Annotated in this window: 56 protein-coding genes, 4 tRNA genes, 1 pseudogene and 1 riboswitch (1 of these 62 running past the window's edge); of the genes and pseudogenes, 47 read left to right on the top strand and 14 right to left on the bottom strand. The window is 66.9% G+C overall.

Translation table 11 applies throughout. From position 1 onward, the window contains the following. The 5 genes from BM357_RS03895 to glnA all read left to right on the top strand — a co-directional run. A protein-coding gene (locus BM357_RS03895; protein ID WP_074949863.1) for an ECF transporter S component crosses the window boundary here: on the top strand, window positions 1-19 show its final stretch. It extends 557 nt beyond the left edge of the window; 19 of the gene's 576 nt are visible here — the last part of the coding sequence; the start codon falls outside the window, past its left edge; its stop codon occupies window positions 17-19. A gap of 1 nt (window position 20) precedes the next feature. Continuing rightward, on the top strand, window positions 21-1,151 hold the full coding sequence (locus BM357_RS18900; protein WP_083430154.1) for a P1 family peptidase: 1,131 nt from the start codon (window positions 21-23) through the stop codon (window positions 1,149-1,151). Window positions 1,152-1,488: 337 nt separating this feature from the next. Then, on the top strand, window positions 1,489-2,700 hold the full coding sequence (locus BM357_RS03880; protein WP_074949861.1) for a M20 family metallopeptidase: 1,212 nt from the start codon (window positions 1,489-1,491) through the stop codon (window positions 2,698-2,700). 30 nt (window positions 2,701-2,730) lie between these two features. Further along, the gene (gene galE / locus BM357_RS03875; protein WP_074949859.1) at window positions 2,731-3,735 is read left to right on the top strand and encodes a UDP-glucose 4-epimerase GalE; all 1,005 of its coding nucleotides are present in this window, start codon (window positions 2,731-2,733) and stop codon (window positions 3,733-3,735) included. 221 nt (window positions 3,736-3,956) lie between these two features. Next, window positions 3,957-5,423, top strand: a complete 1,467-nt coding sequence (glnA, locus tag BM357_RS03870) for a type I glutamate--ammonia ligase (RefSeq protein ID WP_074949857.1) — start codon at window positions 3,957-3,959, stop codon at window positions 5,421-5,423. 135 nt (window positions 5,424-5,558) lie between these two features. On the opposite strand, the gene BM357_RS03865 is transcribed toward glnA, so the two are convergent. From BM357_RS03865 to BM357_RS03855, 3 genes are all read right to left on the bottom strand, one after another. After that, window positions 5,559-6,704 carry a DUF1648 domain-containing protein gene (locus BM357_RS03865; protein ID WP_074949855.1) on the bottom strand — a complete coding sequence of 382 codons (1,146 nt, stop codon included), beginning with the start codon at window positions 6,702-6,704 and terminating at the stop codon, window positions 5,559-5,561. After that, window positions 6,701-7,111, bottom strand: a complete 411-nt coding sequence (locus BM357_RS03860; RefSeq protein WP_074949852.1) for a GntR family transcriptional regulator — start codon at window positions 7,109-7,111, stop codon at window positions 6,701-6,703. Before BM357_RS03860 ends, BM357_RS03865 begins: the two co-directional genes overlap by 4 nt. Before the next feature lie 156 nt (window positions 7,112-7,267). Next, a complete protein-coding gene (locus BM357_RS03855; protein ID WP_074949850.1) occupies window positions 7,268-7,954 on the bottom strand; it encodes a metal-dependent hydrolase in 687 nt (228 codons plus the stop codon). 129 nt (window positions 7,955-8,083) lie between these two features. On the opposite strand from BM357_RS03855, the gene BM357_RS03850 reads away from it, so the two are divergent. The 3 genes from BM357_RS03850 to BM357_RS03840 all read left to right on the top strand — a co-directional run bounded on the left by BM357_RS03850 (window position 8,084) and on the right by BM357_RS03840 (window position 12,272). Then, window positions 8,084-9,457 carry an aminotransferase gene (locus BM357_RS03850; RefSeq protein WP_074949849.1) on the top strand — a complete coding sequence of 458 codons (1,374 nt, stop codon included), beginning with the start codon at window positions 8,084-8,086 and terminating at the stop codon, window positions 9,455-9,457. Window positions 9,458-9,517: 60 nt separating this feature from the next. Beyond that, window positions 9,518-10,672, top strand: a complete 1,155-nt coding sequence (locus tag BM357_RS03845; RefSeq protein ID WP_074949847.1) for an iron-containing alcohol dehydrogenase — start codon at window positions 9,518-9,520, stop codon at window positions 10,670-10,672. Window positions 10,673-10,861: 189 nt separating this feature from the next. Beyond that, window positions 10,862-10,971: riboswitch (SAM riboswitch) on the top strand. A gap of 146 nt (window positions 10,972-11,117) precedes the next feature. Beyond that, a complete protein-coding gene (locus BM357_RS03840; protein ID WP_074949845.1) occupies window positions 11,118-12,272 on the top strand; it encodes a trans-sulfuration enzyme family protein in 1,155 nt (384 codons plus the stop codon). Window positions 12,273-12,381: 109 nt separating this feature from the next. On the opposite strand, the gene BM357_RS03835 is transcribed toward BM357_RS03840, so the two are convergent. Next, window positions 12,382-13,041, bottom strand: coding sequence for a hypothetical protein (locus BM357_RS03835; RefSeq protein WP_074949843.1), 660 nt, complete (start codon window positions 13,039-13,041; stop codon window positions 12,382-12,384). A gap of 216 nt (window positions 13,042-13,257) precedes the next feature. Between BM357_RS03835 and BM357_RS03830 the strand changes: the two genes are divergently transcribed. The 3 genes from BM357_RS03830 to BM357_RS03820 all read left to right on the top strand — a co-directional run bounded on the left by BM357_RS03830 (window position 13,258) and on the right by BM357_RS03820 (window position 15,536). Continuing rightward, complete coding sequence (locus BM357_RS03830) at window positions 13,258-14,331, top strand: peptidase MA family metallohydrolase (RefSeq protein ID WP_074949841.1); 1,074 nt, start codon at window positions 13,258-13,260, stop codon at window positions 14,329-14,331. Between the two features lie 115 nt (window positions 14,332-14,446). Further along, complete coding sequence (locus tag BM357_RS03825; protein WP_074949839.1) at window positions 14,447-15,082, top strand: YiiX/YebB-like N1pC/P60 family cysteine hydrolase; 636 nt, start codon at window positions 14,447-14,449, stop codon at window positions 15,080-15,082. 1 nt (window position 15,083) lies between these two features. Continuing rightward, the gene (locus BM357_RS03820) at window positions 15,084-15,536 is read left to right on the top strand and encodes a hypothetical protein (RefSeq protein WP_074949837.1); all 453 of its coding nucleotides are present in this window, start codon (window positions 15,084-15,086) and stop codon (window positions 15,534-15,536) included. Here the strand turns inward: BM357_RS03820 and BM357_RS03815 are convergent. Continuing rightward, window positions 15,526-16,470 (bottom strand): DUF421 domain-containing protein, encoded by a 945-nt coding sequence (locus tag BM357_RS03815; RefSeq protein ID WP_083430153.1) that lies wholly within the window; start codon window positions 16,468-16,470, stop codon window positions 15,526-15,528. The genes BM357_RS03820 and BM357_RS03815 overlap by 11 nt on opposite strands. Before the next feature lie 94 nt (window positions 16,471-16,564). On the opposite strand from BM357_RS03815, the gene BM357_RS03810 reads away from it, so the two are divergent. The 12 genes from BM357_RS03810 to BM357_RS03755 all read left to right on the top strand — a co-directional run bounded on the left by BM357_RS03810 (window position 16,565) and on the right by BM357_RS03755 (window position 30,494). Next, a complete protein-coding gene (locus tag BM357_RS03810; protein WP_074949835.1) occupies window positions 16,565-17,512 on the top strand; it encodes a sugar kinase in 948 nt (315 codons plus the stop codon). A 126-nt stretch (window positions 17,513-17,638) separates the two neighbouring features. Next, a complete protein-coding gene (locus BM357_RS03805; protein ID WP_074949833.1) occupies window positions 17,639-19,177 on the top strand; it encodes a gluconokinase in 1,539 nt (512 codons plus the stop codon). Between the two features lie 36 nt (window positions 19,178-19,213). Beyond that, window positions 19,214-20,026, top strand: coding sequence for an ATP-dependent sacrificial sulfur transferase LarE (gene larE / locus BM357_RS03800; RefSeq protein WP_074949831.1), 813 nt, complete (start codon window positions 19,214-19,216; stop codon window positions 20,024-20,026). Beyond that, window positions 20,023-20,775 (top strand): nickel pincer cofactor biosynthesis protein LarB, encoded by a 753-nt coding sequence (gene larB / locus BM357_RS03795; protein ID WP_074949829.1) that lies wholly within the window; start codon window positions 20,023-20,025, stop codon window positions 20,773-20,775. The genes larE and larB overlap by 4 nt, the downstream gene beginning before the upstream one ends. Before the next feature lie 2 nt (window positions 20,776-20,777). Beyond that, window positions 20,778-22,172: a nickel pincer cofactor biosynthesis protein LarC gene (gene larC / locus BM357_RS03790; RefSeq protein WP_074949827.1), complete on the top strand. Its 1,395-nt coding sequence runs from the start codon at window positions 20,778-20,780 to the stop codon at window positions 22,170-22,172. A 16-nt stretch (window positions 22,173-22,188) separates the two neighbouring features. Beyond that, entirely contained in the window at window positions 22,189-23,382 is a 1,194-nt protein-coding gene (locus BM357_RS03785) for a MalY/PatB family protein (RefSeq protein WP_074949825.1), read from the top strand. Window positions 23,383-23,485: 103 nt separating this feature from the next. Continuing rightward, on the top strand, window positions 23,486-24,796 hold the full coding sequence (locus BM357_RS03780) for an extracellular solute-binding protein (protein ID WP_074949823.1): 1,311 nt from the start codon (window positions 23,486-23,488) through the stop codon (window positions 24,794-24,796). A gap of 129 nt (window positions 24,797-24,925) precedes the next feature. Beyond that, a complete protein-coding gene (locus BM357_RS03775; protein ID WP_245783825.1) occupies window positions 24,926-25,861 on the top strand; it encodes a carbohydrate ABC transporter permease in 936 nt (311 codons plus the stop codon). 36 nt (window positions 25,862-25,897) lie between these two features. Further along, window positions 25,898-26,725, top strand: a complete 828-nt coding sequence (locus BM357_RS03770; RefSeq protein WP_245783824.1) for a carbohydrate ABC transporter permease — start codon at window positions 25,898-25,900, stop codon at window positions 26,723-26,725. 71 nt (window positions 26,726-26,796) lie between these two features. Next, window positions 26,797-28,302, top strand: coding sequence for an argininosuccinate lyase (argH, locus tag BM357_RS03765; RefSeq protein WP_074949820.1), 1,506 nt, complete (start codon window positions 26,797-26,799; stop codon window positions 28,300-28,302). A gap of 25 nt (window positions 28,303-28,327) precedes the next feature. Next, window positions 28,328-29,554 (top strand): aminotransferase-like domain-containing protein, encoded by a 1,227-nt coding sequence (locus BM357_RS03760; RefSeq protein ID WP_074949819.1) that lies wholly within the window; start codon window positions 28,328-28,330, stop codon window positions 29,552-29,554. A 118-nt stretch (window positions 29,555-29,672) separates the two neighbouring features. Next, the gene (locus BM357_RS03755) at window positions 29,673-30,494 is read left to right on the top strand and encodes a transporter substrate-binding domain-containing protein (protein WP_074949817.1); all 822 of its coding nucleotides are present in this window, start codon (window positions 29,673-29,675) and stop codon (window positions 30,492-30,494) included. Window positions 30,495-30,664: 170 nt separating this feature from the next. Here the strand turns inward: BM357_RS03755 and cuyA are convergent, their stop codons facing one another. Next, window positions 30,665-31,672 carry a D-cysteate sulfo-lyase gene (gene cuyA / locus BM357_RS03750; protein WP_074949815.1) on the bottom strand — a complete coding sequence of 336 codons (1,008 nt, stop codon included), beginning with the start codon at window positions 31,670-31,672 and terminating at the stop codon, window positions 30,665-30,667. Window positions 31,673-31,882: 210 nt separating this feature from the next. Here cuyA and BM357_RS03745 point away from each other — a divergent pair, with 210 nt between their 5' ends. From BM357_RS03745 to BM357_RS03735, 3 genes are all read left to right on the top strand, one after another. Beyond that, a complete protein-coding gene (locus BM357_RS03745) occupies window positions 31,883-33,604 on the top strand; it encodes an IlvD/Edd family dehydratase (protein ID WP_074949813.1) in 1,722 nt (573 codons plus the stop codon). A gap of 69 nt (window positions 33,605-33,673) precedes the next feature. Then, window positions 33,674-34,540, top strand: a complete 867-nt coding sequence (locus BM357_RS03740) for a fumarylacetoacetate hydrolase family protein (RefSeq protein ID WP_074949811.1) — start codon at window positions 33,674-33,676, stop codon at window positions 34,538-34,540. A 78-nt stretch (window positions 34,541-34,618) separates the two neighbouring features. Next, window positions 34,619-35,893, top strand: a complete 1,275-nt coding sequence (locus BM357_RS03735) for a nickel pincer cofactor-dependent isomerase, group 22 (protein WP_074949808.1) — start codon at window positions 34,619-34,621, stop codon at window positions 35,891-35,893. A 58-nt stretch (window positions 35,894-35,951) separates the two neighbouring features. Here the strand turns inward: BM357_RS03735 and BM357_RS03730 are convergent, their stop codons facing one another. Continuing rightward, window positions 35,952-37,439, bottom strand: a complete 1,488-nt coding sequence (locus BM357_RS03730; RefSeq protein WP_074949806.1) for a TolB family protein — start codon at window positions 37,437-37,439, stop codon at window positions 35,952-35,954. A 169-nt stretch (window positions 37,440-37,608) separates the two neighbouring features. Here BM357_RS03730 and BM357_RS03725 point away from each other — a divergent pair, with 169 nt between their 5' ends. The 6 genes from BM357_RS03725 to comA all read left to right on the top strand — a co-directional run bounded on the left by BM357_RS03725 (window position 37,609) and on the right by comA (window position 44,332). Further along, complete coding sequence (locus tag BM357_RS03725) at window positions 37,609-38,685, top strand: tartrate dehydrogenase (protein ID WP_074949804.1); 1,077 nt, start codon at window positions 37,609-37,611, stop codon at window positions 38,683-38,685. Further along, window positions 38,682-39,674, top strand: coding sequence for a 2-hydroxyacid dehydrogenase (locus BM357_RS03720; RefSeq protein WP_074949802.1), 993 nt, complete (start codon window positions 38,682-38,684; stop codon window positions 39,672-39,674). Before BM357_RS03725 ends, BM357_RS03720 begins: the two co-directional genes overlap by 4 nt. A gap of 45 nt (window positions 39,675-39,719) precedes the next feature. Then, window positions 39,720-41,180: an amidase gene (locus tag BM357_RS03715; RefSeq protein WP_074950078.1), complete on the top strand. Its 1,461-nt coding sequence runs from the start codon at window positions 39,720-39,722 to the stop codon at window positions 41,178-41,180. 119 nt (window positions 41,181-41,299) lie between these two features. Next, a complete protein-coding gene (locus BM357_RS03710) occupies window positions 41,300-42,718 on the top strand; it encodes a glutamate ligase domain-containing protein (RefSeq protein ID WP_175511435.1) in 1,419 nt (472 codons plus the stop codon). Window positions 42,719-42,734: 16 nt separating this feature from the next. After that, entirely contained in the window at window positions 42,735-43,268 is a 534-nt protein-coding gene (locus BM357_RS03705) for a manganese efflux pump MntP (RefSeq protein WP_074949798.1), read from the top strand. A 128-nt stretch (window positions 43,269-43,396) separates the two neighbouring features. Next, window positions 43,397-44,332: a phosphosulfolactate synthase gene (gene comA, locus BM357_RS03700; RefSeq protein WP_074949796.1), complete on the top strand. Its 936-nt coding sequence runs from the start codon at window positions 43,397-43,399 to the stop codon at window positions 44,330-44,332. Between the two features lie 79 nt (window positions 44,333-44,411). Here the strand turns inward: comA and tpx are convergent, their stop codons facing one another. After that, complete coding sequence (tpx, locus tag BM357_RS03695; RefSeq protein ID WP_074949794.1) at window positions 44,412-44,915, bottom strand: thiol peroxidase; 504 nt, start codon at window positions 44,913-44,915, stop codon at window positions 44,412-44,414. 198 nt (window positions 44,916-45,113) lie between these two features. On the opposite strand from tpx, the gene BM357_RS03690 reads away from it, so the two are divergent. The 3 genes from BM357_RS03690 (at window position 45,114) to BM357_RS03680 (ending at window position 46,879) form a co-directional block, all read left to right on the top strand. Next, on the top strand, window positions 45,114-46,253 hold the full coding sequence (locus BM357_RS03690; protein WP_074949792.1) for a citrate synthase: 1,140 nt from the start codon (window positions 45,114-45,116) through the stop codon (window positions 46,251-46,253). A gap of 99 nt (window positions 46,254-46,352) precedes the next feature. Continuing rightward, on the top strand, window positions 46,353-46,541 hold the full coding sequence (locus BM357_RS03685) for an alpha/beta-type small acid-soluble spore protein (protein WP_074949790.1): 189 nt from the start codon (window positions 46,353-46,355) through the stop codon (window positions 46,539-46,541). Window positions 46,542-46,687: 146 nt separating this feature from the next. After that, a complete protein-coding gene (locus BM357_RS03680; RefSeq protein WP_074949788.1) occupies window positions 46,688-46,879 on the top strand; it encodes an alpha/beta-type small acid-soluble spore protein in 192 nt (63 codons plus the stop codon). A 188-nt stretch (window positions 46,880-47,067) separates the two neighbouring features. Here the strand turns inward: BM357_RS03680 and BM357_RS03675 are convergent, their stop codons facing one another. Beyond that, on the bottom strand, window positions 47,068-47,505 hold the full coding sequence (locus BM357_RS03675; protein ID WP_074949786.1) for a CBS domain-containing protein: 438 nt from the start codon (window positions 47,503-47,505) through the stop codon (window positions 47,068-47,070). A gap of 94 nt (window positions 47,506-47,599) precedes the next feature. After that, complete coding sequence (locus BM357_RS03670; RefSeq protein ID WP_074949784.1) at window positions 47,600-47,953, bottom strand: hypothetical protein; 354 nt, start codon at window positions 47,951-47,953, stop codon at window positions 47,600-47,602. Window positions 47,954-48,085: 132 nt separating this feature from the next. Between BM357_RS03670 and BM357_RS03665 the strand changes: the two genes are divergently transcribed. The 5 genes from BM357_RS03665 to BM357_RS03645 all read left to right on the top strand — a co-directional run bounded on the left by BM357_RS03665 (window position 48,086) and on the right by BM357_RS03645 (window position 51,896). Next, window positions 48,086-48,361, top strand: a complete 276-nt coding sequence (locus BM357_RS03665) for a DUF3905 domain-containing protein (RefSeq protein ID WP_074949782.1) — start codon at window positions 48,086-48,088, stop codon at window positions 48,359-48,361. Between the two features lie 29 nt (window positions 48,362-48,390). After that, window positions 48,391-48,795, top strand: coding sequence for a hypothetical protein (locus tag BM357_RS03660; RefSeq protein WP_139234548.1), 405 nt, complete (start codon window positions 48,391-48,393; stop codon window positions 48,793-48,795). Between the two features lie 148 nt (window positions 48,796-48,943). Then, a complete protein-coding gene (locus BM357_RS03655) occupies window positions 48,944-49,996 on the top strand; it encodes an efflux RND transporter periplasmic adaptor subunit (RefSeq protein ID WP_175511434.1) in 1,053 nt (350 codons plus the stop codon). Between the two features lie 8 nt (window positions 49,997-50,004). After that, window positions 50,005-50,688: an ABC transporter ATP-binding protein gene (locus BM357_RS03650; RefSeq protein ID WP_175511439.1), complete on the top strand. Its 684-nt coding sequence runs from the start codon at window positions 50,005-50,007 to the stop codon at window positions 50,686-50,688. Further along, window positions 50,685-51,896 carry an ABC transporter permease gene (locus BM357_RS03645; protein WP_074949775.1) on the top strand — a complete coding sequence of 404 codons (1,212 nt, stop codon included), beginning with the start codon at window positions 50,685-50,687 and terminating at the stop codon, window positions 51,894-51,896. The genes BM357_RS03650 and BM357_RS03645 overlap by 4 nt, the downstream gene beginning before the upstream one ends. 78 nt (window positions 51,897-51,974) lie before the next feature. Here the strand turns inward: BM357_RS03645 and BM357_RS03640 are convergent, their stop codons facing one another. Beyond that, complete coding sequence (locus BM357_RS03640) at window positions 51,975-52,823, bottom strand: zinc metalloprotease HtpX (protein ID WP_074949773.1); 849 nt, start codon at window positions 52,821-52,823, stop codon at window positions 51,975-51,977. Between the two features lie 280 nt (window positions 52,824-53,103). Between BM357_RS03640 and BM357_RS03635 the strand changes: the two genes are divergently transcribed. The 3 genes from BM357_RS03635 (at window position 53,104) to speD (ending at window position 55,149) form a co-directional block, all read left to right on the top strand. Then, entirely contained in the window at window positions 53,104-53,409 is a 306-nt protein-coding gene (locus tag BM357_RS03635; RefSeq protein ID WP_074949771.1) for a hypothetical protein, read from the top strand. Between the two features lie 19 nt (window positions 53,410-53,428). Then, window positions 53,429-54,523 carry a glycosyltransferase family 4 protein gene (locus BM357_RS03630; protein WP_074949769.1) on the top strand — a complete coding sequence of 365 codons (1,095 nt, stop codon included), beginning with the start codon at window positions 53,429-53,431 and terminating at the stop codon, window positions 54,521-54,523. A 242-nt stretch (window positions 54,524-54,765) separates the two neighbouring features. Continuing rightward, entirely contained in the window at window positions 54,766-55,149 is a 384-nt protein-coding gene (gene speD / locus BM357_RS03625) for an adenosylmethionine decarboxylase (RefSeq protein WP_029421102.1), read from the top strand. 286 nt (window positions 55,150-55,435) lie between these two features. Here the strand turns inward: speD and BM357_RS03620 are convergent, their stop codons facing one another. Beyond that, complete coding sequence (locus BM357_RS03620) at window positions 55,436-55,939, bottom strand: PepSY domain-containing protein (protein WP_245783823.1); 504 nt, start codon at window positions 55,937-55,939, stop codon at window positions 55,436-55,438. Window positions 55,940-56,120: 181 nt separating this feature from the next. Here BM357_RS03620 and BM357_RS03615 point away from each other — a divergent pair. From BM357_RS03615 to BM357_RS03600, 4 genes are all read left to right on the top strand, one after another. Further along, window positions 56,121-56,195 (top strand) — tRNA-Ala (locus BM357_RS03615). A 78-nt stretch (window positions 56,196-56,273) separates the two neighbouring features. Beyond that, a tRNA-Phe gene (locus tag BM357_RS03610) sits at window positions 56,274-56,349 on the top strand. Between the two features lie 84 nt (window positions 56,350-56,433). Beyond that, a tRNA-Gly gene (locus BM357_RS03605) sits at window positions 56,434-56,508 on the top strand. Window positions 56,509-56,516: 8 nt separating this feature from the next. Further along, window positions 56,517-56,591: transfer RNA gene (locus tag BM357_RS03600), tRNA-Cys, on the top strand. 61 nt (window positions 56,592-56,652) lie between these two features. On the opposite strand, the pseudogene BM357_RS20875 reads toward BM357_RS03600, so the two are convergent. Further along, window positions 56,653-56,853, bottom strand: a pseudogene (locus BM357_RS20875) (hypothetical protein); the annotation flags it as partial. Further along, on the bottom strand, window positions 56,804-56,996 hold a 193-nt coding region (locus BM357_RS20075), incomplete at its 5' end, for a hypothetical protein (RefSeq protein WP_217647664.1). The pseudogene BM357_RS20875 and the gene BM357_RS20075, both read right to left, overlap by 50 nt.

Below are 56,996 nucleotides of genomic sequence, written 5' to 3'. Positions count from 1 at the left end.
CGCCGGGGAGGGCGTGTGAGATGGGGGCGGGCGGCACACCGCAAGGGGCGGCCCGCCCCTTTGGCATTGGGGCGGTGCCCGGGCTCGCCGTCGGCCACGCGCATCACCCGCAAGCGCTCACCGGCTGCACGGTCGTGCTCACCCCCCGCGGGGCCGTGTGCGGCGTCGACATCCGCGGGTCCGCCCCCGGCACCCGGGAGACGGATCTCCTCGCGCCGCACAACCTGGTCCAGGCGGTGCACGCGGTGGTGCTCTCCGGGGGCAGTGCGTTCGGTCTAGACGCGGCGAGCGGCGTCATGCGGTTTCTCGAGGAGCGGGGCGTGGGCCTCGACGTGGGGGTCGGCGTCGTGCCGATTGTCCCGGCCGCGGTCCTGTTCGATCTCGCCGTCGGCGACGGCCGCGTGCGCCCAGACGCGACCGCGGGCCGGTGGGCGGCGGAAACCGCGTGGCGGGCCTGGGCAGGCGAAGACGGACGGGACGGCGCACCGGAGCAGGCGGCTGAGGTTCCGCGGCCGGACGAGGGGGGCTGGCCGGAGGGGGCAGAGGACGCCGCGCCCGTGCCGGGGGCCCGGGCGGCCGGATGGGAGACGGCCGGGGCGGGCGCCGAGGGGAACGTCGGCGCCGGCTGCGGTGCGACCGTCGGCAAGTTGGCCGGCCCTGGCAGAGCCGTCAAGAGCGGGCTGGGGACGGCGGCGCGGACGCTGCCGGACGGGACGGTGGTCGGTGCGCTGGTGGCGGTCAACGCCGTCGGCGAGGTGCGCGACCCGGCGACCGGCGCGCTCATCGCCGGCCCGCGGGCGGACGGCGGCGGGTACTGGGACAGCGTGGATCTCCTGGTGCGCCAGGTGCACACGCCGCTCACGCCCGGGACGAACACCACCATCGCGGTGGTGGCCGCGAACGTCCGGCTGACCAAGGCGCAGGCCCAGAAGGTCGCGCAGATGGCGCACGACGGGCTGGCGCGCACCATCCGCCCGGTGCACACGATGTACGACGGGGACACCGTGTTCGCCTTGGCCACGGGTGGCGCGGAGGTGCCGGTCGACGTCGTCGGGGCGGTGGCCGCAGAGGTGTTGGCGGAGGCGGTCGTCCGCGCGGTGCGGGCGGCGCGGCCGGCGGGCGGGCTCCCGGCCTGCATAATAGTGCGATAGTCAGAGATCTCGGCTTACGGAGGGAGCAGCTCTGAGCGATAGTCAGGGATCTCGGTTTAGGGAGGGAACCTCCGCGTAGATAGTCAGAAAACTCGGCTTGCGGCAGAAGCCCCCAGTCGGATAGTCAGAAATCTCGGCTTGCGGGAGGTTGGGCAGGGAGCCCCCGAGCAAGATTGTCCGGAACCTCTGCTAAAACCCTTCGATTCATTAGGCCGATTGCACCAAATTGGGGTGATAAGTCGGAATTCCTGACAAACCGACTTATGTGACACACCGGTGCGCGTCCGTAAGTGTGGATTTCGGATTGTTCAACTGAAGAAGAGCAGGAGGTGCGACCGTGTCGGCGGACGACGTGGCCCGGTATGTGGACGAGGCGGAAGTGGTGTCGCTGACCCAGGCGCTGGTGCGGATCCCGAGCGTGTACGACCCGGCGCGCGAGGGGGCGAACGAGCAGCGGGTGGCGGCCTACGTGGCGGACGTCCTGCGCCAGATGGGGCTGTCGGTGCAGGTCGAGGACGTGGTGTCGGGCAGGCCCAACGTGATTGGGGTATACGACTCGGGGCGGCCCGGCAGGACCCTGTTGTTCGAGGGGCACACCGACGTGGTGACGGCGGGCGACGTGTCACGTTGGAGCTATGATCCATTCGGCGGCGCGCTGGTCGACGGCCGGATCTACGGCCGCGGGGCGTGCGACACGAAAGGCAACCTGGCGGCTGCCATCTGCGCGGTCCGGGCCATGCAGCGCAGCGGCCTTCCGTTCTCGGGCCGGGTGATCCTGTGCATTCCCTGCGACGAAGAGGGGCTGATGATTGGCATCAAGGACTTCATCCGGCGCGGCTGGGCCCGGGGCGTGGACGGCGCCATCATCTGCGAGCCGGAGGAGAATCAGATCTGCATCACCCAGAAGGGGGCGATGCGCGCCATCGTGCGGACGCACGGGCGAATGGCGCACGGGGCGATGCCGCTGACGGGGGTGAACCCGAACACGCGCATGGCCCGAATCCTCGTCGCCCTGGAAGAACTGGAGCACCTGGAAAAGGCCCGGGTCGGCGAACACCCGATGCTCGGCTGGCCGAGCATCACGCCCACCATCCTCCAGGCGCCGGTGTACGGGGAGGCCCAGATCAACGTGGTGCCCGACCAGTGTCTGGCGACCCTCGACATCCGCACGGTGCCGGGGCAGGATCACGCGGTGCTGCGCCGGCAGATGGAGGACATCCTGGCGTGCCTCGGCCGCAGCGATCCGGACTTTCGCGCGGAGCTCGAGGTGATTGAGGAGCGGCCCTGGACGGAGACGGATCGCCATCATCCGGTGGTGCAGGCGGTGGCCGAGTCGTACCGGGCGGTGACGGGGCGGGAGCCCGTGTACAACGGGGTCCCCGGCGCGACGGATGGCACTTTCCTGCATATGGCTGGTGTACCGATTGTCACCACAGGGGCCGGGAACCGGCACATCCCGCACCACGTGGACGAATACGTCGACGTCGGCGAGCTGGTGGAGACGACGCGCATCTACGCGCAGGCGGCGATGGTGTTTTTGAATGCATGATGCATCACAGCCATTTGGGGAGATGACTGCATGACGGTGTTGGTGACGGGCGGAGCCGGATACATCGGGATGCACACGGTAGCGGAACTGGTGGCCCACGGCGAGCCGGTGGTGGTGGTGGACGACCTGTCCACCGGGCACTGGCCGGCGGGCCTCTTCGACGTTCCGTTTTATTCGCTGGACATCCAAGACGGGGAGGCGGTCGGGACGGTGATGGCCCGGCACGGGGTGGACGCCGTCGTCCATTTCGCCGCCAAGTCCCTGGTGGGCGAGAGCGTCCGCGACCCGCTGCTGTACTACGAGCGCAACGTGGCGGCCACCGCCCAACTGCTTCGGGCCATGGTCCGGCAGGGAGTCAGGCGCATGGTCTTCTCCTCGACCGCGGCGGTCTACGGGCATCCCGGCCGGGTGCCCATCCAGGAGGACGACCCCAAGCAGCCCGTCAATCCATACGGCGAAACCAAGCTCGCGATTGAGCGGATGCTCCGCTGGGGCGGGGATGCGTACGGCATCTCCGCTATTTCGCTGCGCTACTTCAACGCGGCCGGTGCCCATCCCGAGCTGCCCATCGGCGAGGACCACCGGCCGGAGACGCATCTCATCCCCATCCTGATGCAGGTGGCGTTGGGACAGCGGGAGGCGGTGACCATTTTCGGCAGCGATTACGACACGCCGGACGGTACCTGTGTGCGGGATTACATCCATGTGATGGACCTGGCCAGCGCGCACCGGTTGGCCCTGGAACGGCTGCGCCGCGTCGACGCGGGCGTGGAAGTGTACAACCTCGGCACCGGGTCCGGGCACTCGGTGCTGGAGGTGGTTCGGGTGGCGCGGTCGGTGACGGGCCATCCCATCCCGGTGGCGTTCGGGCCGCGCCGGGCGGGCGATCCGGCGGTCCTGGTGGCCTCTCCGGCCCGGGCCCAGGCGGTTCTGGGCTGGCGGCCGCGGTACACCGGCATGGAGGACATGGTCAGCACCGCGTGGCGGTGGCACAAGAGCCATCCCGAGGGGTTCGGCACGGCCGGCGGACCGTGAGGGCTGGGAAGACGGGCGGAATGCGGGCTGAACATGGGCGGAACGGGGATTTGCGCGGACAGGCCATAAGAAAATTTTCATGTCATGTAAGGAATCCTGACAGAATCCGTTGACCGGCTGCCATCCACCTCCATATAGTCAAGATAGTAAGTCTATCCGAAGGCGCGCGGCCGACTCGCACCGCCGGCCCGGCCGACACCCTGCAAACGAGGTGGAGAGAAATGGCACCGAACTCCGCGTTGACCGCGGCCCATGAGGCGCTGGAAGCGGCACAGAAAATCCTCGAGCTGATTCAGGAAAAAGGCATTGAGATGGTGGACTTCCGCATCGTGGATGTGCCCGGGCGGCAGCACCACATCACCGTCCCCGCGTGCGAGGTCGACGTGGACCAGCTCGTTCGCGGCATCGCGTTTGACGGATCGAGCATCCAGGGATTCCGCGGCATCGAGGAGAGCGACATGGTCATGCGCCCGGTGCTCACCAGCGCGTATGTCGATCCGTTCATGGAGGCGCCGACGCTCGGCCTCAATTGTACCGTCTACGAGCCGAACGGCACCCGCTACGAGCGCGATCCCCGCTACATCGCGGAGAAGGCGGAGCAGTACCTGGCGGCGACGGGCATCGCCGACAAGGCTTTTTTCGGCCCTGAGCTGGAGTTTTTCCTCTTCGACGACGTCCGGTTTGACTCCAGCGCCAACGGGGCGTTCTACGCGGTGGACTCGGAGGAGGCCGTGTGGAACACGGGCAAGGGCGACGGACCGAACCTCGCGTACAAGGTGAAGAACAAGAGCGGCTACTTCCCCCTGCCTCCGACCGACACGCAGCAGGACATCCGCACGGCGATGGTCAAAGAGCTGATGGCGGCGGGCATCCGCGTGGAGCGGCACCACCACGAGGTCGCGACGGCCGGGCAGGCGGAGATCAATTTCCGCTTCGACACGCTGACCAAGACGGCGGACCACACGATGCTGTACAAGTACATCGTGCGGAACGTGGCGCGGCGGTACGGCAAAGTGGCGACGTTCATGCCGAAGCCCATCTTCGGGGACAACGGCTCCGGCATGCACGTGCACCAGAGCCTGTTCAAGGGCGACACCCCCATTTTCTACGAGGAGGGCGGCTACGGGAACCTGAGCGAGACCGCGCTGTACTACATCGGCGGCATCCTGAAGCACGCCCCGGCGGTGCTGGCGTTCTCCAACCCGAGCACCAATTCGTACAAACGGCTGGTGCCGGGCTACGAAGCCCCGGTGAACCTGGTGTTCTCCAAGGGCAACCGCAGCGCGGCCATCCGCGTGCCGGTGGCGGCGGTGACGCCGAAGAGCTGCCGCATAGAGTTTCGCACGCCGGACGGGACGTCCAACCCGTATCTCGCCTTCGCCGCCATGCTGATGGCGGGCATCGACGGCATCCGCAACCGGATTGACCCGCGCGAGCACGGCTTCGGCCCCGTCGACAAGAACATCTACGAGCTGGACGCCGCGGAGAAGGCGCTCATCCAGAGCGTGCCGGGCTCCTTCGAGGAGAGCCTGCAGGCGCTCGAGGCGGATCACGAGTTCCTGCTGGAGGGCGGGGTGTTCACGCCCGACTTCATCCGCGCGTGGATTGACCTGAAGCGCTCGTCTGAGATCGCGCCGGTGAACGTGCGCCCGCATCCGTACGAATTCCATCTGTACCTCGACCTGTGATCCCAGTGCGGTAGATACGACCAACTGACCAACGGGGCCTCTGCGGCCCCGTTTGTCGTCTCCCGGTCCCAGGTGCCGGCGCAAGGTGCCGGCGGGCGGCCGGCGGTAAGCGGCAGGCGGAGATGCAGCTCCCGGTCAGCGCGCGGACAGATACGCCCAGAGGGCGGGCAGGCTCGCGATGAGGAGGATGGCCAGCAACAGGAGCCAGGCCCCGGGGTGGGCGAAGTTCAGTGTCCAGCCGACGCCGAAGCGCTTGGGCACCATCCACGCTGGATCATCCCGGTTGAAGTACAGGGCGCCCCCTTTCCAGTAACGGTCGTCGTCCCGATGCACGACCCGCGGCGAACCGGGGGCACCGGCACCGGACGATGGAACGTTCGGGACCGCCGAAGCGGCATGCGAGCCGGTGGATCGGCGCGCTGTCGTCGCGAGGACGACCACCCACGGCGCGACGACGCCCGTCACGATGGTCAGCGGGATGACCCACATCGGCCATCCGGTCGCAGGTCCCAGCAGGCCCCACAGCAAGAGGGCGGCGAGACCGAGGCCCACCTGCACGAAGGCGCATGACCACCAGGTGGCGAGGACCCAGCGTCGCCGTTGGAGGGTCTGCAGGTGCAGGGACGAGCGGGGGGCCTCCGGATCGACATCCATACGGGTGGCTCGGCTGGCGACGTGGACGAGCAGGCACAGGGCGAGCACCAGGAGGCCCGGCATCAGGATCCCAAAGGCGGATGAGATGCTTTTGTCGGCCCACTGCGTCGGTGTCCCGTCGGCCGCGAAGTGGACGGGGAAGCGGTTCGGCAGGGCCGGATAGCGCCAGATGCCGGCCACCAGGACGGCCAGGAACACGATCCCGGAGGGGGCGCTCCACCACAGGGACGGCAGGCGCCTCGGCCGGGTGTCGGCGGCGACGACCTGAGTGGCGCCGGCGAACCAATCCTCCGCCTCCTTCACCTGCCGGATCTGGCGGTGCGCGGTGTAGTAGTTCAAATAACACGCGACGCCGGCGAGGAGCACCACCGCCTGTTCCGCGGCGAACGCCCATGTCCCGGGGAGGCGCCAGGTGGCGAGATCCATCGCCACCAAGATGACGGCCAATAGCGCGAGACGGCGGAAGTAGCGCCGCGCGGCCCGGGTCACGGCGGGATGCTTGGCGTGGGTGAGCGGAACCCGCACCCCGAAGGGCAGCGTCTCGGGCAGGACGGCGGGCAAGAGCGCCTCGACGGCCACGAACAGCACGATGACCAACAGCTCGACAAGATGGACGGACAAGATCACGTCGACGCACCTCCGGACAGGTCGGAATGGGCGTTTGCGGGCTGGAACGAATTTAGGAGCGCGGTGCACTCGGCCAGGATCTCCTCTGGCGGAATGCCCTTGACGAACGCTTCGGCCAGCAGGACGCGCGCCCGTTCCCGCCACTGGCCGCGGAACTCGGGCGGCGCCGGCTCGCACACCACGACCGCCCCGGTGCGGCGGTGGAGGCGGATCAACCCCTCCTGGCGCAACAGGTCGTACGCTTTGTTGACGGTGTGAAAGTGAACGCCGAAGTCGGCTGCGAGCTGGCGGATGGGGGGCAGCGGATCCCCGGGGGAGAGCTGTCCGGTCGCCAGACCCGCGACGATTTGATCCCGGATCTGCTGGTACAGGGGAACGTCGCTGTCCGGTTGGAGGTAGAGCAGCATGGCCCAGACCACCTCCTGTTTGTTATATTTGATATGTAACAATCATAACAGTGGAGGCGGGGCTGTCAAGGGGCATGCCGGGGAAAGGCGGCGGAAAGATGAAACGGCCCCGGCGCCGGGCGGCCGCCGGGGCACCTGCGCGATGGCGCGATGGAATCACAACTCGGTCGTCTCTCCGGGTTTGAGGACACGCCCCTCGATGCCCGCGGCCTGCAGGAGATCCGTGAACCGGGCCGGGTCCTGCTGGATGACCGGGAAGGTGTTGTAGTGGATGGGGATGACCACCTTCGCCTTCACCCACTGGGCGGCCAGGGCGGCGTCCTCGGGCCCCATGGTAAACGTGTCGCCGATGGGCAAAAACGCCACATCGATGGCGTGCCGCTCGCCGATGAGCTTCATGTCTCCGAACAGGCCCGTGTCGCCGGCGTGGTAGACGGTTTTTCCGGCGAACTCGACGATGAATCCGCCCGGCATCCCGGCGTAGATGATCTTCTGCTCGTCTTCGACAATGTACGACGAGGAGTGGAACGCCTGTGTCATCTTGACGCGGCCGAACGGGAACGCGTACGAGCCGCCGAGGTTCATGCCGAACGCTTTCGCGCCCTGCCAGCCCATGTAGGTGGCCAATTCGTGGGTGGCGATGATGGTGGCGTCGTTGTTTTTGGCGATGGCCACCGCGTCGGCGACGTGATCGAAATGGCCGTGGGTGAGCAGGATGTACTGGGCGCGGATATCGTCGACGCTCTGGCGGAAGCCGGCCGGCGTGAGGAACGGATCAAAGAGGATGGACGTGCTTCCGTCCTCCAACTGGACGCAGGAATGGCCGTGGTAGGTGATCTTCACCGTGCATCCCTCCGATGGCGCAAAGTTTGTTCAGAATCCATTATAGGCCATCGCCCGCGCGGCATAGTAGAATGGTTCTGAGAGCTTTGACCAGTCCCGTGAAAGCGGCGGCGCGAGGGGGAAGGCGGTATGGCGGAGGTTGGAGGGCGTCTCGCCAAGCAGGACATCTACGAGCGCGACAAGCGCCATGTGTGGCATGCGTTTGCGCCCCACAGCGAACAGAATCCTTGGGTGGTGGATGCGGCGGACGGGGTGTACGTGACGGATCTCGAGGGCAGGCGGTATCTGGACGCCATGTCCGGCCTGTGGTGCGTCAACGCCGGGTACGGTCACGAGCGGTTGGCCCGGGCGGCGTACGAGCAGATGCGCCGGATGCCCTACTACCCGCTGTCGGCTGCCCACACGCCAGCGGCCCTGTTGGCGGACCGGCTGTGCCAGTGGCTCGGCGGCGACTACCGCATCTTTTTCAACAACAGCGGTTCGGAAGCGAACGAGACCGCGTTCAAGCTGGCCCGCCAGTACCACGCCCAGACGGGGCAGCCGGGCCGCTACAAGGTCATCTCCCGTTACCGGGCGTACCACGGCAGCACGCTGGGCGCCCTTGCGGCCACGGGGCAGCAGCAGCGCAAGTACCTGTACGAACCCCTGGCGCCCGGGTTCCTGCACATCCCGGCGCCGGACCTGTACCGCCGTCCCGACGGGATGGATCCGCTCGCCTACGGCAGGTCCTGCGCCGAGCAGTTGGAGCAGGTGATAGTCTGGGAGGGGCCGGAGACGGTCGCCGCGTTCATCCTGGAGCCCATCATCACAGGCGGCGGGGTCATCGTGCCGCCACCGAACTACCTGGATGAAGTGGCCGCGGTGTGCCGGCGGTATGGCGTGCTGCTGATTGTCGACGAGGTCATCTGCGGATTCGGCCGCACGGGCAAGAATTTCGCGTTCCAGCACAACGCCGTCCAGCCGGACATCGTCACGATGGCCAAGGGCATCACCAGCGCCTACGTGCCGCTGTCCGCGACCGCCGTCCGCCAGGACCTGTACGACGCTTTCAAGGATCCGGCGGATCCGTACGGCTACTTCCGCCAGGTCAACACCTTCGGCGGCCACCCCGTGAGTTGCGCGGTCGCCCTCGAAAACCTGGCGTTGATGGAGGAGCTCGAGCTGGTCCCGCGCGCCGCCCGCATGGGCGACGTCCTCGCGGGGGAGCTGGATCGGCTGTACCGCCATCCGAACGTCGGCGACGTCCGCGTCCGGGGATTGCTGGCGGGCGTCGAGCTGGTGCAGGACCGGGACACCAAGGCGCCGTTGGCGGCGGATCCGGTGAAGCGGGTCATTGCCGCGTGCAAAGCGCGCGGATTGATTGTGGGACGCAACGGCGACACCGTGGCCGGGTTCAACAACGTGATCACGCTGGCGCCGCCGCTCATCGTACAGGAGCCGGAGCTGGCGTTCATCGCGCAGACGCTCGACGAGGCGTTGGAAGAGGTGCTCGGCGGCCGCTGAGGGGCCGGCCGGGCGGCGTTGCGTGTTTCGCATTCACGGGCAGAGAAAGGATGATGACGCGTGTCGACGGTCTACTTGCCGGTTCGCATCGAGTTTGCTCCAGGGCGCAGCGCCACGGTGGGAGAAGACCTGCGCGGGCTGGGCTGCAACCGGGTGCTCGTGGTCACCGACCCGGGCGTGCGGGCAGCGGGCCTCCTCGACGGGATCCTGGGTTCCCTGCGGGAAGCCGGGCTGTCGGCGGTGGTGTTCGGGGACGTCGTACCCGATCCGGACGAGGCGTGCGCCAGCCGGGCGGCCGGTGTGTATCGGAACGAGGGGTGTGACGGCATCCTCGCTGTCGGCGGGGGCAGCTCCATCGACACCGCGAAGGCCGCGGGGCTCCTGGCGACCAATCCCGGGCCGCTGCTCGCGTACGAGGGGGTGAACAAGGTCCCGAACCCTCTCCCTCCGCTCGCCGTCATTCCGACGACGTGCGGGACCGGGTCGGAGGTGACGAATGTCACGGTGATCACCGACGCCCACCACTACAAGACGCCCATCCTCTCGCCGTACCTCATCCCGAAATTGGCGGTGCTCGATCCGGACCTGCTGCGCACCCTGCCGCCGCACCTGGTGGCATCCACGGGTATGGACGCCCTGACGCACGCCATGGAGTCGTACACCAACCGCGTACAGCACTGGTACGCCGAGGCGTGCGCGCTGCAGGCGATGCGGATGATCGCGGATTCCATCCGTCCCGCGACGGTCAACCGCCATCCGGACGCCATCGCCAGGATGCTGTACGCGAGCACCCTGGCGGGAATCGCCTTCACGCTGTCCAGGCTCGGGCTCGTGCACGCCATGTCGCACCCGGTCAGCGGATTCGCCGGGGTGCCGCACGGCCTCGCCAATGCCGTCCTGCTGCCCTACGTCATGGCGTACAACATGGTCGGGAACCCGCAGGCGTACGCGGCGGTGGCTCAGGCGCTCGGCGTGCCGGATCAGGGCAGCGCCATCCGCACGGCCGAGGCGGGCGTGCGCGAGGTGATGCGGATGAACCGGGATCTCGGCATCCCGGACCGCTTCGATGGCCTCGGGGTGACGCGGGAAATGTTCCCGGACATGATCCGGGACACCTTCCGCAGCGGCAACATTCCCATCAATCCGCGCGAGGTGACGGAACAGGACGTGGCGCGCCTGTATGAGGCGGCGCTGACGGGCGCGGCCCCGGTGTGAGCGGCGGTCGCGCGTACGGCGCGTGTGAGCGGAGACGGCCCGCCGGATGACCTCACGAGCACCGGGCGGCGTCCGTCGCGGAACGCAGGACGGGAAATCCGTTGACGGGGGGCCCTCGAGCGTGTAGATTGGAACCATCCGAAGCCTGGGCGGACCGGGTGAACGGAATGACAACCGAAGATTTGGATTCTCTTATCGAGAGTGGCGGAGGGACTGGCCCGATGAAGCCCGGCAACCAGAGGCGCGGTGGCGCCTCCAGGTGCCAAATCCTGCAGGGGCATGCCCCTGAGAGATGAGAGAATGGACGCACATGGCGGCCCTTCTCTCGGAGAAGGGCCTTTTTGAGTGCGCGTGACGCAACAACGAAGGGAGTGGGGTGCGGCGCGAAGCGGCTTGCAAAGCAGAAGCGGAGCGGCGCGCCCCACTCCCAGAAGGGGGATCGGCGATGAGGCTGGAGACGAGGTTGGTACAGGCGGGCAACCGGCAGGACCCGAGGACCGGCGCGGTGGTGATGCCCATCCACCACGCGACGACGTTCGCCCACCCGGCGCTGGGGGAGAGCACCGGGTTTGATTACGCGCGGCTCGCGAATCCCACGCGGCAGGTGTTGGAGGAGACCATCGCCGTCCTCGAGGGCGGCAGGCGCGGCTTCGCGTTCGCGTCCGGGATGGCGGCCATCGCCTGCGTGGCCCAGTTGCTCGAGCCGGGGCAGCACGTGGTGATCTCCCACGACCTGTACGGAGGCACGTTCCGGCTGTTCCATCAGATCCTGCCTCGGCTGGGCGTGACGGCGACATTCGTCGACACCGGAGATCTGGACGCAGTCAAGGGCGCCCTCCGCCCCGAAACCAAGGCGCTGTTTGTGGAGACCCCGACCAATCCGACGATGCAGATCAGCGACATCGCGGCGTGCGCCGAGATCGCCCGGCGCCACGGCGCGTGGACCATCGTCGACAACACCTTCATGACGCCGTACGGCCAGCGCCCGCTGGAGCTCGGGGCGGACATTGTCGTGCACTCGGCGACGAAATATTTGGGAGGGCACAACGACGTCCTGGCGGGGCTGGTGGTGGTGAAGGACGACGAGCTGGCGGAGCGCATCCATTACTACCAGAACTCGCTCGGCGCCGTGCTCGGGCCGCAGGACAGTTGGTTGCTGGTGCGCGGCATGAAGACCCTGGCGGTGCGCATGGAGCGCCATGAGCACAACGCCCGCCGCGTGGCCGAGTGGCTGACCCGGCAGCCCATGGTCAGCCGCGTGTACTATCCGGGCCTCGAACACCACCCGCGGCGGGCGGTGCACGAGCGGCAGGCCTCGGGTTATGGCGGAATGGTCTCGTTCGAGCTGGCGCGGCCGGAGTGGGTGGGTCCGGTGCTGGGCGGGGTTCGCCTCATCACCTTCGCGGAGAGCCTCGGCGGGGTGGAGTCGCTCATCACCTATCCGGCGACGCAGACGCACCACGAGATCCCGCGGGAGATCCGCGACGCCGTCGGCGTCAACGACCGTCTGGTGCGGCTGTCCGTCGGCCTGGAGCACGTGGAGGATATCCTGACCGACCTCGAAGCCGCTTTCGCGGCGGCCCGGCGGGCGGAAGGGTAGACGCGGCCGGGAGACGGGGGCGAAGGGAGGACTGGGCCGGCCGTGCGCAGGAGGTTCAGGCTCCCTAACACACTGGTTCAGGCGCGGCGGCCCGGGTGTGCCGCCCGTGTCACCCCGGGACGTGCCAGCGCTTTGCCAGGCCGATGACCTGGGACCGGATGGCATCGGGATTGCCCGAGCCCGTCACGACGAGAGCGTAGGCCCATGTTGGCCGGTAGACCACGACCCACCACTCTTTCCTGGTGTTGGATGTCTTCTCCGCCGCGGGGGGTGTGCGGTCCACCTCCAGCAGCACCCCGGCGCCCGCGGCGGTGGTCACCTGGGAACGATGGCGGATCTCGGCGTGGTTGCCGACAATCTCCTGCTCGCCGGAAACCTCGGACGGCAGCCCCTCGACCTGCAGGGAGACCTGCAGCCCCTGCCACTGCACCGGATGATCGGGGGTCGCCACCTGGCCGTCGGGGAGGGGCAGGTAGGTGTCAAAGGCGGCAGGATTGGATGCGCCGCCGCTCGCGGCCGGCGCAAGGGCGGCATTTGCCACCGGCACGGCGGCGAATGCGTTGGCTTCGACCACCGCGGTCGCCGCACCGCCGCCGGATGAGGCCGCGGGTGCTGCGGACGCGTCGCCGGTTCCGCTTGTCCGGGGCTGCACGTCCGCGTCGCCGGGCGCACCGCAGGCCGCCAGGAACAGGGTCAGGGCTGGCGGCAGAAGGATGGCGCGCAGGCGGGATTGACGCAGGAAAAGCAGGAAAAAGCCAGGGTTGTGCATGGGCGTGCCTCCTCGTCCGCAGGGATCCCACAGAGAGGACGGCACAAGCCCGCCCCGTGTGACATGGCACGTCCTTCAAGCAAATTTCAAGCTGGATTCGTATACTAAAATTGAGAAGCAGCAGAGGGACGCGGACACAAGGAGGGTCAGCACCGTGCGGCACGCGGCGGAGGCCGATGGGCGTGTCCGCCGCCGGGCCGAAAGGAGAGGAAAGTCGTGAAGACGTGGATCCTGGCGGGAGCCTTGGCGTCGTCGTTGTTCTCCGGCGGTGCCGGACCGTCCATGGCCGGGGCGATTCAACAGTACGCGCAACAGGTGGCGGCTTGGGAGCAGCAAATCCTGCAGGGTCTGTCCTTCGGATGGGAGCAGCTCATGGCCATGCTCGGCATCGCCCCGCCGCAGGCACCGGGGGACGGGGGGACGGTTGCACTCCCGCCGCGGACGGGTGGCGCGGAGAGCGGACCGGGCACCACGCCGGGCGCCATACCGGTGGTGCCGCTGGATGCGGCGCAGCCGTGGCGTGCGCATATCCATCACCTTCCTCGTCTCGGCGGGCAGTACACCGTCCAGGCCGGTTCGGGAGTCACCGTCAGCAACGGGGATCGCGGCGTGTCCGCCCGTGCGGTCCGCGAGGCGGCGAACACCATTGAGCAGGTGTCCATCCCGCTGTTGACGAAGGACGTGGGCCAAGCGCCTTCCGGCGCGCAGGTGGTGCTGTTCTCCACCCGCGCCGCGTACGGCAAGGCGTTGCTGCAGGCCGGGCTGTCATCCGACGAAGCCGCCGCCGTGGTACAACAGACGGGGGGCATCACCATCGGCACGTCGGTGTGGATCCCGTTGTACAACCTGCAGGACAGCGCCGAACTCACCAACGTGCTGACGCATGAACTGACCCACGTCGTGTACAACGAGCGCGGGATCGGCGACCGGTTGCCGACGTGGCTGGATGAAGGCGCCGCGTGGCGCGAGGGATTGGCAGCGGAGGCGGCGGTCAACCCGCGGGAAGCGCAGGCGCTGGCTCAAGCCTATAACGCGCAGTTGCAGGACGCGGCGGCGCAGCAGATGCTCCTGCCGCTGTCGGCGAATGAACAGGACATCCTCGGTGCCGACTACAACGTCGAGTGGCAGGACTACCTGGCGGTGCAGCAGTTGGTGGACCAATACGGGGAAGCGAAGTTTCGCGCCTTCCTCGACGGTGTGCCGTCGAAGGGGGCCGACGCCAGTTTTCAGGCGGTTTATGGCATGTCTCTCTCCGCTTATGAGAAGGCGTTTGAGGAACGCCTCGGCTGACCAGGGGCCGGGCGCAGGGCCGGCAGGGGCCGCACGGCCTCCCGGCCCTTCGTGTTGTGCATGACCCCGGGCAGGGAGGTACATACTGGAGAGCGGCGCCGGGGTCTCCGGCGACTTGGCGCGGAAAGGGTGGGCAGCGTCGAAGTGGTGGGTGGATGCCGCCGGCCTCTTGGCCGGCGCGGTGTGCTTCACGGCGTTGGCCGTCTGCCCGGACGGGTGGACCGCCCACGCGCACACGCTTTCGCTGTTGCACCACATGTCCCGGGAGATGGCACACGGCCGGTTCACCGGCGTCCTCTCCGGCGGGGACAACGGCATCTCGGAGGCGGCGCTCGAGCCGGGCGACGTCCTGTTCTGCCACAACCCGGGCGGGGCGTACGGATATTGGACGCATGTCGTGATCTACGCGGGCGGCGGACAGTGCGTCGATGCGTTCGATTTCGTCCACGGGACGGTGCTGCGGCCGCTTGCGTCCTATCGGCCATACCACGCGGTGGCGGCGTTTCGCGCCCGTCAGAGCCCGGAGTGGCGCCGGCAATTGGCGCAGGCCGCGCTCGCCGAAGCGGGCCGTCCGTACGATCCGTTCGGCGCCCTGACCGACAGGCGCAGCGAGTATTGCAGCAAACTGGTGTGGCGCTTGTTTCACGACCGCGGCGTCCAGTTGTGTCCGGCATCCCCGTGGGTCCTCCCCGACGACCTGGTCGCGAGCCCGGCATGGACGAACGTGGGCACGTGGCGGGTGCCTTCGTGACATGAGGCGCCGGCTGTTGCACACCGACGGCTACGTGTGGGCCGTCGGCCTGTCCTTGCTCGGCGTCGCCTGGCCGGCGTGGGGATGGCCGGTGCTGACGGGATGGCTGGCGGTCGCCGTCGTCACCTGGGTCCGGGACGGCCGTTCGGATGCATCCGTCCCCGCCCTCGTGACGGTCTGTCTGCTGCGCCAGCTTCCGGGTATCGCCGCGGCGTTGGCGTGCTTCCTGCCCGACGCGCAGGGGTGGCAGGAATGGGCGGCCGGCGCGCTCTCCGTATGGGTGCACCCGCTGATGCCGGTGCTGGAGGCGTTGCCTGCCGGCACCTGGGAGGGGCTGTCCGGCACCTTCTGGGCGGCGGCCGCCGCACCGCTGGTGGTGGGGTGGGTGTCTGCGGCCGTAACGCTCGCGAGCCGGCGCTGGGAGCGCCGGGCGGCGCGATCCGTCAACGGGTGAGCTCCGGCTCCACCTGTTCAATCAGTTGTTGCAGTTGTCGAGCCGTGTCCTGGTACATCGCCTTCGCGCCCGGGTTGCGGGTCTCGATGGCGAAGCCCTCGAGATCGGCCTGGATCTTTTTGAGCGATGCCAGGAGCAGCGGCTTCGTCGGGTTTCGCACAGGCGGATTCAGATTTTCGTCCTCGTACAGGTCCACGTACACATTGCCATGCGAGTCCACCTGAGCGAGGAAGACGTCCTTCCAGTCCCTCGCCCCCTGGCGGCGGATCTCGTTCCACAGCCACGCTCGCTCATATCCTGCGTTGGCCAGGTTCTGCGGGATCAGGTTGCCGTCGGAGATGACCACGTAGGGCGCGCGTTCGTTCTCCACGGGCAGATGGGTGTCTTTCGGCGTCAGGGGCTGGACGTCGGACCGCTTCATCACGCTTATCTGTCCGTCCGGCTCCAGCACGCCGAACTCCACATCCGCCAACTTGAAGGCCTCGCGCTCGCGAAGCAGGGACATCATGTCGTTGACGGTCATCTTCGCCTTGCGGAGGTTTTTCTCCAGCACACGGCCGTGGCGGACCAGCACCGTCGGCGTGCCGTTGACGAAGTTGCGCAAGGTCTGCACGTACAGCGACGCCCACTGCAGGGCGAATATCAGCACTCCCCACGTGAGGAACACGACAAGCGCATGGGAAATGCGAAACGTCCGGTTGAGGCAGACCAGGGCGGCCAATGCCCCCACCGCGACGCCGGCCACGACCGTCCACTTCTGGCTCACCCATCGGGCCAACAGGATCATCGCGAGAAATCCGAAGATCGAGCGCAGCACGAGTTCCGTGTACACAGACAAGCACCGCTCACCCCTCTGCTCATCCGCCCGGTACGCCGGGCGTCCATCCACCAGAATGCCCCGGGCCGATTCCGTCATGCTGCCGGATTTGACCAAACCGGGGCAGCCCTTCCCCCCGGCGAGCGGTCTGGTATCATGAGAGGGGTTGCAGGAAATGTCCGCACTTTACAATCTGGGAGAGGGTTGCGACATGGACGTCATCACGTTCGGAGAGACGATGGTCAATTTCGCGCCAACAGCCGCCGGGCCCATCGAGATGGTTCCGGCGTTTGAAAAGCGGATCGCGGGATCCGAGACGAACGTCTCCATCGGATTGGCGCGGCTGGGACACCGGGTCGCCTGGGTGAGCCGCCTGGGGGACGATGGATTCGGTCGGTTCATATACAAGACCGTCCGCGGCGAGGGCGTCGATGTCAGCGCGGTGATTTTCGATCCCGAAGCTCCGACAGGCCTTTATTTTAAGGAATATCTCGGGGGCGGCCGCACCCAGGTGCACTACTACCGGCGCGGGTCGGCGGCGAGCCGGTTGCGCCCGGAAGATGTCGATCTCGCGCGGTTCCCGCAGGCCCGCTTTCTCTTCGCCAGCGGCATCACGCCGGCCCTATCGGCCAGTTGCCGCGAGACGGCGGAGCGGGCCGTCGAATCGGCCGCCGCGCGCGGCGTGACGGTGGTGTTCGATCCCAACATGCGCCGCAAGCTGTGGCGGGAAGAGGAGGCGCGGCCGGTGCTGAAGCGGTTGGCCGCGGCGTCCCACCTGGTGCTGCCGGGCATCGACGAGGGGCAGATCCTCACCGGATCCACCGATCCGGAACGGATCGCAGAGGGGCTTCTGCAGGGGCGGACGCAGGCGGTCGTGGTGAAGCTCGGGCCGGAGGGCGCCTATTACCGGACGGCCGACGGGGACAGCGGACACGTGCCGGGATTCAAGGTGGAACAGGTGGACGAGATTGGCGCCGGCGACGCGTTCGCGGCGGGCCTGATGTCGGGGTTGCTCGACGGACTGCCGCTTCCGGAGGCGGTTCGCCGGGCGTGCGCCATGGGGGCCCTTGCTGTGACGGGTGTCGGGGACTACGAATCGCTCCCGTACCGGCGGGACCTGGAAGCCTTCATGGCGGGCACGGCGCCGGCGGCGCGCTGACGGGATCGCAGGACATGCGCCGAGGCGCCCCGATGAGGTTCATCGAAAAAGCGGGTTGGCCGAGGACGGGACGGCCGCCGAGCGGTGCGGTACAATGACGGCAGTGACATCGAGAGGAGGCGGCGTATGGAAGACGGGGCGCTCGTGATGGGGGTCGACATCGGCACGACCAACACCAAGGCCATCGTCTATGATCCGGCGGGCCGGCCCCTGGCCAAGGCGTCCGCCGGCTACCCCTTGTACACGGAGGCGCCCGCGAGCGCGGAGCAGGACGCGGAGGAGATCCGGCGGGCGGTGGAACGGGCGGTCGCGGAGGCGGCCGCGGCGTCGGGCCGGGCGCGGGACATCCGCTGGCTGGCGCTCAGCGCCGCGATGCACAGCGTGCTGCCGGTGGACGGCAAGGGCCGGCCGCTGGCGCGGGCGCTGACCTGGGCGGACAGCCGGGGACAGCGCCAGGCGGAAGCCATCCGCCAGAATGGGGGGCACGGGTTGTACCGGCGCACAGGGACGCCGATTCACCCGATGTCGCCGTTGGTCAAACTGTGTTGGCTGCGGGAGGCGCGCCCGGAGGTGTTCGGGCGGGCCGCCCGCTTCATCTCTCTGAAGGAGTACGTGCTTCACCGGTGGTTTGGCGAGTACGTGGTGGATCACAGCATCGCCTCGGCGACCGGGCTGTTTGACCTGGAGCGGCGGACGTGGGACGCGGAGGCGCTGGCGGCGGCCGGGGTCCGGCCGGACCAACTGTCGGCGCTGGTGCCGACGACCTGCGTGCTGACCGGGATGCACCCGGATTGCGCCCGCGCCATGGGGCTTTCCCCCGACGTGGCGGTGGCGGTCGGGGCCAGCGACGGGGTGCTGGCCAATCTGGGGGTTGCCGCCATCCACCCCGGGGTGGCCGCTGCCACCCTGGGTACGAGCGGCGCGGCGCGGTTGGTGGTCGACCGGCCGCTCACCGACCCGGCGGGTCGCACGTTCTGTTACGCGCTGACCGAGAATCGGTGGGTGATCGGCGGATCGACCAACAGCGCCGGCATCGTGCTGCGTTGGGTCCGGGATCACATTGGGTTGCCGCCGGCCTCCTCGGAGGGGACCGCGGGCAGCGGCGACGCGGCGGGCTACGACGCGCTGGCCGAATGCGCGGCGTCAGTGCCGCCCGGGTGTGACGGACTGTTGTTCCTCCCGTTTCTCGCCGGAGAGCGGGCGCCCTATTGGAACGCCGAGGCGCGCGGGGTGTACTTCGGGCTGTCGCTGCAGCACACCCGAGCGCACCTGGTGCGGGCGGCGTTCGAGGGCGTCCTGATGCAGTTGAACAATGTGGTCGTCACGCTGGCGGAACTGGCGGGGCCGCTGCGCGAGGTCCGCGTCGGCGGCGGGGTGACGAAATCCGCGTGGTGGCGGCAGACGATGGCGGACGTGTTCGGGATCCCGGTGGCGGTCCCGGCCGACTATGAGAGCTCGTGTTGGGGAGCCGCTGCGCTCGGGCTGTTCGCCGCCGGGGTGTGGGACGCGCTGGAACGGGTGGACGACACCGCCGCGATACGGGAACGGATCCATCCCGATCCCGAACGGACCCGGGTGTACCAGGCGGAGATGACCCGCTTCGGCCGGTTGTACGAGACGTTAAAGGGAGAATTCACGGCCTTGGCCGGCCTGGAGGGCCGTTAGGCCCCAGGCGTTGCGCGGGCCTGGGAGGGAGTTTCGATGCAGCAAGCGTGGGACAAGTACGAGCGGCTGCTGGAAAATCTGCGCGGACTGGGCCGGGTGGTGGTGGCCTTCTCAGGTGGCGTCGACAGTTCGTTTCTGCTCAAGGCGGCGCTGGAGGCGTTGGGGCCGGAGAATGTGCTGGCGGTGACCGCGGACTCGGAGACGTACCCGGAGCGGGAACGGGAGGCCGCGATTGCCCTGGCCAAAGAGATCGGGAGCCCGCACCTGGTGATCCACACGAGCGACTTGGCCATCCCCGGCTATGCGGACAACCCGGTCAACCGGTGTTACTTTTGCAAAAACGAGTTGTTCTCGCACCTGATCCCGATTGCCCGGGAAAGGGGATACCATCACGTGGTGTTCGGCGCCATCGCGGATGATCTCGGCGAGTTCCGCCCCGGCCTGCAGGCGGCCAAGGAGCGCGGCGTGCTGGCCCCGTTGCAGGACGTGATGCTGTACAAGCGGGAGATCCGCTTTCTCTCGCAGAAGCTCGGCCTGCGCACGTGGGATAAGCCGTCGCTGGCGTGTCTGTCCTCGCGCATCCAGTACGGCGAGCGCATCACGCGCGAGAAGCTGTCGATGGTGGATCAGGCGGAACTGTTCCTGCTGCAGCTCGGCTTCCGCCAGGTGCGGGTGCGGCATCACGGGCAGATTGCGCGGATTGAGGTGCCGCCCCAGGAATTGGCGCAGGTGGTGGAAGTGGCCGACCTGGTGGTCGCGAAGCTGAAGGAGATCGGCTACCAGTACGTGACGTTGGACCTGCAGGGGTACCGCTCGGGCAGCATGAATGAAGCGGTGACGGCTGGATGAACGACCGGGGCTACCGCGCGTGGTTGGAGGCGGTGCGAGATGGCCGGGCCTCGGTGGACGAGGCCCTGGCCGCCCTCCGGCGCATGGACGCCGAAGACCTGGGCTTCGCCAGGATTGACCACCACCGCGCCCTTCGCAAGGGATTCCCCGAGGTGGTGTACTGCGAGGGCAAGACGGACGAGCAGGCGGCGGCCATCCTAGTCCGCCTGTGTGAGCGCGGGGACGGCCCGGTGCTCGGCACGCGGGCGTCCGCCGGGGTGTACGAACGGGTGCGGGCGACGGTGCCGGATGTGGAGTACCATCCGCTCGCCCGGGTGGTGCGCCTGATGCGCGGCGTGGACAGTCCGAAGGGACACGTGTTGGTGGTGTGCGCGGGGACATCCGATTTGCCGGTGGCGGAGGAGGCGGCGCTGACCGCCGAGGCGATGGGCGCCCGCGTCGAGCGGTTGGTGGACGTCGGCGTGGCCGGACTGCACCGGCTGCTGTCGCATCTGGACCGGCTGTACGAGGCCCGCGTGCTGGTGGTGGTGGCCGGGATGGAAGGCGCGTTGGTCAGCGTGATCGCCGGATTGGTGGACAAACCAGTGATTGCGGTGCCGACGTCGGTCGGCTACGGCACGCAGTTTCACGGCGTGACGCCGCTGTTGTCGATGCTCAACGCGTGCGCGAGCGGCGTGGGCGTCGTCAACATCGACAACGGGTTTGGCGCCGGCTATCTGGCGGCGCTCATCAATCGATTGGGGGACTGAGGGTGCGAATCGCGTACATCGAGTGCCCGGCCGGGGCGAGCGGGGACATGTTCCTCGGCGCCTGGCTGGACGCGGGCGTGGACGAGGCGGCATGGCGCGCGATGTTGGCGAAGCTCGCCGTGCCCGGATACGAGGTGCAGGTGCGCCCGGTGATGAAGCAGGGCATCCGGGCGTTGAAGGTGGACGTGGTGGTGGAAGGGGACGAGCCGGTGGCCGCAGGCGATCCCGGTGTCGGCTTTGAGGGGCACGACCCGGATCATCCCCACGAGCACGAGCATGGCCACGGCGACCATCATCACCATGGTGGCCACGACCATCATCACGATCATGGCGGGCATGCCCATGGCCATTATCACGGTCACGACCATCATCATGGCCACGGGGAGTTGCCTGCGCACGGGCACGGCCACGCGCATCCGCACCGGCATCTGCCGGACATCGAACACATCCTCGACCACAGCGATCTCCCTGAACCGGTGCGGGAGAAGAGCCGGTTGGCGTTCCGCCTGCTCGCGGTGGCGGAGGGACGCGTGCACGGCCTGCCGCCGGAGCGGGTCCATTTTCACGAGGTGGGGGCGGTGGATGCCATCGTCGACATCGTCGGCGCGATGGCCGGCTGGTATTTGGCCGGGATGCCCGCTTGCTACGTCTCGCCCATCGAGGTCGGCGGCGGAACGGTCCGCTGTGCCCATGGCCTGATGCCCGTCCCGGCGCCGGCGACGGCCCTTCTGCTCGAAGGGCTGCCCACCTACTCCTCGGGCCGGTGGGGCGAGACGGTGACCCCGACCGGGGCGGCCATCCTCCGGGCCCTGTGCGAGCGCGGCGAGGCCCCCGTGTTCGCCGCTGACACCATCGGGTACGGCGCGGGGACGAAGGAACTGCCCGTGGCCAACGTGCTGCGCATCCGGCTGGGCGAGAGCGCTGAGTTGGAGCGGGCGGGCGAGCTGTGGGTCCTCGAGGCCAACGTCGACGACATGCCCGGGGAGTGGGCGGCGCACGCGTTGCAGCGGATGCTGGACCTCGGCGCGCTCGACGCCTGGGTGACGCCGGTGGTGATGAAAAAGGGCCGGCCCGGGATGCAGATGCACGTGTTGTGCGACGCGGCCCGGCGCGACGGGCTGGTGGCGGCCCTGCACGAGGAGACCACGTCCCTCGGAGTGCGTTACTACCCGGTATCACGCTCTGCCTTGGCGCGGCGCTGGGTGACGGTGTCGACCCCCTACGGCGCGGTCAGGGTCAAGGTGGCGGAACGGGATGGCCGCGTGGTCAACGCGGCGCCGGAGTACGAGGACTGCCGGGTGGCGGCGGCTTCCTCCGGCGTGCCGCTCAAGGTGGTCTATCAGGCCGCGCTGGCGGAGGCGCAGGCGGAGTGGGCGGCGGGCTCGCCGGGACAGTGAGACGGGAGGCGGTTGCATGCGCTACAACTTCGATGAACCGATAGAGCGCCGGGGCACGGCGTCATCCAAGTGGGACGGGCTGAAAGACCGGTACGGCGTGGCCGACGCCATCCCCATGTGGGTGGCGGACATGGACTTCAAGTCGCCGCCGGAGGTCGTGGAGGCCCTGCGCCGGCGGGTGGAGCACGGGGTATTCGGGTACACCGTCCGGCCCGACTCGTACCTGGAGGCCATCGCTGGCTGGCAGAAGGCCCGCCACGGTTGGTCGGTCGATCCCGCGTGGATCTGCCACGCCCCGGGGGTGGTCCCGGCCATCGGCTTTCTCATCGACGCGCTGACGGAGCCGGGGGACCGGGTGATTGTGCAGCCGCCGGTCTACTACCCGTTTTACCGGCTGTTGCGGCAACGGGATCGGCAGATCGTGTACAATCCCCTGCGCTGCGTGAACGGACGGTATGAGATGGATTACGACGACTTGGAGGCGCGGCTCGCGGAAGGGGCGAAGATGCTCCTCCTCTGCAGCCCCCACAACCCCGTTGGGCGGGTCTGGTCGGCGGATGAATTGAGGCGCCTCGGCGCCTTGTGCCAGCGGTACGGGGTGCTGGTGGTGGCGGACGAGATCCACGGCGACCTGGTGTACCGGCCGCATGTGCACACGCCGTACGCGTCTCTCGGCGAGGCGTTCGCCGCCCAGTCGGTGACGTGCGTGGCGCCGAGCAAGACGTTCAACCTGGCGGGGCTGCACACCGCCAGCGTGATCATCCCGAACCCCGAGCTGCGCCGCCGCTACCAGGAGGTCATCGCCCGGGCGGCGGTGGGCAGCGTCAACGTGTTCGGCCTGACGGCGACCGAGGCCGCGTACCGCGAGGGCGGGCCCTGGCTGGAGGCTTTGCTGTCGTATCTGGAGGGGAACCTGGATCTGTTGACGTCGTTTGTGGCGGAGCGCATGCCCGAACTGAAGGTGATCCGGCCGGAGGGGACGTATCTCGCGTGGATCGACTGCCGCGGGCTCGGCATCTCCGATCCACAGGCGCTGCAGGCCTTCTGGCTCCGGGAGGCGAAGGTGGCGTTTGATCAAGGCTACATCTTCGGACCCGGCGGCGAAGGGTTTGTGCGCATCAACGTCGGCTGCCCGCGCGTGCAACTGAAGGCGTGCCTGGAGCGGATGGCGGATGCGGTCGAGCGCCACCGCGCGGCGGGCCGGGCGTGAAGGATGCAGGGCGGTTCGTTGACGCGCTTGCCGGGCTTCTATATGATGGATTCACAGTTCGTTTGAATCGGCTCGATAGAGAAGCAAGGGGGGCGCGGCGCACATGAAGCCAGCGTACAAGGTCGCCGGAGCGTCGCTGTTGGCTGTCTCGTTGCTCGCCGGATGCGGCGGATCGCCGGGCGGCAACAGCGCGGGGGGCGGCGACAATTCGGGCAAGAAGGTGACCATCACCTATTGGCAGTACAGCTATCCGTCCAAGGTCACCGAAATCAAGAAGTTGATTGACGAGTTTAAGAAACAGAATCCGAACATCCAAGTGGTCGAACAGGATTTTCCATACGACCAGTACAACCAGAAGGTCGCGGCGGCGATGCACGCGGGCAAGGGGCCGGACATCCTGAACCTGTACTACGGGTGGATCCCGCAGTACGTGAAGGAAGGCTATCTGCAGCCCATCCCCGAGGATTTCATGTCCACCCAGCAGATTGAAGATTACTACATTCCGATGATCCAAGATTCGAAGATCGACGGTAAATACTACGCGCTGCCCATCGCGGTGCGCTCACTGGCCCTGTTCTGGAACAAGGACATGTTCCAGAAGGCGGGCCTCAACCCGGATCAGCCACCGAAGACGTGGGATGAACTTATCCAAGACGCACAGCGGATGACCGTCTACGAAAACGGCAAGCTGAAGCAGGAGGGCTTCGCGCCGGACGTACAGGGCCAGGGCTACCACGTGTTCGAGGAGGTCCTGCTGCGCCAGTGGGGCGTCACGCCGTTCAGCGACGACCACAAGAAGGTGCTCTGGAACTCGTCCCCGCAGGGCCTGCAGGCGTTCCAGTACTGGATGGATATGTTCGGCAAGGACAAGATCGGGGATCCGAACTTTGAGACGGATTACGAGACGGCCTTCAAGGCCGGCAATTGCGGCATGATCATCGACGGCTCGTTCGCCCTCGGCGGCTTCAAACAGGCCCTGAAGTTCAACTGGGGCGTGACGACGCTGCCCACCAAGGAACCGGGCGGCACCGAGTCGAATTTTGGATCGTACTGGGTCAACGGGATCGCCAAGGGCGTCAGCGGCGACAAACTGCAGGCGGCCGAGAAGTTCCTGAAGTTCCTCATCTCGGAGCAGACACAGAAGGAGTGGCTGCAGACGGTGGGGGAACTGCCGGCGGCCAAGTCTCTCTCCACCGATCCCAGCATCACCAGCGATCCCATCTACGGACCGTTCGTGAAAGGCCTGCAGAACGCCCACGCCACGTACTTCGTCAATGAGACGGAGGAGCGCCAGGCCATCATCGATGAGACGAACAAGATCCTGCTCAACCACGCTCCGGTGGATCAGGTGTTCAACGAACTGGTCCAGAAGGAGCAGTCCATTCGCGACAAGTACTACAGCGGACAGAGCTGACGCGAAGACGAGGCGGCCCTGCCCGGCCGTGCCGGGGGGCGGAGCCGCCGGGTGCCGCCGTGCCGCCGGTGTGCCATGGCCCCGGTGCGGCGGCGTTTTTTTGCAAAACCGCGCTGAAGGAGGGTTCCCGTGCAGCCGGTGGTCCTTGAACCGCGCCGCGCGCCGGTGACGAAGCGGCCGCCCCGCATGAGCCTGGCGGCCAGGCGCGCGCTGACGGCGTACGCGTTTCTCGTGGTGCCCGTCCTGTTCTTCGTGGGCATCCGCATCCTGCCGACCCTGTACGCGTTCGGGATGTCGTTTTTCACCGACGACGGCCAGGGACCGACCCTCGCCAACTTCCGGGCGATGCTGGCGGACGACACGTTCCGGCGGGCGCTCGGCAACACCCTTCTGTACGTCGTAATCACCGTCCCGGCCCAGATGGCCATCGGACTGGTGTTGGCCCTGATGATAGGGCGGGTTCGGCATCTGAAGGGCTTTTACCGGACGGTGTACTTCCTGCCGTACATCACCTCGGTGGTCGCGGTCAGCTGGGTGTGGCGCCTGATGTACGACCCCAATTCCGGCATCATCAACGAGGTGCTGGGCTGGTTTCACATTCCGGCGCAGCTCTGGCTGCGCGATCCGCACGAGGCGCTGCTGGCGGTCAGCATCGTGATGATCTGGCAGAACATGGGTTTCGCCATGCTCATCTTCATGGCCGGGCTCGAGGCCATCCCGCGGAGCTTCCTGGAGGCGGCCCGGGTGGACGGCGCCGGGGCCTGGCAGACCTTCCGCTGGGTCACCTGGCCGCTGCTCAATCCGACCCTCGTCTTTCTCGCCGTCACCGGGGTCATCAGCGCGCTGCAGACGTTCACGCAGATTGAGAACCTGACCGGGGGCAGCGGCGGGCAGGCCGGCGGGCCGCTCAACAGCACGGTGAGCATGGTGGTGTACGTGTACAACGCCGGTTTCAACGACTTCAACCTGCAGTACGCGTCTGCGGTGACGGTGGTCCTGTTCCTTCTCATTCTGCTCGTGACCCTGGTGCAGTTGAAGGTGTTGAACCGGGCGTACGAGTATTGACGCCGAAGACGCGTCGGCGGTAAAGGGGGGAGTCTTGTGGCGCGCAGAACGAGCATCGGGGTGTGGGTCATCCACCTCCTGTTGTGGATCGGCGTCGTGGTGGTCGCCTTCCCGTTCGTCTGGATGATCCTGTCGTCCTTCAAAAGCCTGCCGGAGTTCTATCAATTCCACTTCTGGCCGGCGCAGTGGGACCTGTCCGCGTACCGGCAGGTGTTCACGGAAACCCAGTACGGCCGCTGGTACTTCAACAGCATCGTGGTCGCCGTCGTCGTCACGGCGAGCGAGCTGTTCTTCGCTTCGCTCGTGGGGTACACCCTGGCCAAGTTCCGGTTCCGCGGGAATCAGCTCATCTTCATCCTCATCCTCAGCACCATGATGGTGCCGACGGAGCTGCTGGTGATCCCGTGGTACGTGATGAGCGCCCAGTTCGGGTGGGTCGACACCTACTGGGGCATCATGTTCCCGGGTCTCATGGAGGCCTTCGGGGTGTTCCTGATGCGCCAGTTCATGTTCGGCGTCCCCGACGACCTGTTGGATGCGGCCCGCATCGACGGGATGTCCGAATTTCGCATCTTCCTGCAGGTCGCCCTGCCGCAGGTGAAGCCCGCGCTGTCGGCGCTCGGGATCCTGTCCTTTCTCGGCAACTGGAACGCGTACCTGTGGCCGGTCATCGTGGTGTCGACGGAGAGTATGCGCACCCTGCCCATCGGCATCGGGATGTTCTCGACGGCGGATAACGGCGGGCTGCAGTGGAACGTCATCATGGCGATGAGCACGCTCGCCGTGATCCCGATCATCATCCTCTACTTTATCTTCCAGAAACGCATCGTCGAGGGCATCGCCCTCACCGGCGTGAAGAGTTGACGGATCATCCCGGTGCGGGGCGCCGGGTCCGCCGGCCCGCCAGGCTCATTTCACAGCATGGAGGCGCAGCCATGACCAAATCAGACATCTTTGCCAGGGAAGGCCGGACGTTTCCAGGGAGGACGTACGCGGAGGTGGTCCTCGCCCCCGCCTATGAGCAGGCGAAGGTGCACCTGCTCACCCCGATGCTGCAGATTCACCAGGCCCATCTGGTGATGCTCGCGGAACAGGGGTTGGTCTCCCGGGCGGACGCGGGGGTCGTCATGCGGGCCATCCGCAGCCTGAACCTGGACGAGCTGGCGGCGAGCCGGTACGACGGGTCGTGCGAAGACCTGTTCTTCTCCGTCGAGCGAAAGATCATCCAGGCGGCCGGGGAGGTCGGAGGCAGCCTGCACCTGGCCCGCAGCCGGAACGACCTCGGGGTCGCCATGTACCGGCTGGCCCTGCGCGAGAGGCTCCAGCGCGCCATCGGGTCGGCGTTGTCTTTTCTCGGCACCGTCCTGGACCTGGCCGAGGAGCACGCGGACACGGTGATGCTGGGCTACACGCACACGCAGCAGGCCCAGCCGATGACCCTGGCGCACTACCTCATCGCGGTGCACGACTCGGTGGCCCGCGACGTCACCCGGCTTCGGGCCGCCTACCGCACCTGCAACCGTTCGCCCCTCGGGGCGGCGGCGCTCACCACCACCGGGTTTCCCATCGATCGCCGGCGCGTCGCGGACCTGCTCGGTTTCGACGGGGTAGTGGAGAACGCGTACGACGCCATCGGCGGGGGCGACTACCTGGCCGAGGCGGCGACGGCGGTCCAGGTCGCATTCCTGGGGATCGGTCGGTACGTTCAGGACCTGCTGTGGTGGGCGACCGAAGAGTTCGGCGCCATCCGCGTGGCCGACCCGTATGTGCAGACCAGCTCCATCATGCCGCAGAAGCGAAACCCGGTGTCCCTCGAGCACATCCGGGCGCTGAGTTCGAGCGGCTTCGGCAGCGCGTCGACCGTGCTGCAGATGATGCACAACACCCCCTTCGGGGACATCAACGACACGGAGGACGACCTGCAACCCTACCTGTGGCGCAGTGTCGATCTCGCGGATCAGGTCTTCCGCCTGTTCGCGGCGGTGCTGGGCACCCTGGAGGTGAACCGGGACCTGCTCCTGCGCCGTGCGCGGGAGAGTTTCGCGACCGTCACCGAGCTGGCGGACACGCTGGTCCGCGCAGCCGGCCTGCCCTTCCGCACCGCCCACGCCGTGACGGCGGCGGTGGTGCAGCGTGCACTTGCCCGGGGCATCCCGGTTTCGGCCATCGACGGGGCCTTGGTGGATGAGGCGGCGCAGGCGGTCATCGGGCGGCCCCTCGGATTGCCGGCAGACGTCATCGCGGAGGCGCTCGATCCGGTGCACTTCGTCTCCATCCGGCGCCTGCCCGGGGGCCCCGCGCCGGAGGAGGCCCGCCGTGCCCTGGCCGAACGCCGGCGGCAGTTGGCGGCCGCGCGGACGGCGGTGGACGCGGAGGCGTCGCGGGTGCAGGCGGCGTTGGCAGAGTTGGAGCGGTTGGCGGCTGCGCTGGCCGGCGAGTGAAACCAGGCGGGAGGAGGAAGCGGTCGTGGCGGAAGACGCGTGGCAACGGTGGTTTTCGCAGCGTGTGCGGTGGGCGCAACGGTACACGCCGCCGGGGGCCTGGATGCCGGCGTTGCCCCCGGGGTGCGTGCGGCTCAGCGCCGGGTATCCGGCGCCGGAGACGGTGCCGGTGGCGGAGCTGGCGGAGGCGGCGCGCCGGTTGACGGAGCGCGAGGGCGATCAGCCCTTTCACTACCTCGGCAGTGCGCGGGCGGAGGAGCTGCCGGACATCCTCCGGGATCGGATGCGGACGCGCGGGATGCCCGTGGCGAAGGACGAGATCCTGGTCACCGCGGGCGCCTGCCAGGCGCTGGACCTGGCGGCACAGGTGTTGCTCGACCCGGAAGCGGTGGTGGCGGTGGAGGCGCCCACGTACATGGAGGCGCTGGAGGTGTTCCGCAACTACACCCCGCACATCGTTGCGTATCCGGTCGATCACGACGGCCTTCAGACCGACCTGTTGGCGGCGGACCTGGAGCGCCGGCGGCGCCAGGGACTGCCGCTGCCCCGGCTCGTCTACACCATCGCCTCGTACCAGAACCCGACGGGCGCCTGCCTGTCGTTGCTTCGGCGGCGGATGCTCTTGGAACTGGCGGAGGCGTACGACTTTCTCATCCTCGAGGACGACGCCTACGGCGAGCTGGGCTTCGGCGACCCGGTGCCGGCGCTCAAATCCCTGGACACGGCAGGGCGGGTGGTCTACGTCGGTTCCCTGTCCAAGGTCGTGGCGCCGGGCCTTCGCATCGGCTGGCTGGCCGGCGCGCGGCCGTTCATCGAGGCGGCGGGGTGGTTCAAGAAGGACCTGGGCCATCCGTTCGCCGAGGCCGTGGCGGCGGAGTACCTCGCCACGGTCGACCTGGCCGGCCGGGTGCGCTTTCTGCAGCGGGTGTACCGGCAGCGGGCGGCGTGGATGGAGATGGCGCTCCGCCGCCATCTGCCGGAGGGCGTGACGTGGATACGGCCCCAGGGCGGTTACTTCGTCTGGATCCACACGCCGGGCGTGAACACGGCGCATCTGCTGGCGGACGCCCTGCGGGCGGGGGTGGCGTACGTGCCGGGCCGCTACTTTTACCAGGAGAGCGGCTCCGTGCACGAGGATGCCGCATCCTTGCCGGGCGACGACTGGCTGCGCCTGTCATTCAGCCACCTCAGCCGGGACGAGCTGGAGCTCGGGGTGTCCCGGCTGGGCGCGCTGTTGTCGAAGATGCGGTGACCTGACAAAATTCCCCCTGGACAAACGGATGAATAGATATACAATAGGACATGTTTGTTATGCGTCCGTCGACAAAATTCGACAATCCGAATGGGATGTTTTCCAGGGGGGTTCACCGTTGAAAGGGACACAGCGCATCGCGGCGTTGACCGTGGCATCCACCATCCTGCTCGGGGCGCTCGCCGGGTGCGGGGCGGGCGCGGGCACGGCCGCCAACACCGCCGGCAACGCCGGCGCCACGGGGACGACCGGGTCTGAGCCGACGCTCATTCTGGCCACGTCCGCCGACTACAAGCCGTACGAGTTTCACGACACGTCGAGCGGGCAGGACAAAATCGTCGGCTTCGACATCGACGTCGCCGACGCCATCGCGAAGAAGCTGCACTTCCAGTACAAGATCCAGGACATGGACTTCAACGGGCTCATCGGCGCGCTGCAGTCGCACCGGGCGGACTTCGTGATCGCCGGGATGTCGCCGACGTACGACCGCAAGAAGAGCGTCGATTTCTCCGACCTGTACTACCAGGCCAGGATGACCATCGTCTCCAAGAAGGGCAGCCCGTACACCACCCTCGACAGCCTGAAGGGCAAGCGGGTGGGGGCCCAGTTGGGCTCCATCCAGGAGACGGAGGCGAAGAAGATCCCGGGGGCGACGGTGGATTCGCTGAACACCATTCCGGCCATCGTGCAGCAGGTGATCACCGGCCGGGATGACGGGGCCATCATCGAGGATACGGTGGCCAAGGGGTATGTCCAGCAGTATCCGCAGTTGCAGATGACCTACATCCCGAACCTGACGGCCAACGGCGCGGCAATCGCCTTCCCGAAGGGCTCGCCCTGGGTGAGCAAATTCAACCAGGCGATTCAGGAGATGAAACAGGACGGGGAGATTGACCAGTTGGCGCAGAAGTGGTTCGGACCGGGGCAGAAACAGGGTTGACATCGGGCTTTTAGGAGCGGCGGAAACGTCCAGACTCGAACGATGGCCATGACGCACGGAGAGGCGCCATGGCCATCGTTGTCAGACCACGGAAGATGGACGGGTGACAACACGGCCCCCAATCTTGGAGACCGTGTTCATGCGCTTGGTCACAGAGCGGATGCACAGGGTCAGCGGTTCTCCCCGAGGACGACGGAGGTATAGGCGTACAGGGCGGGCGATCCGCCGGTGTGCACGAACAGAATCCGGTCTTCCTGCCGAAAGAACCCTTGGCGCACCAGGTCGATGAGCCCGGCCATGGCTTTGCCGGTGTAGACCGGATCCAGCAGGATGGCCTCCGTGCGGGCGAGCAGCTGGACGGTTTCGACCATGCCCTCGGTGGGCAAGGAGTAGCCAGGGCCGACGTAGGCGTCGAAGCAGGTGACTGCCTCGCGCGGCAGCGGATGTTCGACGCCGAGATACGACAGGGTGTCGCATGCGAGTTTGTAGATGAGAGCCTCCTGCGCTTCCTTGGGCCGGCTGACGTCGATGCCGAGCACCGGGATGCCGGCGGATGAAGCGTGCAGGCCGGCCAACAATCCGGCGTGGGTGCCGCCGCTGCCGCTGGCGCACACCACGTAGTCAAAAGCCACCCCCAGGTCGAACGACTGCGCCAACAGCTCTTGGGCGCAGGCGACGTAGCCGAGGGCGCCGATGGGATTCGATCCCCCGCCGGGGATGATGTACGGCCGCTTCCCCTGTTGGCGCAGGACGTCGGCGACCTTTTCCATCTCCGCCATCATGTCGGAGCCGCCGGGGACGACGGTCACGCCCTGGACCCCGAGGAGTTTGTACAGGAAGTTGTTTCCGCTGGCGTCCGGGCGGTAGCTGTTGGGAACGCGTTCCTCGAGGACGAGCCAGCAGCCGAGCCCTTCCTTGTTGGCAGCGGCCAGGGTGAGCCGGCAGTGGTTGGACTGCACCGCTCCGCAGGTGATGAGCGTGTCCGCCCCCTGGGCGAGGGCGTCGGCCACCAAGAACTCGAGCTTTCTCGTCTTGTTGCCGCCGGCGGTGAGGCCGAGCAGGTCGTCGCGCTTCATGTAGATCTGCGGTCCGCCGAGGGCCTCCGTGAGCCGCGGGAGAAATTCAATCGGTGTCGGCCCCGCCGTGTAGCGGCGGCGGGGGAACTGGGCCAGATGCATGGGATCCCCTCCATGTGGGTTGTGGGACGAACCCTTTTCCCTCTATCATGACAGGGAATAACGGAAAAAGTAAAGCCGCGGGCATGACGCGTATGCACGGAACGGTTTTCCCCGGGCCGGCGTGTTGCAAAGTGCCCATTTTCATCTGCACAAGTGGCACGCAATTTGCTATTTTTAGAAGCGACGATAGGACAGGAGGAGGACACGCGGGTGGAGGAAGCGCATACACCGGAAAAGGCGGCGAAGGCGAGCACATCCTACGGCGACCCCGGCTTCAGCGCCTTCTTGCGACGGGCATTCTCACGCCATCTCGGTTTCGACGACGCGGATTTCGAAAAGCCCGTCATCGGCATTTGCAATACGTACAGCGAGATCAACCGCTGCCACACTCACTTCGGGCCCATGGTGGAGGCGGTCAAGCGCGGGGTCCTGATGGAAGGCGGGATCCCGCTTGAGTTTCCAACCATCTCCCTGGGCGAGGTGTTCACCAGCCCCACCGCGATGCTCTACCGCAACCTGGCGGCGATGGACACCGAGGAGATGATCCGCGCCCAGCCCATCGACGGGGTGGTGCTGTTGTCCGGTTGCGACAAGACCACGCCGGCGCAGCTCATGGGCGCGGCCAGCGCGGACGTGCCGGCCATTCTCCTGACCGGCGGTCCGATGTTGAACGGCGAGTATGAGGGGCGGACGCTCGGGGCGTGCACCGATTGCCGGTTCTTCTGGCAGGAGTACCGCGCGGGGCGGGTGTCGGACGAGGAACTGGAGGAGATCAACCAGGCGCTCGCGCCGAGTGCCGGCCACTGCATGGTGATGGGCAGCGCCAGCACCATGGCGGCGTGCGCGGAGGCGATGGGCATGATGCTCCCTGGCGCCGCGGCCATTCCGGCGCCGGACAACCGGCGGCTGCGCCTGGCGGAGGAGACGGGACGGCAGATTGTCCGGCTGGTGCGCGCAGGCATCCGGCCGTCGCAGATCCTGACGTACGAGGCATTCGTCAACGCCATCCGCGTGCTGCAGGCCATCGGCGGATCCACCAACGCGGTCATCCACCTGGTCGCCATCGCGGGGCGGCTCGGCATCGAGCTTCCGCTGTCGCTGTTCGACGAGATTGGCCGCACGACGCCGTTCTTGGCGAACCTGCGGCCGGCCGGGCGGTTCCAGATGGAGGACTTCCACAAGGCGGGCGGGGTGCCGGCGGTCATGTCGGAGTTGCGCGATCTCCTGCATCTGTCGTGCCGGACCGTGACCGGCCGGACCGTCGGCGAGAACCTGGCGGCTTACCGGCGGCCGCGGCACGAGAAGTACTACGAGGTCATCGCCGCGCGTGAGCGGCCGTTCGCCGAGACCGGGGGCATCGCGGTGCTGACCGGAAACCTGGCCCCGCGCGGGGCGGTGATAAAGCCGAAGGCGGCGTCAAAGCACCTGCTCAAGCACCGGGGGCCGGCGGTGGTGTTCGATTCGGTGGCCGATCTCGAGGCGCGCATCGACGACCCGGACCTGCCGGTGACCCCCGACAGCGTCCTGGTGCTGCGCAACGCTGGACCGGTCGGGGCACCGGGGATGCCGGAGGCGGGGATGATCCCGATTCCAAAGAAGATCCTCGCCCAGGGCGTGAACGACATGGTCCGCATCTCCGATTGCCGGATGAGCGGCACGGCGTTTGGCACGGTGGTGCTGCACGCGGCGCCGGAGGCGGCGGTGGGCGGCCCGTTGGCGTTGGTGCGCGACGGCGACTGGATTGAGTTGGACGTGGAGAACCGGCGCTTGGACCTGCTGGTGCCGGAGGACGAGCTGGCGGCGAGGCGAGCGGCCTGGCAGCCGCCGCAGAACCGGGCGACGAGGGGCTGGACGCGCCTGTACCAGGAGCACGTGCTGCAGGCGGACTTGGGGTGTGACTTCGACTTTCTGCGCGCCGTGCCCCGCCGGTGAGGCGGAGGTCTCAGGCGAACCAGGGACAAGAGCGGCCGCGGGCGGCCGCCGGGAGGGAGAGCGATCATCATGAGATTGGTGACCATCCGGAACGCGGGAGAGGAGACGTTGGCGGTGCGCCTTGGGGACGCGGTGCTGCCGGTGCCTGAGCTGAACCGGCTGGCGGGCAGCGATTTCCCGGCCGACCTCGGGGTGCTGTTGGAGTCCGGACGGCTGGCGGAAATGGCGGACGTGGTGCACGCGGTCCAGGCGGAGCAGGGGGAGGCGGCCGCGAAAGGCAGCATCCCGCTCGCGGCGTGCCGGTTCGGGCCGCTGTACCGGCGTCCGCGCAAGATTTGGGGCATCGGGCTCAATTACCGGGAGCACGCCGGGGACCTGCAGGCCGTCCACCCGACCGAGGAACCGGCCAGCTTCATGAAGGCGGACACGACGCTCATCGGGCCGGGCGACGACATCGTGCTGCCGCCCCAGTCGGAGCGGGTGACCGCGGAGGCGGAGTTGGCGGTGATCATCGGGAAACGCTGCAAGGACGTGCCGCTGGAGGAGGCGCCGTCGGTGGTGGCCGGGTTCACGACCGTGCTCGACATGACGGCCGAGGACATCCTGCAGAAGAATCCGCGGTTTTTGACCCGGGCGAAGAACTTCGACACGTTCTTCAGCTTCGGGCCGGAGTTCGTCACGGTGGACGAGGTGGCCGACGTGGATCGGTTGAAGGTGGGGACGTACGTCAACGGACGCCTGCACCGGGAGAACGTGGTGGCGAACATGACCTTCCGGCCGTGGTTTTTGGTCTCGTTCCACGCTCAGGTGATGACGCTGTTGCCGGGGGACATCATTTCCACGGGGACGCCGGGCGCGGCGGTGATCCGGCCGGGCGATGTGGCGGAGTGCCGCATCGACGGGTTCTTGTCCCTGGTCAATCCGGTCCGCGGGTAGGCAAAACGAACAGCGCCCGCCGGCCCCCAGGCGCCAAGCGGACGCACGAGACCGGCGGGGGAAAGAGAGGTGGATGGCATGGGCGTTCTCGAGGACCTGTTGCGCGACATCCCGCTGCCGAAAATGGCGCCGGTGCGGCAGAAGTTCGCCGCGGAGCGCGTGGACGACGTAGCGGGTGCGGTGCACCGGGCCATCGCCGAGGCGGGGGTGGACGCGCGCATCCGCACCGGGGCGAAAGTGGCCATCGGCGTGGGATCGCGCGGGATCGCCAACCTGCCCGTGCTGGTGCGGGCAGTGGTGGAGCGGGTGAAGCAGCGCGGGGCGGATCCGTTCATCGTCCCGGCGATGGGCAGCCACGGCGGCGCGACGGCGGATGGCCAGCGCGCGATGCTCGAGCACCTGGGCGTGACGGAGGAGACGGTCGGTGCACCGGTACGGGCGACCATGGAGGTGGTGCAGGCCGGCGTGTCGGCAGGGGGCCTGCCGCTGTACGTGGACGCGTACGCCGCAAAGGCGGACGGGATCATCGTGATCAACCGGATCAAGCCGCATACGTCGTTCCGCGGCACGGTGGAGTCGGGGCTCATCAAGATGCTGGTGATTGGCCTCGGCAAGCAGAAGGGGGCGGAGACGGCGCACGCGCGCGGGTTCGATCACATGGCCCGCCACCTGCTCGACCTGTCGGCGGCCCTCATCGAGCGGCTGCCCGTGTGGTTTGGCGTGGGCGTGCTGGAGAACGCGTACGACCAGACGGCGCGCGTGGTGGCGGTGCCCGCCGAACGGCTGCACGAGGTGGAGCCCGCGCTGTTGAACGAGGCGCGGCGCCTGATGCCGAAGATCCTCGTCCGTGATCCGGACGTCCTGGTGGTCGACGAGATCGGCAAGGACATCAGCGGCGTCGGCATGGATCCGAACGTCACCGGACGCTACCCGAACCAACTGGTGCAGCCGGACATCCGCATCGGCAAGGTGTGCGTGCTGCGCCTGACGGAGAAGACGGACGGCAACGCGGCCGGGGTCGGGTTGGCGGATGTCACGACGGCGGCGCTTGAGGCGAGGATTGACCGCGTGAAAGGGTACGCCAACTCGCTGACGTCGACCACCATGACGAGCATCAAGCTGCCGATGGTGCTGCCGACGGACCGGCTCGCCATCCAGGCGGCCATCAAGACGTGCAACTGCCCGGATCTGGCGCAGGCGCGGGTGGTGCGGATCCGCAACACCCTGAACCTGGAGCAGATCTGGGTGTCGGAATCGCTGCTGCCGGAAGTGGCGGCGCACGAGCGGATGGAGGTGCTCGGCCCGGCGGAGCCGATGCGCTTCACGGAAGCGGGCGATCTCATCTTCGAATGAACGGCGGGCGCGGCCGAAAACCCGCGCCGTTGGCGGACGAGCCTGGGCACCTCCGGGCTCACCGGTGGAGGTCGGCGATCCCGATGGGCGCCACGACCCCCCACTGGGCAGGCATGGGCGCGCCTGTCTGCGTGACGGTCAGCACCCGGCGGGGCGGTGCCTGACCGGACGGCGCGACCCAGGCGAGGCCCGTGCGGTCGGCGTATAGGACGCGCCCGTCCGGGGTGAAGCGGGCCTGCACGGGATCGCCGCCCGCGGCTACCAGCACGTGCCGCTGGTGGCGCTCGAGATCGACCGCCACCAGCGACGTCTTGGCCCACCAGGCCAGGGAGACGCCGTCGGCGGACGGGTTCTGGGACGCCGGGGCGGTGGCGGGTCCCTCCACGAAGGCGACCGTCTTCCCGTCTCGGCTGACCGTTGGCCACAGTTGGGTGTGCCCGGGGTTCGGGGAGACCGGCGTCAGCCGCTGGCCGTCCCACCATTGGACCTGTTTCGGCGCATTCCACAGCGTCCGCCCGGCGCCGGTCTGGATGGCCGCCTGCGATCCCGCGGTCGGCGCGATGGCACCCGAACCGGGTAGGGCGTCGGTGACCACCTGGTCATGGCCGGCGGTGTCCACGCGGTGGAGGCTCAGGCCGTCGGCGGCGAGCGACGCGGAGTGGAGCGGATCGGGCCAGTAGAAGAGCGCCTGCCCATCCGCCGTCCAGGGACCGAGCAAGAAGCCGTCGCCCTTGCCCGCGGTCTGCAGGACGGTGGTGCGGGCGCCGTTCGGGTCCCACAGCAACAGCTCGTCGTGCCGGTCGATGGCTTGGCCGTCGGGATCGGGGACGGTTTCGAGCAGCGCGAGCCGGCCGTCGCGGGGATTCGGCACCACCTGTTGGAGGGTAGCGCCGGGCGCGGTGGAGACGGGGAGTTGGTGCGGCGGACCGGCGGGACTGACCGCGTAGACGGCCGCGGTGCCGTCGGTGTACACGAAGGTGCCATCGGGCTGCCAATCGCCGGTGATGGGATCTCCGTCCGCGATTCGCTGGCTGCTCCGCCCGTCGGCCGCCACCAACCACAGGCTGCACGCGGGGGCAGGGTCTGCGGTGCCGTTCGAGGGCTCTTGGCGGATGACAGCGACCCACCGCCCGTCGGGGGAGATGCGCGCGGTCAGGACGTGATCGCCCAGGTAGACGGGATGGGCGCCGGCGAGGACGTTCGCGCCCGCGTCCGCGGGGATGGACGGCAGGAGAAAGAGCCATCCGCCGGGGGCGTTTTGGGACGACGCGGGGGCGACCAGGATGGCGGCTTCTCCCATGCCGCGCCAGGCGTCCGCGGAGAACGTCATGGGCAGGGACGGCTGCGGCTGGGAGGAGGGCACACCCTGGCCGCGGGATGCTGCGCCGGTGACGGCGCCGGAATCGGATGTGCGCGCGGACGCTTGGGCGGGACCCGCCGCAGGGTCCGCAGGGCGCTGTGAGGCGGGGACGCCGCACCCTCCCAGGGTGATGAGGACAAGTGCGGCGGCGGTGACGTGTGCAGGTGCCATGCGGTTGCGATGCATGCGCGTCGGCCTCCTTGTGCCTGTTGGTCTGTCTGTTCCATAGGACGGTGCAGAGGGCAGGATGGTGGCAAGGTGCGGGATGGAATCCCGAGGGACCGGTACGCCGGCGAGGAGGGGACATGGTATCCTGGATGCGTCACGTCAGTATTGGGCGAAAGGTGTGACTCAGATGAACCGGTATCGTGTGGCGCTGATTCCGGGAGACGGGATTGGCAAGGAGGTCGTGCCGGCGGCGGTGCGCGTGTTGAACGCGGCGGCCGAATTGCACGGCGGGCTCCAGTTTGACTATCAGATGTTTCCGTGGAGCTGTGAATACTATCTCGAGCATGGCGAGATGATGCCGAAGGACGCGCTTCAGATCCTCTCCGACTTTGAACTCATCTTCCTCGGCGCCTGCGGCTACCCGAGCGTGCCGGACCACGTTTCCCTGTGGGGGATGCTCATCCCCATCCGGCGCGGGTTCCAGCAGTACATCAACCTGCGCCCGGTGAAGACCCTGCGCGGCGTGCCGTCGCCGCTGAAATCCGAGAAGGCGGGCGAAATTGACTTCGTCGTGGTGCGCGAGAACAGCGAGGGCGAGTACTCGAGTATGGGCGGGCGCATTCATGAGGGCACGCCGTATGAGACCGCGGTCCAGGTGAGTTACTTCTCCCGCATGGCGGTGGAGCGCGTGCTTCGTTACGCGTTCGATCTCGCGGCCAAATCGCCCCGCAAACGCCTGATGGCGGCGACCAAGTCCAACGGGATCATCCACACCATGCCGTTCTGGGACCAGGTGCACCGGGAGATTGCGAAGGAATACCCGGACGTGTCGACCCGCGTCATGCACGTCGACGCCCTGGCGGCCTACTTCGTGTTGCAGCCGCACGAATTGGACGTGGTGGTGGCGTCCAACCTGTTCGGCGACATCCTCACCGACCTGGGCGCGGCCATCATGGGCAGCATCGGCATGGCGCCGGCGGCCAACATCAATCCGGAGCGGAAGTACCCGTCGATGTTCGAGCCGGTGCACGGGTCGGCGCCCGACATTGCGGGCCGGGGGATTGCCAACCCCATCGGCCAGATCTGGACCGCCAAGATGATGCTCGACTTCATCGGCGAGCAGGAACTGGGGGCAAAGCTGCTCGACGCCATCGAGGCGACGCTGGTCAGCGGCCGCGTCACGCCGGATCTGGGCGGCCGGGCCACCACGGAGGAAGTGGCCGACGCGGTCATCCATCACCTGTTGGGGAGGGAGCGCGCATGAGCCGGCCGAAGGTGTACGTGCCGAACGCCATCCCCGACGAGGCCTACCGGATCCTCGCGGAGCACTGCGACATCCGCTACCGGGACACGGAGGACCCGGTGCCGGACGACGAGGTGCTGGCGGGGGTGCGCGACGCCGACGGGTTGGTCATCTATTCACGCGTGAAGGTGAACCAGGCGGTGCTCGACGCGGCCCCGAGGCTGCGCGTGGTCAGCAACATCGCGGTCGGCTACGACAACCTGGACATCCCGGCCCTGACGCGCCGCGGGATCGTCGCCACCAACACGCCGGGCGTGCTGACGGAGACGACCGCCGATCTGGCGTTCGCCCTGCTGATGGCCATCGCGCGGCGCGTGGTGGAGGCCGACCGGTATGTGAAGTCGGGCCGGTGGGACGGTTGGCGGCCGAGCCTGATGGTGGGCCGGGACGTGTACGGCGCGACCATCGGGGTTGTCGGCATGGGGCGCATCGGCCAGGCGGTGGCGCGCCGGGCGCGCGGGTTTGACATGCGCATCCTGTACCACAACCGCTCACGCAATCCGCAGGCGGAGGAAGCCCTGGGCGCGGAGTACCGGCCGCTGGACGACCTCTTGCGCGAGGCGGACTTCGTGGTGCTGTTGACGCCGCTGACGCCGGAGACGACGCGGCTCATCGGGGCCCGCGAGCTGGCGCTGATGAAGCCGGACGCGTACCTCATCAACGCAGCGCGCGGCCCGGTGGTGGACGAATCGGCGCTGATTGAGGCCCTGCGCGAAGGGCGCATCGCCGGGGCGGCGCTGGACGTGTACGAGCAGGAGCCGGTGGCGCCCGACAATCCGCTGCTGCAGATGGACAACGTGGTCACCCTTCCGCACATCGGCAGCGCCACGAAGGCGACCCGCATCGCCATGGCGGTGACGGCGGCGCGCAACATGGTGACCGCACTGGCGGGCGAGGTGCCGCCCAACGCGGTCAATCCGGAGGCCATCCGGACGAGGGCGCAGGACTGACCGCGAACGAGGACAGGAGGGAATCGGTTGACACAGGCGCATTCGATGGTTACGGGCGCGGAGGCCTGGTTGGAACGGTCCATCCCGGAGATCCAGGCGGGCATGGATGCGGGCGAGGTCTCGGCCTGCGATCTGGTGGCGGCGTGCCTGTCGCGGATCGCCCGCTACGATAAGGCGGGACCCGGCATCAACGCGGTGCTGGAGATCAATCCGGACGCCTGGCACATCGCCGAGGCGCTGGATCTCGAGCGGCGGATCCACGGGCCGCGCGGACCGCTGCACGGCATCCCGGTGTTGGTGAAGGACAACATCGACACGGGCGACAAGATGCACACCAGCGCGGGGTCGCTGGCGTTGAAGGATTCGTACGCCGCGCGCGACGCGTTTGTCGCACAGCGGCTGCGCGCGGCAGGGGCGGTCATCCTCGGCAAGGCGAACATGACCGAGTGGGCCAACTTCATGACGCGGGGGATGCCGAGCGGCTACAGCTCGCGCGGGGGGCAGGTGAAGAACCCGTACGGGCCGGGGCGGTTTGACGTCGGCGGATCGAGCTCCGGGTCGGGGGCGGCGGTTGCGGCTGGCCTTGCGGTCGCCGCGGTGGGCACGGAGACGTCCGGATCCATCCTCAGCCCGTCGAGCCAGAATTCGCTCGTCGGCATCAAGCCGACCGTGGGGCTGGTCAGCCGTACCGGGATCATCCCGATTTCCCACAGCCAGGACACCGCTGGCCCGATGGCACGCTGCGTCGTCGACGCGGCCCTGATGCTGCAGGCCCTCGCCGGACGGGACGAGGGAGATCCCGCGACTTGGCGCATCCCGGCCGACTTCCCGGCAGACCTCACCGCCGCATTCGACAAGGGCGCACTGCGGGGGGCGCGCATCGGCGTGCCGCGAAAAGGCTATTGGGACAAGCTGCCGTCAGGCAAGCAGGCGGTGATGGAGGAGGCCATCCGCGCCCTGCGGGACGCCGGGGCGGAGGTGGTCGATCCCGCCGACATCCCGTCGGCGAACGCGGAGTGGGACCTTGCGGTGCTGGTGTACGAGTTCAAGCCGGCGCTCAACGCGTACCTCGGCCGGTTGGCGCCCCATGTGCCGGTGCATTCGCTGCGCGACGTGATTGAATTCAACCTCCGCCATGCGGAGAAGATGCTCCAGTACGGGCAGGCGTGGATGCTCGAGGCGGAGGCGACGAGCGGCACCCTGACCGAACCGGCGTACCTCGCGGCCCGGCTGCGGGACCTGCGCTGGTCGCGGGACGAGGGCATCGACGCGGTGCTGGCGGCGCACCGGCTGGATGCGCTGCTGTTTCCGGGAAACCTCGGGGCGGGCATCGCCGCCAAAGCGGGCTACCCGTCCATCACGGTGCCGGCCGGGTATACGGAGGATGGGGAACCGGTCGGCGCGACGTTCACCGGCCCGGCGTTCAGCGAACCGGCCCTCGTCCGCTGGGCGTACGCGTTTGAACAGGTCATCCAGGCTCGCCGGGCGCCGCGGCTGGACGGATGATGCGGTGACCTGGGCCGCTGCGGCCCCGGCCTGGCTTGCAATCGGCCCCGGGAAGGGGCATCATGGGGAAGGAACAGACAGGACAGGGACGCCCCCGCCGTGCGCGGGGGCGTTTCAGGATGGAGCGATGCACGTTGTCGCGTATCGTCGGACCGACACCGGCCACCGAGGCCATCAACTGGATCTACGCATCGTACAACCGTGCGAAGCCCAACCTCAAACCGGGCTACGACCGGGACGTACGCCACCCGGAGTGGACAGAACGGCTGTTGGGTGCGCTCGGTCGGCCGGATCGGCACGGGTACAACGTCGCGGTCACGGGGAGCAAAGGGAAGGGCTCGCACGCCATCCTCCTGGCCGGCATCCTGGAGCGGCTGGGATTGCGCGTGGGCCTGTTCACCGGGCCGCATCTGGTGGACTTCATGGAGCGGTTTCGCGTCGACGGGGAGATGATGCCCGAACCGCAATTCGTCTCGTACGTGCGGCGAATTGCGGAGATTGCCGCGGGCTTCGAACTGCCCGAGGGCCAGTACCTCGGGCCGGTCGGGTTGTTGGCGGTGGTGGCGGCGCTGTGGTTCCGGGAGCAAGACACCGACGTGAACGTGTACGAGCTGGGGCGGGGGGCCCTGCACGATGACGTCAACCGCGTCTGCCACGAGGGGGCCGTGGTGGCGCCGGTGTTCCTCGAGCACCGCGAGCAGTTGGGCCCGGGTCTGTCCGACGTGGCGCGGGAGAAGGCGGGCGTCATCACCCCGGAGACCCGTTGGGTGGTGAGCCACCGGCAGAGCGATGTGCCCCTCGCCATCCTCCGGCACCAGGCCGCACGGCAGGGGGCGGACCTGCACGTCCTCGGCGAGCACGTGGACTGCAGAACGGCAGATGGGGATAAACTGGTCATTGTGGAGGTGGCCGGCAGCCGGTTTCAAATCCGGCTGCCGGAGATGGGCGGCGGATTTCTGGTGGAGAACGCGGCGGTGGCCATGGCGGCCGCGCGGGCCGTCTGGACGCGGCTCCGGCCCGGGCGCCCGATGCCCGAGCGGATCGACCTCAGCGACCTGCGGCTGCCCGGGCGCCTCGAGGTGGTGCGGCAGAACCCTTGGGTGGTGGTCGACGGCACCATCCACGGCGCGTCCGCACAGTATGCGGCGGCGTGGGCGGAGGCGCGCCGGGATCGCGGCGGCCGCATTGGTGCGGTGCTGGGTCTGCCGGCGGACAAGGACGGGGAGGGTGTTCTGGCCGCGCTCCACGGCACCGTGGATTGGCTGGTCTTCGCCAGAGCGCACAATCCGCACCTGCGCTTTGACGGTCGCTGGACCGAGCTGGCGCGGACGCGGTGGTCCGACGTCCGCGAGGCGGAGTATGCCGAGGACGCCTTGTCGCGGGCGGAGGCCAGGCTGGGGCCGGGGGACGTGCTCCTCGTGCTCGGCACCCAGTCCTTTGTCGGCGACGCGTTGGCGGCGCTCGGCGTCGACACCACCCGCATCTGGCGGACTCGGGCGCCCCTGCCGGAGGTGGCCGCGCCGCGGGGCGGGGCATGACAGGAGGCGTACCGGTTTGCTTCTGCAGTTGGTGCTCATCGGCTTGGCCTTGGGAATGAACAACACGTTGGCGTCGGTGGCCCTCGGCACGACGAACATGAAGCGGTCCCAGCAGATGGGGACCGCCGTTTTGTTCGCGTTGTTTGAAGCCGTGATGCCCTTGGCCGGCCTGTTTCTCGGCGGTCAACTCTCCCGCGCCGTCGGAGGGGCGTCGCGGGATGTGGGCGTCGGGCTCCTGGTGATCCTCGGCGCCTACCTGATTGTCAAGGCGGAGGAGGCGGTGGGGCCGCCCGGCCGGACGATGGGCGTCCGCAGCCTCATGCTGGCGGTGGTGTTGAGCTTGGACAACCTGACCGTCGGGTTCGGCCTGGGGATGTTGCACGTCCCCATCCTGCTCGCTGCCGCCGTGTTCGGGTTGGTGAGCCTGACGATGACCCTGCTCGGCCTCGAGCTCGGGCGGTGGCTGGGGGCCCGTCTCACCGTCCCGGCGGACCGGTTATCCGGCGTGGTCCTGCTCGGTATCGCGGCGCTGATGTGGTTCACGGGCTGATGCGCCCAACGGTCGGTCGTCCGGCAATTCCATCCAGGCAGGCGTGGGTTGGGCGTGATGTTGCACACAGCGGCCGGTGGCTCCATAGGTTGTGGTGATACGGAACACCACACGAAGGGGCTTGTGCTGTGAGCAAACCGTACTGGTCTGAACTGCTGGAGGATGCCCTGCCGGGGAGGGTCGACAAACCGCGTTTGTCCGGTCTGACGATGGTGATGGACAGCGGACTCTCCGTGGCCCAGATGCGCGGTGTGCTGGAGTTGGGGGCGGCGCACATCGATTTTTGGAAGTTCGGATTCGCCAGCGCCTCCGTCTGTCCCCCGGAGCGGGTGATGGACAAGGTGAGTCTGTGCCAGGAGTACGGGGTGCTGGCCTACCCGGGCGGGACATCGTTGGAGATCGCCGTCTCCCAGGGCATCTGGCGCGATTACCTGGAGGCTCTGTGGGATGGGGGCATCCGCGTCGTGGAGGTCTCGGACGGCACCATCGACCTCCCGCTCCGCACACGGCGCGAGATCATCCGCGCCGCCAGAAAGATGGGGTTCATCGTCCTGACGGAAGTGGGCAAGAAGTGGTCGGGCTACATGCTGCCGCCTCGCCAACAGGCGAGCATCATCCAAGGCGACCTGTCGACCGGGGCCCACTACGTGATTGTCGAAGGCCGCGAGGGGGGCCGCGGGGTGAACGTGTACGATGAGGAGGGCAACGTCCGCGAGTCGGACGTGAACGCGTTGGCCGATGCCCTGGGTCCGCTGTCCACCCGGGTGATATGGGAGGCGCCCCTCACCAAGCAGCAGGTGTACTACATTCAAAAGTTCGGGCACAAGGTGAATTTCGGAAACATTCCGCCTAGCGACGTGATCTCTCTGGAAAGCCTGCGCCGCGGACTCCGTTCCGACACCTTGCGATGGGCGCTCGGCATCTCCAAACCGGCCGAAGAGGCGAGCGGAGAGGCGGGCGACAACGCGCGTTCCACGGGGACCATGGGGCACGTCCCCAAGCCGACGCTGTGGACGGACCGGGCCGTCAAACCGCGGACCGATTCGGGGCCGGCCCTGCGGTGAGTGGCCATCACGGTGAAGACCAAGAGGCTGTGCGGCAGACACCGCACAGCCTCTTCGGTTTTCGCGCACCGCGAACGGCTCAGTGAGCCGCCTTTGCCGCTTCGATGGCGGCTTCGTAGTTGGGGTGCTGGCCCGCGACGGGCACATACTCGGCGTGCACGATGGTGTCGCTGGAGTCCACGACAAACACGGCGCGGCTGTTGAGCCGGAATTCCTCAAGATACGTGCCATAGGCTTGCGCAAACGACATGTTCCGGTGGTCGGACAGCGTGATGACCCGGTCCACGCCGGCTGCACCACACCACCGCTTCTGGGCGAAGGGCAGGTCGGCGCTGATGGTCAACACCACCACGTTCTCGCCGAGTTTGGCGGCTTCCTCATTGAAACGGCGGGTCTGCGCGTCGCACACCCCCGTATCGAGGGACGGGACGACGCTGATGATCTTGACCTTGCCCTTGAAGTCGTCCAAGGTGACCTTCTGAAGGGCGTTGTTGATGACTTCGAAGTTCGGCGCCTTGTCGCCCGGCTTCAGCTCCGGACCGGAGAGCGGGGTCTCCTTGCCAAGGGTGAATACACGAGCCATGGGAACCATCCTCTCTGCCAATGGATTTGTTCTCCGTATGTACGAGGCCGACGGTGTGAACACCTTTATCATAGCACAGCCCGCCTGTCCGCACGAACGGGGCGGGGCTTGCGCGGGGGGCCCGGTTGTATGCGCTTTTATGCGGGAGGCGGGAGTGTAGTATAATAAGGCTCGATCAACGGGAGGGGGAATCATTTCATGTCGAAAGACACCGATACATCTTTTGTCGCCGGGCTTGAAGACGTCGTTTCCAACACCTCCGACATTTGTTTCCTGGACGGCAAGGAAGGCCGTCTGGTGTACCAAGGGTACAACATTCACGACTTGGTCAACGGCAACGCCTCCTTTGAGGAAGTCGTGTACCTGCTGTGGCACGGGGAACTGCCCAATCGCCAGCAGCTGGACGAGTTCAACCAGCAGATCGGCCGGCAGCGTGCGCTGGCCCCTGAAGTACTGAACTTCCTCAAAGGGGTCCGCAAGGACGCGAATGCGATGGAGGTCCTGCGTACCGCCGTATCCTTCGCCGGGATCTACGATCCGGACAACGGCGACGAATCGTATGAGGCCAATGTCCGCAAAGCGACCCGCCTCGTGGCGCAGATCCCGACCATCGTGACGACGTTTGAACGCATCCGCAACGGGCAGGCCCCGATTGATCCCGATCCGGAACTCAGCGCCGCGTCCAGCTTCTTTCAATTGCTGACGGGCCGCGTCCCGGACGAGTTCACGGAGCGGGCCTTCAATACCGCCCTCATCCTGCACGCGGACCATGAATTGAATGCCTCCACATTCTCCGCCCGGGTGACCGCGGCGACGCTGTCCGACATGTACTCGGCCATCACCTCGGCCATCGGTACGTTGAAAGGGCCTTTGCACGGGGGCGCCAACGAACAAGTGATGAAGATGTTGCTCGAGATCGGGGATATGTCCCGCGTCGAGAGCTACATCGACGAAGCCCTGGCCGCCAAACGGAAGATCATGGGCTTCGGCCACCGGGTGTACCGGACGGAGGACCCGCGCGCCACGCATCTGCGCAAGCTGAGCCAGAAGGCGGGCGAGCTCGCCGGCGAGACGAAGTGGTTCGAGATGTCCCGGCGGATTGAACAACTGGTCAAGGACAAGAAGGGTCTGAATCCGAACGTGGATTTTTACTCGGCGTCCCTGTACTACTCGCTGGGCCTGCCGACGCATCTGTTCACGCCGATCTTCGCGTGCAGCCGCATCTCCGGATGGACGGCCCACGTGCTCGAACAGTACCGCAACAACCGTCTGATCCGGCCGCGCGCGGAGTACACCGGTCCGACCCATCGCCAGTTCGTGCCGCTGTCTGAACGGTGAAGCAGCGACGGCTTGTTGATTCGACTGAATTCGGCAGAAAGTGACAGTGTACAACCCCTCCTTGCGGGCAGACTAATACCCACAAGGAGGTGATGTGAAATGCCAAGGAACAATGCGCACTTGGTGTCCAACGCCTCCAACGCGTTGGAGCAGATGAAGTACGAAATCGCCACGGAGTTTGGTGTTCAGCTCGGGGGCGAGACGACCTCCCGCCAGAACGGGTCGGTGGGTGGCGAGATCACGAAGCGGCTGGTGGCGTTCGCGGAACAGGCGATGTCCGGCCGCTGAACGGACAAAGGAAACATCCCGGTGTTTGGCGGCAGGGCGGACGCAGCGGCGTCCGCCCTGCCGGTTTTTGAAGCGGAAGGTGCAGAAGCTGCCAGAGTATGTCCGCGCATCGTGGGTATCCTATGCCTCGGGGAGGTGAAGCCGATATGCCGAACAACAACAACTACGTGGCTACCGGCGCGCGTCAGGCTTTGCAGCAGATGAAGAACGAGATCGCGACCGAATTCGGCGTTCAGCTCGGGGGCGAGACGACCTCGCGCCAGAACGGTTCGGTGGGCGGTGAGATCACGAAACGTCTGGTGGCGTTTGCGGAGCAGCATCTGAGCGGCCGGGCGTAACACCCGCCCGGACTGAACAACCGCATCCGACGGTTCCCTGTTTCCGGACGGTCCGGCGCGAGGTGTGCGCCGGACCGTCTGCGTGAAGCGCCTGCAGGCGGCGATGCCGCGGGGATCTGTTGCGTAGGCGGATGAAAAGCCGTAAAAAAACAGCCCTCGCCGGGAGGGCTGTTCCGTTTGGACACCCGTCAGTGCACGGCGTTCGGGGCGGCCGTCGGGACCGAGATTTTACTCAGGGCGTCCCCCGCTTCGTTGATGTGGATGTCCACCGTTGCGAGGTCGCCGATGGACAGGATGCCCACCAGGCTTCCGTTGGAATCGCACACGGGCAGCCGCCGGATCTGATGTGTGGCCATCAGGTCCGCCGCTTCATGCGCGTCGGTTTCCGGCGTGCAGGTCACGACCTTCTGGGACATACAGTCGCGAACGGGAGTCGTGTGTGACTTGCCGGCGGCCACCGCTTTGCAGCAGATGTCCCGGTCGGTGATGATGCCGATGACCTTGTTGTTCTGGCACACCGGAATGGATCCCACATTCTGCGAAGCCATCGACTGCGCCGCCTGCTGCAGCGTGTCGGCGGGCTGACAGCAGGTGACGTCGGACGTCATCAGGTCACGGACCTTCATGGAAAGACCCTCCCCGGAAGTTTGAGACGTCGGGCGGACCCCGCCCTCCGGCGTAGTATGTGCCCGGTCGCGCAGAGGTATCCCTCCAGCGAACTCAGCGAGCCACCCATCGGGCCAACTCCGACCCGGCCGCATAGACGCCCCAGACCGCCGCGAGCAGGCGGATCAACCCTTCCAACGGTTCCACCGTGCCGAGCCGTGCGGAGGAATCCACCCATGCCCAAATCGCCCAGGAGGCGAGGGCGAAGGTCAACAGGCAGCACACCAGGAAAGCCTCCCGCCGCTTGGCGCGGGCGCCCAGCACCGCGAGGACGCCCAGCGCGGTCCACAGCCCCGCCTCTGGCCGGGTGATGCGCATGTAGTCCCAGACGGCCCCCGTCCACCAGCCGGTGATCCCCAGGGCCAAGCACAGCCAGCCGCACAACCGGTCGTACACGCGCGCCTCCATCCGGCGATTCCCTCCCCGCGTCTTGTCCCCACATGCTTATGCGACGCCGCTCCGGCGTATGCGGACAGGCCGCATAGCCCGGCGGCCTTGACGCATGTTATAGACAGACCGCTGGTGGAGGGAGGATACGCCATGACACAGCGAGGTGCGCAGCGCCCCGATCCGCGCGAGGGCTTGCCTCCCTGGCGGGAGACGCCGCTCGATCACTGGAGCACCGACGTGGACCCAGTCCTCATGGCGGGAGATGAGTGGGCGACGGACGATCCCGAAGCCGATCCCGGTGCCCGGCGCCTCGACGAAGGCCGGGCAGGCACGTTGACCGGTGGGGCGCGGTTCATGCACCCGACCCATGACACCAACTGGGGTCTCGAAGACGACACCTTCTCCACAGACGGGATGGACGCGTGAATCAAATCAGGGAAGGGGAGACCATCCGGATGCACCAAGTGGTCCAAGAATTGCAGGATCTCCAGCGGCAGATGACCCAGGTGATCCGCCAACTGCAGCAGATGCACCAACGCCTGCAGACGGCGCTCGGCAGCGCGCAGCAGCAACAGCAACCGCAGATGACCGGCATGCACACCCTCTCACGCTCCTCCGGAGGCACCATTGGCAGCGGCGTGCCCGCCGCGGGAAGCGTGTCGGACGCGCGGCTCGGCTCGGGCGTTCATTCGTACGGTGCCGCATACGCCCCTGCCGGCCCGTCGTCCACGGCGACCCCCGGGGCGCCAGGGCGCGGTGTCCAGTCGGGCGCATTGGCAGGCGTCCTGCGGGCGGACGGCCATCCGCCCGCCACGCCAGGAAGGCAGTCCGAGCACACGGTCTACGGCCGCTTGATGTGAGGACCGCCGCTGGACCGGGCGAGAGCAGGGGCTCTCGCCCTTTTTCCTGTTCAGGCACGATGGGGATGTGATAAGTTGGTGGACGGATAGGTCAAGCCGGACGGCGTGGATGTGGCCGCCGGACACGGGGACGAAGAGGGGGAGACGTGTGCGCGAAGCGGCGGATCGACGGCGGCGCAGATGGTTGTGGGGAGCGCTCGCGTTGCTGGTGGTGCTGGCTGTGGCCGCCGTGTGGTGGTGGCGGCCGCGCGCCCCGCATGTGGCGACCGCTGTGGCGGAGCGGGCCGATCTGCAGGAGACCATTTTCGCCTCCGGGACCGTACGCCCGGTGGATCGTCAGATGGTGATGCCGACCAACCTGACGGCGCCCATCGAAAAGGTGGATGTCCACGTCGGGGACCGGGTGAAGAAAGGCCAAATCCTGATCACGTTGCAGAACGAGGCGCAGGCGGCGGCGCTGCAGGCGGCCAAGAACAACCTGGCGCAGGCCCAGGAGACGCTGAATGCCGCGCTGCAGCAGCAATCCGCCGCCCCGCCCGGCTTTCAGGGGCAGTTCACAGGCACCGTGGCCCAGGCGAGATCCACCGTGGCCCAGGCGGAGGCGAATCTGAGCCAGGCCCAGGCGGCCTACGACGCGACGCTGCTGCGGGCCCAGATGGACGGGACGGTGGTGCTGGTCAACCCGAGCGGCATCGGCTCGGACGGCAACCCCGCGCCGGTCCTCGAGGTGGTGGGAGACGCGAAGCAGATTGTCACGCAGGTGTCCGAGGTGGACGCGGTCCATGTGAAAAAGGGCATGGCGGCGGAGGTGACGAGCGAGGCGTTCCCCGGCAAGACGTGGCGTGTGTCGGTGCAGCAGGTGGGTCTGTTCGCGACGTCCGATACGGGCGGCGGGCAGGTGGAGGTCGATCTCGGCGTCCCCGCGGATTTCCCGGTGCCGCTCGGTTACCAGGTGGACGTGCACATCATCAGCGCCATCCACAAGGGCGTGGTCGCCATCCCGTATCCGGCGCTCGTCCAGGATGGACAGGGGTACGCCGTGTACGTGGTGCGGGACGGACGGGCCGAGCGCCGGCCGGTGCAGTTGGGCATCACGACGGACACGCGCGTCGAGGTGACGAAGGGGCTTCAGCCGGGGGATGTGGTGATCCTCAACCCGCCCGCGGGGCTGGCCGCGGGAAGCGCGGTGAGGACGGGATGACCGAACCGCTGATGGCGTTGGAACGGGTGTGCAAGTGGTATCCGGTGGGCAGTGAACGCCTGACCGTACTGCAGGACGTCAGCTTTGCCGTGTATCCGGGGGAGTTCGTGTCCATCATGGGGCCCTCGGGAAGCGGCAAGTCCACGCTGATGCACATCCTGGGCTGCCTGGACCAGCCGTCGAGCGGCCGGTATGTCCTGCGCGGGCGCCCGGTGGACGGGCTCACCGGCGACGAGCTGGCGCGGGTGCGAAACCGCGAGATCGGGTTTGTGTTTCAGAACTTTCACCTGCTGCCGCGCATGACCGCCCTGCGCAACGTAGAGCTGCCGCTGGTGTACGCCGGCGTCGCGCGCGAGGAGCGGCGCCGGCGCGCGTTGGCGCGGTTGGAGGAGGTGGGGCTGCGGGATCGCATCTCGCACCTTCCCAATGAATTGTCGGGCGGTCAGAAACAGCGCGTCGCCATCGCCCGGGCCTTGGTCAACAAGCCGGCCATCCTGCTCGCCGACGAGCCCACGGGGGCGCTCGATACCCGTACGGGCCGGGAGATCATGGGCATCTTCACGGAGCTGCATCAGAGGGGCGTCACCATCGTGGTCATCACCCACGATCCCGGCGTCGCGTCGTTCGCCCAGCGCATTCTCCACATGCTCGACGGGCGCCTGGTGGGGGAAGAGAGGGGGCGCGGCGCGTGAATTTCTCCGAGATGATTGCGGCGAGCTGGAGTTCCCTGATGGCCAACAAACTTCGTTCCATGCTCACGATGCTCGGCATCCTCATTGGGGTGGCGTCCATCATCGCCATCGTGGCCATCGGTCAAGGAGGGAAGGCGGCGGTGATCACCGCCATCGAGAGCCAGGGGGCGGAGGAGACAATTCAGATCCTGCCGCGCGAGGTGGTGGAACCCGGACTTCCCCAGCCAGGACAGGTGTTGAAGTTCACCGACCAGGACTTCCAGCTCGTGCAGGGGTTCACGGGTGTGGCGTCGGTCTCGTACTCCCTCTACGGCCAGGGGGTGGTGGTGTACCGCAACCACCAGGTCAATGCGTCCATCCAGGCAGGGCCCGCGCAGTTGAACGACCTGGCGCATTTCGTCGTCGTCGACGGGCGGATGTTCACCGACGCCGACGTGGCCGCCCATCGGAGCGTCGCCGTCCTCAGCCAATCGCTGGCCGGGAAGCTGTTTGGCAGCGGGATCGATCCCGTCGGCAAAGTGGTCCGCATCGCGGGCCATCCCCTGCAGGTGGTGGGCGTGGCGGCATCCACCCAGTTCAATCTGTTCGCGAGCATCCTCGGGGCGGACTACATCTACTTGCCGGCGACCACGTGCCACGACTTCTTTCCGTGGTGGAACATCACCGAGATGGACGTGCGCATCGCGCCCGGGACGGACAAGGCGGACCTGTCGCAGCGCTTGGTGACCGTGCTCAACATCCACGCCCACAACCCGAATGCCTTCGAGGATGCTTCCGGCTTCCTCATCGGCGTCGAGCGCATCGTCGGGACGGTGACCTCCATCCTCACGCTCGTCATCGGCGCCGTGGCGGGCATCGCGTTGGTGGTGGGCGGTGTCGGCGTCATGAACATCATGCTGGTGTCGGTCACCGAGCGGACGCAGGAGATCGGCATCCGCATGTCCCTGGGTGCGACGAGGCGCGCGATTCTCCTGCAGTTTTTGACGGAATCGGTGATGATCACGGTGATGGGAGGAAGCCTTGGAATCTTGCTCGGGGTGTTGGCGTCGTGGATCGTCCATTGGACGACGCCGCTGCCGTCGGTGGTGTCCTGGCAGGCGGTCGCCGTCGGATTTTTGTTCTCGGTGGCGACAGGGGTGATCTGCGGCATCTACCCGGCAAACAAAGCAGCGCGTCTCGATCCCATCGACGCGCTGCGGTATGAGTGATGGTGGTTGGCCGGCCGGGGATCACGTCACGGGCGTGATCCAACGGCGATCACGCGGCGGGGAATCTCCCACCCGGGCTCACCCCAGCACGCGCATGCTGCGCAGCCGGCGCACGCGTTCCGCCGTCGGCGGGTGTGTGCGGAACAAATTGATGAACGACTCGCCGGTGAACGGGTTGACGATGAACAGGTGAGACGCCGCCGGGCTGAAGCTGGCGGGGATGTGATGGGCGTACGCCTCCAACCGTTCCAGGGCGTCGGCGAGCGGGTTCGGATCGCCGACCAGGCGTGCGCCGGTGGCGTCCGCCTTGAACTCACGCGTGCGCGAGATCGCCAGCTGGATGATGGTGGCGGCAATCGGCGCGAGGATCATCATGACCACTTCGGCAATCGCGTTGCCGTTGTCGCGCTCGTCCCGGTTCCCCATGCCGAACAACAGCGCCCATTGGAGCATGTCGGCGATGGACGTGATGACGCCGGCCAGCATGGCGGCCATCGACGAGATGAGGATGTCCCGGTTTTTGATGTGCGCGATCTCGTGCGCCAACACGCCCTCCAGCTCCCGCCACGACAGGGCTTGGAGGATACCCTCCGTCACCGCCACCTTGGCGTGCCGCGGATTGCGTCCGGTCGCAAACGCGTTGGGTTGCGGGGAAGGCGTCAGGTAGATCTCGGGCATCGGCAAATTCGCCCGCTCCGCCAGCCGCCGAACGATGGCGTACACCTCTGGAAGTTCCTGTTCAGACACAGGGCGCGACCCGGTCATCATGATGGCGACGGTCCCGCTCATCCAGTACCCGATGAAGTTCATCAGGACGGAGATGACGAGGAAGATCAGCATCCCGTGCGTGCCGCCAATCACCCGGCCGAACAGGACCAGGATGACCGTCAACACACCCATCAGGAGCCAGGTCTTCACGGTGTTCACGTAACCAATCCCTCCTACCCGGTGTACACCTTCTGGTGTTTTACTTTCCATTGTATGTCCGGGAGCGGCTCGGTAAAAGGGACTGGCCACGCGGGATTGCAAGGGCTTTATGAACATTTCCGCGTGACTGCCGTTTGTTTCCGGGCGGAGGATTCGCTATACTGTAACACCGTGACGGCACGATAAAGCCGCTGAAACGCGTGCACGCGAGGTGCTTCGGCATGGTGTCCGGTTCATGCAATCCGACCCAAGGATTTCTGTGGAAAGGGATGTGATCCGCGTGCGGCTCGGTCTGAACATCGAGTACGAGGGCAAGTTGTACGACATCCTGGAATTGCCGCCGGAGGCATTTGTGGGGATGGTGCCCGGGTTGACGGAGGAGCAGTTCCGCCGGCTGGACGAGGCATTTCGTGCGGTGTGGCCGGAGACCACGGTTCGGCGCCACCATATCCTCGGTTTCGTCGCCGAACAGGCCGGAACGTCCATCGACTACCTGCTGCTCAATCGCGAACACATCCACTTCGACGAACTGGACATTTCCGCTTATATTGAAGAACACGATCAGCGCCGGAACCGGCCGTCGTGATGATGCAGGGGGACAGGTCATGACGCCGATTTCTGTCGTGGTCCCCGGAAATGAACAGGGCGGCGCGGCGACCCACCTGGTGGCTTTCGCCCGCGGCGTACGGGCTGCCGGGCTGGACGCCCGGTTCTGTTTTTTGTCCCTGGGATCAGGCCCGTTGGCGGACCGGTTGCGGGAGGTGGCGGCGGTGGAGCACCTTCCGGCCTCGCCGGTACAGGCCATTCGGGCGCTCACCGTCCGGATGCGCGCGCAGCCGCCGGACGGGCTGTGGCATGCCCACGGACCGCGGCTGAACGTGCTGGTCGCGACGGCGGCCCGCATGGCCGACCGGCGGTGGGTCTCCACCATCCACAGCGACCCGCGGAAGGACTTCCTGGCCAGCGTTTGGAAATCCGCCGTGCTGACGCGGTTGAATCTGACGGCGCTTCGGAGCGCGTCCGGCTTGTTCCTTTGCAATCCGGCGTTTTCGGACCTCGTCCCGGAGAAACCCTGGTTTTTGGTGCCCAACGCCCTGGCGGCCGAACCTTTGCCGGAACCCGCGGCGGTGTATCGGAAACGCTTGCGCAGCCAACTCGGGATCGACGAGGACACGCCCGTCATCGGGATGGTCGCCCGCTTGGACCCGGTGAAGGACATTCCCACAGCCATCCAGGCCATGGTACATCTGCCGGGGGTCCACCTCGCCGTCGCTGGCGACGGCGCTCAGCGCACCGCGCTCACGGCGTTGATCGCCGAGCTGAATCTGAAGGACCGGGTGCATCTGTTGGGCCACCTCCGGGACATCGGCCCGTTTTTGTCGGCCCTGGATGCGCACGTGTTGGCCTCGCGCAGCGAAGGTCTGCCCTACGCGGTTCTGGAGGCGGGATACTTCGGCATTCCGAACGTGATGTCCGACATTCCCGCCGCCCGCGGTTTGATAGAACCGGGGCGCACCGGTCTCCTGTTCCCGGTGGGGGATGGCGCAGCGCTCGCGGCGCAGATTCGGCGCCTCTTGGACGACGCCGATCTGGCCCAAAAGCTCGCGCGATCCTTTCAGTTGGAGATCCTGCCCCGTTTCACACCGGCGCGGATGCTCGACGCCTATCTGGAAGGGTACCGCGTCCTCGGGGCGCCATGAAAAATTGGGCGGGATTCCCCGTGTCTCTTCAAGAAAATGTGGTTGCAAATCCAGGGGGCAGGTCTTATACTATCTGTCGTAATGTCTGGAACACCAGATTGGAATCATTTTCAAACTGGAATGTTCGCCGTCACTTAAAGGGTTAGGACCTCACCGGACTAACTTTCCCCCGTGGTGAATGTGCGACTTCCACATGCCTGATTGGGCATGGCTATTTTTATGGGCAAAGGGGGAGCTTTGTCATGGACACGATGGGCCGTCACGTGATCGCCGAACTGTGGGGATGCCCTGCCGACAAGCTGAACGATCTACCAAGCATTGAACGCATCATGGTGAACGCTGCACTCGAGGCTGGGGCCGAGGTGCGAGAGGTCGCGTTTCACAAGTTTGCGCCTCAAGGTGTGAGCGGAGTGGTGATCATCTCCGAGTCGCATCTGACAATTCACAGTTTCCCGGAACACGGGTACGCGAGCATCGACGTGTACACGTGCGGAGATCGCATCGACCCAAACGTGGCCTGTGACTACATCACCAAGGCGCTCGGCGCGACTCGCCTGGAGGCCATCGAGGTGCCGCGCGGCGTCGGTCCGATTCAGGTCCAGGACGTCAAGGTGCGCGCGTTCTGAGCCCTCGGCGGCGATGCATCCGGCGACTCCTCGTTTGAGCGGATTCGGATTTCGGATGAAATCCTTGATTGATGAATGAAATTCCCCATGGATGAACGCAAGAAAGCGAGAGCCTGCGGCTCTCGCTTTTTCACGTTCCGTGGTGCGTCGCGGATGCATTGCCGGACCCGCCGTCCGCCAGTCCTCCGTTCTACGGTTCGCTGTTCTACAGTCCGGTGTCCGCCAGTTCCTGTCGTCAATGGGTATCCGTGAGTGGGTACCCGTCAGCCGGTGTCCGTCGTACCCATCAGTCGGCGAACACCTTTTCGTGATGCGTGGGCAATTCCCGGTCCAACAGCACCTTGCCGTTGCCGGCGTCGACAATCACCAGGTACTTGTCCTCGTCATCCTCCGCAATCCCGGTGTACACCAGATTGGTGCGGATGTTGCGCAACTGCAGATGGGTCACCTTCAAACCTGGATGGGCGGCAGCGACCGCCTTCTCGGCATCACGTGGGGAACACTTCGCGAACTTCTGGAGCTTTCTGGTGTACGCATCACGACTGGCCTCATACGCTTCGCGAAGGTCCTGCCGGGAGACTTGGACACTGGATTTGACATCGAAATGGTGCAGGTCGTCAGACATGCCGTGATGGACATCGGAAGTGGCTGGTTGAAGATCGTTGGCTCCAGCAGGAGCGATGGCAACGACTGAGGTGTCGGCGCCACGCCAAAGATGTTCACCTGCCAGGGCGGGCTGCACAAACGCAAACACCGCTAGGGTGGAAAGCGTTATCCATCGCATCTTCATTGTAGACATCCTCCTGTTCTGGGTGGTGGCCACGGCACAGCACGGCCTGGAGGGTAGGGTGCCCAGAATCACCTTGGGTCATGTGTGAAATTGGTTCTTGCATTTTGGAGGCGAGCTCGCTATACTGAGAACCGTTGACGCCGCGATTCGAGTGCGGCGCAGCCGTGCCAAAGCGCCTCGCGGGACCGTAGCTCAATGGGAGAGCACTGCGCTGGCAGCGCAGGGGTTGTGGGTTCGAATCCCATCGGTTCCACCACAATGGGCGCGCCAAATGGTGACCGGCGAGTGAGTGGACGGGTTCGAACCCGTCCCGGAACTCGAGACAGGAAGACATGGCTCGGTAGCTCAGTTGGTAGAGCAGAGGACTGAAAATCCTCGTGTCGGCGGTTCGATTCCGTCCCGAGCCACCAGATGTCACCGGCGCGCCAACCCTCAATGGGTTCGCAGGAGCATGAATCACACATGAATCACAATTGAATGATTTGGGAATGCATGCGGAAGTGGCTCAGGGGTAGAGCATCGCCTTGCCAAGGCGAGGGTCGCGGGTTCGAATCCCGTCTTCCGCTCCATTTGTTTCGGCGCCATAGCCAAGTGGTAAGGCAGAGGTCTGCAAAACCTCGACTCGCCGGTTCGAATCCGGCTGGCGCCTCCAGAAGAACACAGGTGTGACGCGGCCTCTCGGGTTTCCGGGAGGCCGGTTTGTTTGACCTCTTCTACCGTTTTTCTACCCTCCGTGTATCGAAATTGTTGCCTCCTGGTTTTCGGAGCAGAGTGTCGATTTGGCGTGCGGCTACACGCTGAAGACCGGGCAAGACGTGGCTATACGTGTCCAATGTGATTTGGACGGTCGCATGGCCGAGCCGCTCAGAAACAATCTTCGGATTGACACCTTCCTGAAGGAGCAGGCTGGCATGGTGTCAATAGCGGATTAAAACTCCCCAAAAGATCGCGCTCGATTCCCCAAAACCCCCATGCCCCTTTGGGGCACAACATTATGATGAAAATGTAGTCGTAGTTGTTTACTGGTGGGTGATCGTGATCCAACATGAGGCCAAGC

The organism is Paenalicyclobacillus macrosporangiidus, assembly GCF_900116805.1.
Classification (GTDB): Bacteria; Bacillota; Bacilli; order Alicyclobacillales; family Alicyclobacillaceae; genus Alicyclobacillus_H; species Alicyclobacillus_H macrosporangiidus.
Note: the sequence above shows the minus strand (reverse complement) of the source record. Positions and strands in the feature narration are given on the sequence as shown.

Bases quoted from the DNA above. Each gene is read 5' to 3' on its own strand.
- BM357_RS18900 (WP_083430154.1), top strand. From the start codon at position 21: ATGGGGGCGGGCGGCACACCGCAAGGGGCGGCCCGCCCCTTTGGCATT.
- galE (WP_074949859.1), top strand. From the start codon at position 2,731: ATGACGGTGTTGGTGACGGGCGGAGCCGGATACATCGGGATGCACACG.
- glnA (WP_074949857.1), top strand. From the start codon at position 3,957: ATGGCACCGAACTCCGCGTTGACCGCGGCCCATGAGGCGCTGGAAGCG.
- BM357_RS03860 (WP_074949852.1), bottom strand. From the start codon at position 7,111: ATGCTGCTCTACCTCCAACCGGACAGCGACGTTCCCCTGTACCAGCAG.
- BM357_RS03850 (WP_074949849.1), top strand. From the start codon at position 8,084: ATGGCGGAGGTTGGAGGGCGTCTCGCCAAGCAGGACATCTACGAGCGC.
- BM357_RS03840 (WP_074949845.1), top strand. From the start codon at position 11,118: ATGAGGCTGGAGACGAGGTTGGTACAGGCGGGCAACCGGCAGGACCCG.
- BM357_RS03835 (WP_074949843.1), bottom strand. From the start codon at position 13,041: ATGCACAACCCTGGCTTTTTCCTGCTTTTCCTGCGTCAATCCCGCCTG.
- BM357_RS03820 (WP_074949837.1), top strand. From the start codon at position 15,084: ATGAGGCGCCGGCTGTTGCACACCGACGGCTACGTGTGGGCCGTCGGC.
- BM357_RS03810 (WP_074949835.1), top strand. From the start codon at position 16,565: ATGGACGTCATCACGTTCGGAGAGACGATGGTCAATTTCGCGCCAACA.
- BM357_RS03805 (WP_074949833.1), top strand. From the start codon at position 17,639: ATGGAAGACGGGGCGCTCGTGATGGGGGTCGACATCGGCACGACCAAC.
- larE (WP_074949831.1), top strand. From the start codon at position 19,214: ATGCAGCAAGCGTGGGACAAGTACGAGCGGCTGCTGGAAAATCTGCGC.
- larB (WP_074949829.1), top strand. From the start codon at position 20,023: ATGAACGACCGGGGCTACCGCGCGTGGTTGGAGGCGGTGCGAGATGGC.
- BM357_RS03785 (WP_074949825.1), top strand. From the start codon at position 22,189: ATGCGCTACAACTTCGATGAACCGATAGAGCGCCGGGGCACGGCGTCA.
- BM357_RS03780 (WP_074949823.1), top strand. From the start codon at position 23,486: ATGAAGCCAGCGTACAAGGTCGCCGGAGCGTCGCTGTTGGCTGTCTCG.
- argH (WP_074949820.1), top strand. From the start codon at position 26,797: ATGACCAAATCAGACATCTTTGCCAGGGAAGGCCGGACGTTTCCAGGG.
- cuyA (WP_074949815.1), bottom strand. From the start codon at position 31,672: ATGCATCTGGCCCAGTTCCCCCGCCGCCGCTACACGGCGGGGCCGACA.
- BM357_RS03740 (WP_074949811.1), top strand. From the start codon at position 33,674: ATGAGATTGGTGACCATCCGGAACGCGGGAGAGGAGACGTTGGCGGTG.
- BM357_RS03735 (WP_074949808.1), top strand. From the start codon at position 34,619: ATGGGCGTTCTCGAGGACCTGTTGCGCGACATCCCGCTGCCGAAAATG.
- BM357_RS03730 (WP_074949806.1), bottom strand. From the start codon at position 37,439: ATGCATCGCAACCGCATGGCACCTGCACACGTCACCGCCGCCGCACTT.
- BM357_RS03725 (WP_074949804.1), top strand. From the start codon at position 37,609: ATGAACCGGTATCGTGTGGCGCTGATTCCGGGAGACGGGATTGGCAAG.
- BM357_RS03720 (WP_074949802.1), top strand. From the start codon at position 38,682: ATGAGCCGGCCGAAGGTGTACGTGCCGAACGCCATCCCCGACGAGGCC.
- BM357_RS03715 (WP_074950078.1), top strand. From the start codon at position 39,720: ATGGTTACGGGCGCGGAGGCCTGGTTGGAACGGTCCATCCCGGAGATC.
- BM357_RS03710 (WP_175511435.1), top strand. From the start codon at position 41,300: ATGGAGCGATGCACGTTGTCGCGTATCGTCGGACCGACACCGGCCACC.
- tpx (WP_074949794.1), bottom strand. From the start codon at position 44,915: ATGGCTCGTGTATTCACCCTTGGCAAGGAGACCCCGCTCTCCGGTCCG.
- BM357_RS03690 (WP_074949792.1), top strand. From the start codon at position 45,114: ATGTCGAAAGACACCGATACATCTTTTGTCGCCGGGCTTGAAGACGTC.
- BM357_RS03685 (WP_074949790.1), top strand. From the start codon at position 46,353: ATGCCAAGGAACAATGCGCACTTGGTGTCCAACGCCTCCAACGCGTTG.
- BM357_RS03680 (WP_074949788.1), top strand. From the start codon at position 46,688: ATGCCGAACAACAACAACTACGTGGCTACCGGCGCGCGTCAGGCTTTG.
- BM357_RS03675 (WP_074949786.1), bottom strand. From the start codon at position 47,505: ATGAAGGTCCGTGACCTGATGACGTCCGACGTCACCTGCTGTCAGCCC.
- BM357_RS03670 (WP_074949784.1), bottom strand. From the start codon at position 47,953: ATGGAGGCGCGCGTGTACGACCGGTTGTGCGGCTGGCTGTGCTTGGCC.
- BM357_RS03665 (WP_074949782.1), top strand. From the start codon at position 48,086: ATGACACAGCGAGGTGCGCAGCGCCCCGATCCGCGCGAGGGCTTGCCT.
- BM357_RS03660 (WP_139234548.1), top strand. From the start codon at position 48,391: ATGCACCAAGTGGTCCAAGAATTGCAGGATCTCCAGCGGCAGATGACC.
- BM357_RS03630 (WP_074949769.1), top strand. From the start codon at position 53,429: ATGACGCCGATTTCTGTCGTGGTCCCCGGAAATGAACAGGGCGGCGCG.
- speD (WP_029421102.1), top strand. From the start codon at position 54,766: ATGGACACGATGGGCCGTCACGTGATCGCCGAACTGTGGGGATGCCCT.
- BM357_RS03620 (WP_245783823.1), bottom strand. From the start codon at position 55,939: ATGAAGATGCGATGGATAACGCTTTCCACCCTAGCGGTGTTTGCGTTT.